The following is a 57,671-nucleotide window of genomic DNA, read 5'->3' on the forward strand; positions in this document are numbered from 1 at the left end:
TATCGGTAGGCTCTACGGTTTCATTAGCCACAGTGGCATCGGCGGCAATGATGGTTTGGTACCAGCAACCGCTTATTCTGGTTATTTTGGTTCCACTTGTAAGATGGTTTCCGTGCTTACAGAACGGCTTCTCTGCCCGCGCCCCGGCCTCCTGTAAGCATGATTTAGGCCTTACAGCTGCCGTCCGAACCGTTGTGTTAAACAATGGTCTATATATGTTGAACTAATGGTTTTCGTTGCAATGGAAAGGATTTATTCCAAAGCAAGGATTGTGAAGAAAATGATAAAAATTACTGCAATTGTACATCTTTTCTTCTCCGCATCGATTCGCGTGATTACATTCATGCGAATCGACATGTTTTCTCCGCTCCCGTTTGAGTTGGGTCCATAATCCGTGCGAATTCCTGCACTTTTGCAGGAATTCCTCATGAATAAGCCATCTCGATTAAAAAAGCCTGCACGATTGCAGGAATTTCCTTTTCGTTGTACCCTCTACTGAACAATGTATGCTCTAGCTATTCCTCAGGCATACGGGATTCATTAATTCAACTTATATGGATAAGTTAACTAAAATAAAAATGAATTCAGGTGCGTAAGAAAGACTGTACGCCCAAACTCTACCTCAAAACTTATACTTTCTATAGATGGCAAAAAAGCCTTGCTCATCAACAGTGCATAGCAGCTGCTGTGAGCAAGGCCCAAGATACCTTCAATTAGAACTTCAGAATGGCTCCTGCACTTGCATTCGTTACCATTTTGGTATAACGCGCCAAATATCCAGTTTGGATTTTCGGTTGGAACTCTGTCCAAGTTTCGCGACGTTTCGCAAACTCTTCATCGCTGATTTGCAATTCGATTTTGCGTCCATCCATATCGACATCGATAATATCGCCGTCGTGAACGAAAGCAAGAGGTCCGCCCTCAGCCGCTTCCGGAGACATGTGACCGATAGAGATACCACGGGAAGCGCCGGAGAAACGTCCGTCTGTGATCAGAGCAACCTTAGCGCCAAGTCCCATACCGACGATTTGGGAAGTAGGGGCCAGCATTTCCGGCATACCCGGTCCACCCTTAGGGCCTTCATAACGAATAACAACGACGTGGCCTTCTTTAACTTTGCCATTGGCAATGCCGTACAGCGCTTCGTCTTGGGAATCGAAGCAAATTGCCGGTCCTACGTGACGACCGCCAACTGATTTATCAACCGCGCCGACTTTAACGATACTGCCTTCTGGGGCAAGATTACCGAACAGAACAGCCAGTCCGCCTCTTTCACTATGCGGGTTCGTAATCGGACGAAGCACGTCATGATTAACAATCTCGCAGCCCGCAACGTTTTCACGCAGCGTTTTTGCGGTTACTGTCATACGATCGCCATCGAATGCGCCTGGTTTTTTGAGCAATTCATTAATAATTGCGCTCACGCCACCAGCCAAATGCACGTCTTCGATGTGATAATCGGAAGCAGGTGCGATTTTGGCAAGATGAGGAACACGTTCAGCCACTTCGTTAATACGAGCGATTGGGTATTCAATTCCTGCTTCAGCCGCGATAGCCAAAGTGTGAAGAACCGTGTTCGTGGATCCGCCCATCGCCATATCGAGAGCAAACGCATTGTCGATCGCTTCGATCGTAACGATATCACGAGGTTTAATGTCTTTTTCGATCAGAACCATCAATTGTTTCGCACAATCTTTAACGAATTGCTTACGCTCTTCAGCTACGGCAAGAATCGTACCGTTACCTGGCATAGCCAGACCTAAGCCTTCTGCCAAACAGTTCATTGAATTCGCTGTGAACATACCTGAGCAAGATCCGCAAGTCGGACAACCATATTGTTCTAGCTCTTCCAGACCTGCTTCATCCAGCTTGCCTGCTTGGAATGCGCCTACGCCTTCAAAAACGGAAGACAAGGAGATGGATTTACCGTTTTTATCTTTACCGGCTTTCATCGGTCCACCGCTCACTAACATCGTTGGGATGTTAACGCGAAGAGCGCCCATGATCATGCCCGGGGTAATTTTATCACAGTTAGGAATACAAATAAGACCATCGAACCAGTGAGCATTAACAACCGTTTCCAAGGAATCCGCGATGATTTCACGGCTTGGCAGCGAATAACGCATACCGATATGGCCCATGGCAATACCATCGTCGACACCGATTGTGTTGAATTCGAAAGGAACGCCGCCCGCTTCGCGGATTGCCTCCTTCACTAGCTTACCGAATTCTTGCAAATGAACATGGCCCGGAATAATGTCTATATAGGAGTTACAGACCGCAATAAACGGTTTGCCGAAATCTTCCTCTTTAACGCCGGCTGCACGCAACAAGCTGCGATGTGGAGCGCGGTCGAATCCTTTTTTAATCATGTCACTACGTTGTTTTGGACTAGCCATACTCTATTCCTCCTAAATTTCGAATCTTTTTGTAAAGTGAGTCTATCATACCATACTTTTTGCGATTTTTCTTCCTTTAGTGTGTTCCCGCGTCAATGTAATGACAACGATAGTTTCTACTTACAAAAAAACCACATGAAAGACCGCCAACATAGCGGTTTCATGCGGAATTGTAAAGCCAACAACATAGTCTTTAAATTCTATGCTTTACGTCGATTCAAATGAACGAAAGTAATGGCCAGAGCAAGCACTAGTACCCCGCCTTTGACAATATCGAAGCCAAAATAAGGGACATTCAGCATCGTAAGGCCATTCAACAGCACTCCAATTAATACAGCGCCGAAAAAAGTCCCTATCACATTCGGTTTACCCGCACCTAGCACCGAGTAGCCTACGAAAACCGATGCGACAGCTTCCATAAGGAGCGGAGCTCCTGCATCAATCTGTCCAGATCCTACACGAGATGCATAAAGAATCCCGCCGCACGCCGCAAAAATGCCAGACAGCACATAGGCTGCAAGGCGAATTTTGTTCACCGAAATGCCTGAAAGTCGTGCGGCTTCACGATTGCCTCCTGTAATATAAAGCTGCCGACCCCAACGTGTATAAGTTAAAAACACATGAACCGCAATTACCGCGACAATCATGAGAATGACAGGAACGGGAATGCCCCATAGCTTGCCTTGTCCAATCCATAAAAACTCGGGCGTAAACTTTCCTTTAGCTACAGTATTATCTTGAAATCTCATATTGTTGTAGATGGAAAAGCCTTTGGTGTAAGTCTTTTGAACCCCACCGATGATGTACATCACAGCTAACGTTGCCAACAAATCGGGAATCCGGACCTTCACAATCAGGAACGCATTTAAAAGACCGATAATGGCTCCAATTGCAAGTGGAACCAAAATAACCAGAATAAGCGGTTGCTGGTACCAAACCATCATTGCCGCCGATGCCACTGTGGCTAATGAAACCGTAGAGCCTACCGATAAGTCGAACCCATCCACAATTTGCGACAGCGTGACCCCAATAGCCACAAACATCACTATCGAAATGGAACGCAGGATGTCTGCGATGTTATCATACGTCATGAAGTTCTCATTAATAATCGAAAACACCACAAATACTAACGCAATCACGAACAAAGCGCCGTATTTAAATGAAAAATCCAAGCTCTTTTCTCTCATGCTAGTGTGCCTCCCCCGCGCTCGCATAGGTCAATATCAGATCCTGCGTCGCTTCCGAGCGGGAAAGCTCCTTCACCACAGAACCATAGCTCATCACCAAAATACGATCGGCTATTCCAATAATTTCATTTAATTCGCAAGATAAATAAATAATACCTTTGCCTTCTGTGGCTAACTCACCAATCAAACGGAAAATGTCGCTCTTCGCGCCAACATCAACCCCTTTGGTCGGTTCGTCAAACATATAGACGTCCGCATTCGTCGGCAGCCATTTCCCTACAGCTACCTTCTGTTGATTGCCGCCGCTAAGGTGCTTAACGGTGCGATCCGGGTCTCTTGGCTGCACGCCAAGCTGTTCCACCATCTTCGCCGCATGCGCGCTCTCCGCGCCGCGCTTCACAAATCCGAGCGAGCTCAGCTTGCGCAATATCGGAAGCGATAAATTACGCTTCACTGTCTCCTCCACGAGGACGCCTTGCTTGCGGCGCTCCTCAGGAACAAGCGCGATGCCGGCCTTCACGGCATCCTCAGGCTGGCGCAGCGACAGCTTGCGCTCGCCGAGCCAGACCTCGCCGCCGTCCGCGACGTCGGCGCCAAAGATCAGTCGGCTGAGCTCGGTTTTACCGGCGCCGACCAACCCCACGACGCCGAGAATTTCGCCTCGGCGGAGGGTGAAGCTCACGCCGCGCACCTTGGTGCCGCGGCGCAGCTCCTTCACCTCGAGGAGCTTTTCGCCGATGACAACATCGGCTTTGGGGAACTCCTCGGTGAAGGTTTTACCCAACATCGCCTCAATGACCCCGGCGATGTCCAAGCTCGCGGCCGCCTGCGTGAGCACATGGCGGCCGTCGCGCATAACGGTGATCCGGTCGCAGACGCGGAACACCTCTTGAAGTCTGTGGGAGATGAAGATAATCCCCACTCCTTCTTGCTTCAAGCTGTCCATAATCTGGAACAGTCTTTCGGACTCTTCCAAACTCAGCGGTGCCGTAGGCTCGTCGAAGATAATGATCTTCGCTTTGTGCGCCATTGCTCTGGCAATAAGCACTAGCTGCTTCTGTGAAATACTCAACTCATCAACCTTACTGCGCACAGAGAAGGTTGCGCCGATCTTGGCTAGTATAGCTTCGGCTTCACGATGAAGCTTTCTCCAACTAACCCAAGCGTCACCTTGTACCATCTTGTCGATCATGACATTCTCCGTCACGGTAAGCTCAGGTACGAGCGCTGTATCTACCTCTTGATATACACAGTAAATCCCTTGATCCATTGCCTCTTTAGGCGTCTGAATCTGGAACTGCTTGCCATCCATCGATATGTGCCCTTCATCGCTGGTGTATGCCCCTGACACAATTTTCATCAACGTGCTTTTCCCAGCTCCGTTAGCCCCAAGAAGCGCATGAATTTCTCCGGACTGAAGGTCAAAATCTACCTCCTGCAAAGCTTTTACACCGGGAAACGATTTGGAGATGCCCTGCATATAAAGCAAAGAAGCGTTGTCTACCGACATCTGTTGTCACCTCTCCCCAATCTGAAAGTCCCATCGCTTACCGCCGATGGGACTCCATGTTCAACCTTATTTTTTTTCTGCCGCTTTTAACCAGTCGGTGTAGCCCTGTTGACTGCCGCCCCAACCTTTAACGAACTCACTAAGCTGAGTTGTGTTAATTTGCTTGTCCTTCGGCAATTGATCTCTGGATACATAAACAGGATCAAGGATAACTTTCTCAGGCGTTTGATCGCCATGCAGCTTCTGATACAGATAACGCACTTGAACGCGTCCGATATCTTTCGGATCAACAGCAGCTGATGCTACCCATGGGCTTTTAGGATCTTGCAGCAATTGCAAATCCTCGTCACTTAAATCGATCCCATATACTTTAATTTCTGTACGACCTGCTTGTTGAATCGCACGAGCTGCGCCTTTAGCGAACTCATCCCAAGCCGTCCATACAGCTGTAATATCGCCTTTGTTTGGATATTTCTTCAAGATAGCTTCCATTTGTGTTTGTGTATCCAATGCCGGATCTTTCGCTGTTCCGAAAGAAGCAACTTCTTTAATATCCGGATATTTCTTTTGGAAGGCTTGATAAGCAAGCTGTCTGCGCTCCATTGGCGCAAAACCGGCTACCCATACTTTCACGATGTTTCCTTTGCCGCCAGCATCTTTTGCAAGCTGTTCCAACGTGGATTCAGCCATCTTCTGGTCACCCTGCTCCAGAGATGTTACACCAGGTACGGTTAAGATGGAATCAAAGCTAACGACTGGAATTTTCTTTTCCAACGCCTTTTTCACGCCTGCTTCCAAAGCTTCAGCAGTACCGTGATCAATCAGGATACCGTCAAACTTTTGGTTGATCGCCGCATCTAGATTGGAAGCCATTTTGGCTAAGTCCGTATCTGCAACGAATACCGTCACTTTACCGCCAAGCTTTTCTACTTGCTCTTTAACACCTTCTACATATTGAGAAGAAAAGTTCCTGTATTGAATTGCATGACGAGCGCAATTTTCTTTCCGTTCAAATCTGATGGCTTAGCTGCATCTGCAGGTTTTGCTGATTCTGCCGCTTTCGCACTCTCAGCCGGAGCCGGAGATGAAGTGCTGCTCCCCTTTTGTCCGCAAGCTGCAAGCAAGCTTCCTACTAAGGCTAAAATAATAAATAAACCGATTACTCTTGTTCTTTTCATGGTTACCCTCCCGATCAAATGCAATCTCCAATTCCATTAATCTATGTCGGATTATTATGCCGAGTTATCTACTAGGAATTAATTTGTATAATAGCATTTGAGGGCTTACCCGTCAATATTTTTTTACAAATTTCGACCTCCGTTTATTTGCGTCCGAAATCAGCCTTGATTTCTCCCCATTTCCGCGTATCCCATTTTACAATTTTGTTCGTATACGTGTTGGTTTTGAGCCATTTCAGTGCGCGGTCCACCAAAGTCCAAATTTCTTCCGTTGAAGCATCCCGCACCAAATTCGTCGAAACCTCTTTCTTACGAATCCAGCTTAATGCCGTGACCGAATCGGTATAAATCGTTTTGTTGCTCCCTTGCCTCTGCAAATAGGCCAAACCATGAACAATGGCTAAGAACTCGCCTAAATTGTTTGTCCCTTTCGAAATCGGACCCTGATAGAAAATAATCTCACCCGTCTTCGTATCGACGCCTTTATACTCCACAATACCAGGATTGCCAGAGCAGCCTACATCAACGGAAATGCTATCATAATCAACCTCTGGAGGGTTTGCCGCAATAGCCGCTTTGCCTGTTGACCCGGTCTGTGCACTTCCTTTACCAGCGAAGTTTAGCGACTTTTGCCATCCCTTTTCTAAAGCTTGCCGTGCCTCTGCCTCTGATTCATAGGACTTGAATCTCGCTTGTGGAAATCCTTTTGTCTGTGCCTGACAATCTGCCCATGTACGATAAATCCCAGGTTGATGTCCTACCCAAACCACATAAAACTTCACTGCTGCCATCTCATTCACTCCGTAATTGTTGATGTAATTGGTTCACGAGTTCTTCGACAACTTTGACCGTATCTGCAAAATAAGGTCTATAGTCTAAACCCTTGATATATTGAAGATAGGTATCACCTATCGCTAAAACCTGCTTACCATATTCCCTGCTCGAAATAATATGTGTTTCCAACTCGCGATAAGTGCCATTCGTACGTTCCTCCACGGATTGGAGCTCCACCCGCTCATCGGCCAGATGACGCACCACGAATGAAAATCCTCTGCATTCGGGATCTCCGCATCCGCAAACAAAAAAAGGCATACGCTCCCACTGGTTCGCTGGCGCAAAACGATTCGGCTCTGTATCATGCAGCGCGCTATATAAAAATGCCGGAAGACCTACATCAACACATAGCGGCTCTTCAATAATAAGGCTGTCGTCCACTGCCATATGTACGTCTGCTTGAATAATTTGCAAATCTTTATCTAAGGACCAGCCTGTTACGGATACATCAAACATGATTCCCGCCTCCGTTTTCCCAATGATCGATTTAATCATTATAACAAAGACTGAGCAAACATGCTTTCGTGTTTTCAACCTAGATAAAATTTCCAATTAAATCCATGAGTAGAATTTCCAAAAGCGATTATACTACCTATTACTGGAGGTGATAACAGATGGCTACAGGACAATCTCGCAGCAGTAACTCCTTAGTTGTTCCACAAGCTACGCAAGCACTAGACCAATTGAAGTATGAAGTTGCTCAAGAATTAGGCATCCAAATTCCTCAAGATGGTTACTACGGCTACATGGCTTCCCGTGATACGGGCGCAATCGGAGGTCACATCACACGTCGTCTCGTTCAAATTGCTGAACAGCAGCTTGCTGGTAATAAATTCAGCAGATAACAGCTTTTCCTATACTTAAGCAAATGGGCTCTCTTTTAAGTAGCTTGCTACTAAAAAGAAGTCCTTTTTTTCATTCCAGAATCCCCGCGGAGAAATGAGAAAATTTAAAAAGGACCGCTTTAAGGTAAGCAGTCCTTTTTGCCTCGATATGGATGGATTAAGGCTTCACATCATATATTTTGTACATATCATCGAGCATAAGATTAGCTGCTTTCACGCCGCCTGCCGTATTCCATGTCGCATCGTTTACTTTCACAAGTTTGTTTTCTTTGACAACCTTCAGGTTTTTCCAGAGCGGATCATTCATCCATTCTTGCTCCTGCTTAACCCCTTTGCCATCTCCGAGTTCATAGGTAAAGTAGAATACTTTATCCGCAGCATCCAACTCCGTCAGACGCTCCTTCGTAATGTCTTCGAACGACTTCTCATCACTTTTGGCATCCGAACGCGGAATACCGATTTGCTGGAAAATAACGCCGCTGAACATATTGCCATAATAGTAGCGTGTTTTCCCACCCATGAAACGAACAACGGCTACTTTTTCCTTCAGCTTGTCGCCTGCTTTACTTTTGAAATCATCAATTCGTTTATCGAATGCAGCAATCACTTGATCGCCTTCTGCTTTTTTGTTCAACGCTTCCGCATACAATTTGAAATTGCTTTTCCACTCTCCACGCAATGTTTCGGAGTAAACAGTTGGAGCAATGGCTTTCAACTGATCATAAATTTTCTCATGGCGCATTTTGTTCCCAATTATTAAATCCGGCTTCAGAGAGGCGATCAGCTCGAGATTCGGTTGAGCTTCTCCACCAACCGTAGTGACACCTTGCATATCGGCTTTAATATGATCAAACCAAGGGCTTCCATAGTAGGACTCAACGGCTCCGACAGGCTTAACACCCAGAGCAAGAAGAGCTTCCGTTCCTTCGTTCGTCAAAATAACCACTCGTGCCGGCTTTGCAGGTACAACAGTCTCTCCCATAATATGTTTTATCGTTCGCGGGCTCTCCGCCTTAGCAGACTCCTTAGGTGCCGCAGAAACTGAAGGTTGTGCGCTTGGCTTCTCCCCACAGGCTGCTAAAACTACAGATAAAATTAACATCATAGCAACTAAAGCCCAAGCTTTACCTTGCTTCAAATTACGCTTTCCTACCATAATAATTGGTCCCTCCGTGATGTCTATTTAGTGATAATGATTATCATTACCTTTGATATCTTACTTGATAATTAGCCATTCGTCAATTATATTGATAATGATTATCATATTCGTTGACATTCGCTAACCGAACTTATTAAAATATAAAAAGCAACTCCTTAAGGAAGCAGGCATTCAGTCATGAATCGTACAAGTAGAGAACGCCACTATCATACTTATAAGAGTATCGGACTACTCGCAGCTGTCTGTTGCCTCGTCCTGCTCATGCTCGGCAGTGTCATGTTTGGTCTTCATCAATTTACATGGGATCATATTATCCAATCCTTTCAAGCTAACCAGAGCAGCAATGAATCCATTATCATTCAAACGGTGCGTATTCCAAGGGCATTAATAGCTGCGCTTGTAGGGGGCAGCCTAGCTGTTGCCGGGGCGCTTATGCAAGCCATCACTCGCAACCCACTTGCTTCACCCAGTATTTTCGGCATTAATTCAGGTGCTGCATTCGCCATCGTATTGTCTGTTGGATTTTTTCAAGTTTCCAGCCTTACACAGTTTACATGGATCGCTTTTTTAGGCGCTGCCGTGAGCTCTATCCTCGTATATGCGCTTGGCTCCTTAGGCCGTGATGGCTTAACGCCCATGAAAATTACTTTAGCCGGATCTGCCATGACCGCTTTCTTTGCATCGCTGACACAAGGCATTTTGCTTGGAAACGGAAAAGCCTTCGACCAAGTTCTCTACTGGTTGGTAGGATCGATAGAGGGGCGTACAATGCCAATGCTCCAAGCCGTTTATCCTTATATGCTGCTCGCATGTCTCGGAGCCGTGCTTCTATCCACACACATTAACGTACTCTCAATGGGAGAAGATGTCGCCAAGGGATTAGGACAACGTACAGTCTATATTAAATTTCTAGCAGCTTTGGTCATTGTTATCCTGGCGGGTGGCTCAGTCGCCGTGGCCGGGCCTATTGTCTTCGTAGGTCTGATCGTCCCGCATATCGTCCGCTTTCTGGTAGGCATCGATTATCGCTGGGTCATTCCGTATAGCGCTGTTCTCGGGGGCATTCTCCTTGTCGGTGCTGACATTGCGGCTAGGTTTATCGTCATGCCAAAAGAGGTTCCTGTCGGTGTAACAACCGCCATTCTCGGGGTTCCCTTCTTCATTTATATCGCGCGCAAAGGGGGACTGCTGAAATGAGTCAGATCAACCGTTATCTAACCATCAGAAGCAAAGGCTTCTCTTTTCTCATAAGCAAAAAATCAATCGTGGTTACGCTTCTTCTCTTGATTGCTGTCTTAATTACGATGATTTTAAGTACAGGAATTGGCAGCATTTATATCAAACCGTTGGAAGTGATTCGAGCTCTCTTCGGTTATGGAACCGATCCAAATAATATGATTGTTCGCTCTTTACGGCTTCCGAGAGTCATTGTCGCTGTGCTTATTGGAGCATCGCTCGGAGTATCTGGCGCTATTCTGCAAGGTATCGTCCGCAATCCGCTGACTTCTCCGGATACAATCGGAACAACGGGTGGCGCTACGCTAGGGGCTGTTTCGTTCTTCTTCTTTTTTTCGGATAAACTAAGTATTCATTGGCTGCCGGTTGCCGCCATCATCGGGGCTTTCGTCGCTACGCTGCTCGTCTATTCCCTCTCATGGAAAAATGGCATCACGCCACTTCGGCTCGTTCTGATTGGGACTGGATTCACCGCTGCGATGAGCTCCATCTCTTACTTATTGATGTTATCCGGCCCCATTATTCTGGCGAACCAATCTCTTACTTTTATGACAGGCAGTATTTACGGCGTCTCCTGGCAAAAAGCGGTTTACCCTTTACTGCCTTGGGTAGGTCTCCTCATTCCGACCGCTTTCTTATTCGCTAGACACGTAACCATACAATCGCTAGGCGAAGACATTGCCAGCAGTGCAGGAAGCCGCGTTCAGCTTCAACGTTTCTTTCTGATCATGCTGAGCGTTGCGCTTGCCGGTGTCGCCGTCGCTTTCGGCGGTGCAATCAATTTCATTGGACTCATGGCTCCGCATCTATCTCGCAGGTTGGTTGGCCCTAGCTTCGGTGCCCTTGTTCCTGTATCTGCTTTAACAGGCTCACTGCTTTTATTACTGGCTGACCTCGTAGGACGGTCATTTTTCAAACCCCATGATATTCCAGCCGGTGTGTTCACGGCCGCCATTGGCGCACCGATTTTCATCTATGTGTTGTATCGCAGTAGAAATCGTGGTTAACATTCCCGGTTTACATAAAAGGAGAATAGACTTATGAATAGGGATTCGGCACTTGAAGCTCAATCGCTTCAATTAACATACGGGGAAAGCACAATCTTCCAAAGCTTGAACTTACAAGTTCCTAAAGGGAAAATTACCGTATTCATTGGCAGCAATGGCTGCGGTAAATCGACACTTCTACGCTCGCTTGCTCGACTGTTGAAGCCTAAATCCGGAGCCATTCTCTTGGATAATGCCGAGATTGCCAAGCTATCCACGAAAGAAGTTGCTCGTCGCATGGCAATTCTGCCACAAGGTCCCTCAGCGCCAGAAGGGTTAACTGTCCTGCAGCTTGTCAAGCAAGGCCGTTACCCCTATCAAAGCTGGCTGCAGCAGTGGTCCGCTGAAGATGAAAACAACGTGCAAAGCGCTCTCCGACTCACGGACATGCTCCCCTTCTCGGATCGCACAGTGGATTCCTTATCCGGCGGTCAACGTCAGCGAGCCTGGATTGCCATGACATTGGCGCAAGATACGCAAACCATTTTGCTGGATGAGCCTACCACTTATCTAGATTTAACGCATCAAATCGAAGTGCTCGACTTACTATTCGAGTTGAATGAGAACGAGCAAAGAACCATTGTCATGGTCCTGCATGACATTAACCTCGCTTGCCGCTACGCCCATCATATCGTGGCTATCAAGGATGGGACTGTTTACGCGGAGGGGAGACCCGAGGACATCGTGAATGAACAGCTTCTGATGGATGTGTTTGATATGCAATGCCGCATCGCGCAGGACCCTATCTTCGGAACACCGATGTGTATCCCCTACGGAAAAGGACGCGTTCTCTCCAGCGTTCAACATATATAACAAGATTAGGGTAAGGCAGCCCCAGCCCATTCTCCCTTATATGCCTACAATTGCCCAATTAACAGCAGGCAAGCATCCATTTATTTCATGTCTGCATAAGTTGAGGTATCCAAATTTGAAGGAGACTGATCTATGAGTTACCAAGGGCACCAACCTAATCCTTATTATCCGCATCCGCATCAACATCCGCATATGCATCATCATCCTGTTTATTATCCTGGTCAGCCCTATTACCCTCAACCGTACTACCAGGGTTCGTATGGTGGTCCATGGCAGGGAGGTCATGTTCATGGTGGACAGTGGCATGGCCAACAGGGTGGATGGCAAGGGCATCAAGGAGAATGGCAAGGGCATCAAGGAGAATGGCAAGGACATCAAGGTGGATGGCAGGGACATCAACAGCAAGGACAGCCGCAAATGCACCATGGTAACAGACAGTAGAATCATCATCAATAAGTACAGACACATAGCTTACTCTACGAACAAAAAGTCCAAGGAATTTCTCCTTGGACTTTTTGTTTAGAGATATCCTAGGCATTAAACACGAGGATACGGCTTCTGCTAACTAATCCATAATGCTACCAAAAAACCAAAACAACCCCAGTCCACTAAGTGACCAGGGTTGCAAACGTATACATGTATGAGTGCTAATTCGTTCTTGCGAAATTGGCCATATTATAATTGCTCTCGAAACTAATGCTCGCAGACACTACACTTTGCCGAATGGTGAAATCAAATAAAATTTCTCCATGCGTCCAACTTTTTTTGTATTTGAGAGATTCAATTGCCATCTGGCGAAAGGTTTGGTACTGCACTTCGGTTAAACCCTTGATTGCCTTTGCAGGCAATACCCCGTCTTTGCTTTCAAACGGAAGATGCTTAATACCAAACTTACCAATCTCGTTGTTACGAATGTGTACAAAAACAGTACCGGAATTCACATGAGATAATTCTTCTTTTATCTTCCTAAACACCAAATCGATTTGTCTTGTGAGTGGCATTTGTTCCAAATTCATTATTTTCCTCCTTATGTTTTAATAATTTTACTTATTATGTAATTAATATGACTGTAGACCTATTATACCTAGTGTTTTTACATAATTCAACAGATTTTTCCCACTATTCACACAATTTATGCGAAATATATATGAAATTAATCAGGAAAATCCCAAATTTCACACCAAGCGTTAACGATATTTGTCGAAATGATGTAGAATGTTTCCAATTTCAATGATATAATTTCATTCATACAACTCAGATTCCTACACAAATAAACAAAAATCGCGGAGGAGTCGGTCAGATTGGACAAGTTATCAACCTTATCATTTAGAAAGAAACTACAGCTCGGTTGTTATGCGCTGATTGGATTAAATGCTTTATTCATGTTGATTGTTACTTTCGCCACAGAATGGAATCGCTTACTTGGCATTATTTTCCTGGTTGTTGTTCTAGCCGGGAGCTACCCCTTTATTCGATGGTTCGAAAATCAACTGACCGAGCCGGTAGCAGATTTGTCCAGAATTGCCCTCAATATTTCCAAAGGCGACTTCTCTCAAAAAGTAACGATCACCTCAGACGATACATTAGGACAACTTGGACAATCGTTTAACAAAATGATTGATAAGCTGCGCGATATTCTTCGGGATACCGGCTCAATTTCCAAGCAAGTTTTTCAAACTAGTCGAGATATTTATGTGAAGAACGAGAATTTCCGCTCCGTTCTTGAGCAAGTAAGCGTGTCTGCTCACGAATTAGCCTCAGGTGCAGGTCAAATATCCGAAGAAGTTTCCGGTGTTTCCATTACTTCCAAAGATATTGAAGTGAAAATTGTTAATTATGCGGGCTCCGCCAAAGAGATGAAAGATCGATCCGATCAAATGATGACCCTCGTAGAAAAAGGACGTACCTCTGTTGAAAGTCAAGGCATCGGTATGAAACGCAATGTAGAAGTCACGCAACAAGTTTCCGAAACCATTGATATGCTGGCTAAGCAAGCTGCTGGAATTAGCAGTGTGACTCGTTCCATTTCGGAAATTGCAGAACAAACAAATCTGTTATCCCTTAATGCCTCTATCGAAGCTGCAAGAGCAGGTGAGCATGGTCGCGGTTTCGCGGTTGTCGCGCAGGAAGTGCGCAAGCTGGCCGAAGAGTCAACATCGCTCACGCGTGAGGTATTCGGATTCGTGAAGAGCATTGAACAAGGCATACAAGAAGCCATACGCAGCATCCAAGTGAACGAAGATGTTGTTAAGAAACAAACGGTACTTATCGATCAAACCGAAATCGTTTTTGCTGAGATTGTTGGCAGCGTTAGCTTTATCTCTGAAGAAATTACCCGGTTCGCTGATGAAAGCGAGCAGATGCTTGCGAGTTCCGGGCAAATTGCGGCAGCTATGGAAAATATCTCGGCGATTACGGAAGAATCTGCAGCAGGGACTCAGGAAGTTTCAGCTTCTATGAATGAACAAATTGCTACGGTACAAGGAATCGTTAGCCAAGCTGAAGAAATGACGCGTGTGGTCACTCAGCTGCAGCAAACGATTCAGATTTTCAAGTTGTAGTTTTAATCAAACAAGGGCTATCCCGCATTAAATGCTGAGGGATAGCCCTTGTTCTTTTATACTTGAACTTTTGAAGCCGTTAACTCCATGAATTGTTTCACATCTTGAGCAGCCATATCTACTGCACTCTGCCAGAAATCCGGCTGCGTCAGATCGATGCCAAGATGTTTCTCAGCCAATTCCTCGACATTCATGCTGCCTGTATCTCTAAGCAGCGAAATGTATTTATCTTCGAAGGCAGCACCTTCTTGGACAGCTCTCGCATAAATTCCCGCACTAAACATATAACCAAAGGTGTAAGGGAAATTATAGAACGGAACGTCTGTGGAATAAAAGTGCAGCTTCGCTGCCCAAAAATAAGGATGGTAGCTGCTTAATGAATCTTTGAAAGCTATTTTTTGAGCATCTACCATGAGCTCATTCAAACGTTCTATGCTAACTAACCCTTGGCGACGTTCCGCGTAGAAGTTCGTTTCAAAGATAAAACGGGCATGAATATTCATGAAAAATGCGATAGCTCGTTGGATTTTATCCTCCAACAAAACAATACGCTCTTCGTCCGTAGCCGCACTCTTCACTACGGCGTCTGAAACAATCATCTCAGCGAACGTAGAAGCTGTCTCCGCTACATTCATGGCGTATTCCTGTGACAGTGCCGGCATATCGTTCATGACATGCTGGTGATAGCCATGACCTAATTCATGAGCAAGCGTAGAAACGTTATTAAGCGTACCTCCATAGGTCATAAAGATCCTTGTCTCACCGGCCACTGGGAATGATGTGCAGAATCCACCCGGCCTCTTGCCTGCGCGATCTTCAGCTTCGATCCAACGCTTCTCAAAAGCCTGTTCGGAAAACGCGGCCAGCTTCGGACTAAAGCGTTTGAATTGATCGATAATGAGGCTGGCTCCTTCATCGTAAGAAATCTTTTTAGCCGTATCACCCAATGGGGCATCCACATCTACCCAAGCCAATTTATCAACACCGAGCAGCTTCGCTTTACGGTTCAAATAGTCAACGAAAATCGCCTTATTGCGGTCGATCACTTCCCACATCACGTTCAGCGTTTTCTCTTCCATACGGTTCATGGCTAAAGGTTCTTTATGAACCGTTTCCCAGCCTCGATACTTATACACTTGGAGACGAAATCCTGCCAAATGGTTTAACGCTTCCGCACAGTAGTCAGCCTTGTCGGCCCATGCACGTTCCCACTTTTCAAAAATCGCTAATCGTTCCTCACGATTTTCTGTATGTAATTTATTAAAAGCTTGACCCGCAGACAGTTCCACCTGCTCACCGTCAACCTCCATAGGCATACGGAATTGTCCCACAGTCGTGTTATAGAGATCACTCCAACCATGATAACCATCAACCGCCAAATCATTGATTAAGGCTTCCTGTTCGGGTGAAAGCTTCTCTTTGGCTAACGCTCGGCGTTCATTTAAGGGAAATGCGATTCCTTGGAACGGTTCTTTCTCCAACAATTGTGACCAAACCTCATCAGGAATTCCTGTCAGCACTTGATCAAAATGGGTGAGAGAAGACAAATGCTCGGCATATAGGCTTTTGACTTGCCCGCCCAGAACAGGCGCTTTCTTATCTTTCTGATTATCGGCTAACAAACATCCGACAAAGGAATCAGCCTCGTGAATCTGTTTTAAATTGTGCTGAAGCAACTGGATCAGCTTGATTAAGTCATCTGTCTCTTCCGCCTTTTGCGGCGAAGATGTCCGACTCACTTGCTCTTGAAAAGAACGAATGGATGCTTGTAATTCACTTAGGTAGGCTGCGAATGCAGGAGATTCGCTACCGCCGGCAAAAAAAGTTTCCAAATTCCATGTTTGATTCAGAGGTAATGTTAGCAACGCTATCACCTTTCCTTTCCTTCTTTTATTAAATCACAAACGACCTAAAATCACCAAATGATCCTAATCTCCTCATTGCTTCTAGGTAAAAAGTATGATTCAATTAACAGTAGTTCACTAAGAACAAATCCGAACAGGATGGTGTAATTACGATTATGAAACCGTTGCAAATTTCTCCAGAAACTGCCGTTAAATTAGCTGAACAGTTGAAGGTGCCGTTAGAACATTTAATGCATATGCCACAACATATTTTACTCCAAAAACTAGCGGAGCTCGCGAAGAATTCCTCTTCGGAAAACAGCGATCCCGAATCGAAATAAGCCGTGATTCCTTTTGCTAATACGTGGCCTTATGACATTATTATGAAGGACATTTATGTGGCCGAATGTCCATTTTGCCAGAGCCCCAATGTGTTGCTGCCGCTTAAAATCCACGAACTGAAATCGATTCATGAAGGCAAAAAAAAGCTGCTCGTGTTCCCTTGCTGTCATAGTAAGTTGACTCTCGTTGACACAGATATCGATTATTTATTAGCGGATACCCCTATAAGAAAAAATTAATCGTAGTTTCCTGGCGCAAGGAGTAGAAATAGGCCCTATGAATGAATATCTCGTTCCTCTGACAAGCGCATGTACATTAGTTACGTTAAATTACATCGCGATTAAAGTTCGTAGCAAAATGTTAATTGATCGCTACGAGCTTTTTCTTGCCCCACTACTTACAGGACTAGCCTGCATCATCATGATGCTCGAACCCTTACCAGCGTCACTGGGTATGATTGATTTGCGCTCTTTGCCCATCTTTATGGCAGGCTTGCGCTATGGCCTTCCTATCGCTTTGTTCTCCACTCTGCTGCCTTCGGTCTTCAGCTACATCTTGCACGAAAGCCATGGTTGGGTTATTATCGCGCAATACCTTGTCGGACCTGCGCTTCTCAGCTCCATCTTTCATAATAAGGAGTACCGGAGCGGCTTCATGGACATTCCTATTCGTCATTGCCTACAAATATGCTCGTTTGTCTTCCTTCTTGATTTATCTACGCACAGACTTATCACTAGCAGCCTATCCTGGCACTATGCCGGCGATCAAACATTTATGCTGGCCATCATGTCTGCAACCTTCATCGTCATCATTGTCATGGTGAACGATGAGAACAAAAACTGGCGCATGCAGCGTCAATTAGAGCTTCAGGCCAATCAAGATGGGTTAACCAAGCTGCCCAATTTACGCAGCTTCATGCCAATCGCAAGTAATGTGCTGCGCAAACGCAAAGTTGCGATCATGATGATCGACATTGATAATTTCAAACAGTACAACGATCAATATGGACATCTCGAAGGAGACCAATTACTCCGCGAGATCAGCAGTGTTCTGCGTAGTCATATCGATGAACAGGATTATTTGGCTAGATACGGTGGGGAAGAGTTTATTCTTCTTAGCACAGAAATCGATCCCTTGCGTCTAGCCGTCTATGCTGGGCGATTATGTAATGCTGTCGCCGATGCCTTCCTGACCAGTAATGAAAACCCATCGCCCATTACTATATCAATTGGAATTTCTATCGCAGATTCACCTCAGAGTGAGCTTACGCTTATCATTTCCAAAGCTGATCATGCGCTCTACGCCTCCAAGCATAGCGGCAAAAACCGCTATACCTTTCACAGCCATATCATTAACGATGATAAACAAATGAACGCTTACTAATTCAGGATCAAGTTCATCCCGAAGGGTAAGCGTTCATTCATTATTGCTATAAGCATTATGTAGCTTGCTTCATTTCATCTGGTAATTCCAAGCGGGATGCCAGCATATCCTCGCGGGTGGCAACCCATTGCTCGCGACTTGCCCTAATCATTCCCGCATCCATAATCTTACGATCATTAATAATACGCGAAAACCATCTGACAGCTTCATTATAGTTGCTCAATCGACGATTCAATTCCCCGATCAAGAACATGAGCTTCGCGTTATTAATATCCATGCCTTCCGTTTCAAACACATGGATATAAGCTTCTAAAGCAAAAGCTAAGAAACGCTTCTCTTGCTCCCAATCCCCTGAGGATCGATATAACCAGGCCAAATGGTGAAGAAGTCCGGCAACAACACGTGATGACTCTTCTTTAATTTGTGCACACAGTAAGGCCAGCTTAAACGTTTGAACGGTACTCTCCCAATTCCGCTCACCGCAATAATCACGCATTGTCCAGTTTTCTGCCACTTTTTCTTGAAAAATACTTTTATGGGCTGGTTTCCAGGTCTGCGAAAAATTTTCGGTATGAGCATACCCACAAAACGGACATATTCTCACCACATAGAAGTTAGGGTTGACATCTTTGTAGTGAATACAGAAGTCAGCATCCGTTTGGATCGCTTTCTTGAAGCTGGGACGAACCTTCATCGTTTTGAAAGATTGGGTACAGTAGGTGCATGTTATTGAAATCTCATATAAAGGTTCAACCATCATGAAGCCCCGCCTTTTATATAAAATAGATAGGAAATAAGGACTAGTCGTTCTCCGGTGTATTCACGAAGTGATAGGCGGAGCCTTTCAGCCTTTCCAATAAGAAATCCCGTAAGTCGTCCGCTAGACCTACTTCGATCATCGCTTCCTTCATACAGTCAAGCCATGCATTAGCGCGTTCCATTGTAATCGGAAAAGGCATATGCCTGGCTCTCATCATCGGGTGTCCATACGTATCTGAATACAAGGATGGCCCACCAAAGAACTGGCTTAGAAATAAGTACTGTTTATTCATAACAGGTTCAATATCCGAAGGGAACAGGGGCGCCAGAGAAGGGTGCTTCTGTACTTTAGGATAAAAAGCTTCCACAACTCGGCGAATCGTCTCTTCTCCCCCCATGGATTCAAACAACGTCCTGCGCTCACTTTCTGACATGGATAACCTCTCGTTCTTCAATCTCATCAATAGTTTTCTAAATCTTCATCCCCTGCATGCATCAGTGTTTCTCGAATGACGAACACGAACAAACACACAGCCAAACCGGCAATGACACCTGTCATTTGAATCACTCCCGCTGTTAAGGATATAAGACTATATCTAGTTCTATTTTACCATAAAAACGATGACTGAACAGCACCAAAGTCCAAGTTATTTCGAGCGGCATGTATGTCCTACCTAATTCATATAGTTGAATAGGAGGAGGTATTTCATTCGATGCAAAAACGAAACTTTACCGCGGCACTACTTATTTCTTGCGTAGTTATTGCTATTATCATATGCTTATTTGCCTTTCCTGATACCGCTCTTAAAGCAGCATTGCGCGGTGTATCTATCTGGTGGGATGTATTGTTTCCAGCACTCTTTCCTTTCCTCGTCATCTCCGACATTATGCTTGGCTTTGGCATTGTCCATTTTTTTGGCACATTGCTTGATCCCATGATGCGCCCCGTCTTCCGTATCCCCGGTATCGGCGGATTCGTCATGGCCATGGGCTTCGCTGCTGGTTATCCCGTAGGTGCTAAGCTAACATCTCAGTTATGGGAACAGCAGCTTGTAAATCGGGAGGAGGGAGAACGACTCGTTGCTTTCACTACAAGCTCGGACCCTATCTTTCTTATCGGAGCCGTATCTGTAGGCTTCTTCCATGATGCCTCCCTAGCTATCATTCTTGCTGCGGCCCACTACGGAGGTTCGTTGCTTATTGGTTTAATGATGCGATTTCATGGCAGGAAGAGCCTGCCTTCTCCTCAGAGTATTAAAAGTAAAGGTTGGATTTGGAAGCGAGCCTTTGGTGCTATGCACTTGGCTCGTTTGAAAGACGGCAGATCGATAGGCACACTGCTCAGTCAGTCCATTGTGCAATCTCTTGGCCTAATATTCGTAGTAGGGGGATTAGTTGTATTCTTCTCTGTCGTTTTGGAGGTTCTCACCGCAGCAAAGGTGATGAATGTCATTTATGTCCTCATTGCGTCCGTCCTTCAGCTAACAGGGCTGCCTCATGAGCTTTCGCAGGCCGTCATGAATGGGGTGTTTGAGGTTACGCTAGGAGCGAAGGCTGCGGGCAATGCCTCAGCAACAATAGCTCTCTCCAGTAAAGTCGCCATCGCGGCTTTCATCTTGTCATGGGGCGGGTTGTCCGTTCATGCTCAGATTGTTAGCTTGCTCAGCCATACCAATATGCGATATAGGCCATTTATTTTCGCTCGCTTCATTCACGCTATGATCTCAGCTGCTATTGTGCTCGTTATTTGGGAGCCAATGCAAGCTTTTCGCGAACAAACCGCTGTTTTCATGCCTCAATTCGATGCCAATTCTCCCCTTACCAGCTTCATTAAACTGATGGTTCCCATTAGTGGGAGCATCATAATCGGTACTTTGGCAGTCATTGTCGCGCTCTTTGTTGCATATTCCTTACTTAAACTCGTGTATGAAAAGGTTGGTGGAACAAGATAATATGGGTATTCAATTTGATGCTGATCATCATAAAGGGAGAGAATATGTCAATATGCAACAAGCAACCTATCTTCAGGATAAGAAACTTTTGCCTCCAAATATAAACCGTCTTTCCGACCTAGCTTATAATCTTTGGTTTAGTTGGAACCATGATGCGTTGGAGCTATTTGCACGAATCGATCCAGTTCAGTGGAAGCAATCCGGACATAATCCTGTTCGTCTTCTTCATGAGGCCAGCGAGAGTCAACTGCAGCAACTTAGCGAAGATCCGGACTTTCTTCAATCCTATCAGCAAGTAATTGCTCAGTTTGACGACTATTTAAATGGCTCTACATGGTTTCGAGAAAAACACGCCGATCGAGACTACGTACAAATTGCTTATTTCTCAGCAGAATTCGGTTTCCATGAATCTTTGCCGATTTACTCAGGTGGATTAGGTATTCTGGCAGGCGACCACGCCAAATCAGCAAGCGATTTGGGGATCCCTTTAGTAGGCGTCGGACTCCTCTATAAAAAAGGGTATTTCACACAAAAGATCGATGCATCGGGCAGTCAACAAAGCGAACATTTTCAATATGATTTCACCAAGCTGCCGATCCAACCCGTACTTCAAGACGATCATCAGCTTACAATATCCATAGATATGCCCGGACGAACGATCACCTTGCAAATATGGCGTGTCCATGTAGGCAGGAATATCATTTACTTGCTGGATGCCGACCATGAAGCGAATCAACAAGCTGATAAAGACTTAACGGCACAGCTTTACGGCGGCAATCAAGATACGCGTATTGCCCAGGAAATCGTTCTTGGCATTGGCGGCGTTAAGGCGCTTCGCGCCATTCACTATTATCCCAATGTGTATCACATTAACGAAGGCCATGCCGCCTTTCTTACGCTGGAACGGCTCAAGGAGCTCTTACAACTGGGTCTGCCGTTTCATGTGGCTGTGGAAACCATTAGATCAGCTACTGTTTTTACCACCCATACTCCCGTACCGGCAGGTCATGATACGTTCTCCATACAGATGGTTGAACACTATCTGAGCCCCATGCTCCAGGAGCTATCTCGTTACAAACAAGATATAATAGCGCTTGGTCTTGATCATCACACAGGCCAATTCAATATGACCTACCTGGCTATGAATACGGCTGGCATGCGCAATGGTGTCAGCAAGCTGCACGGGCAAGTATCCAGAGAAATGTTCAAAGAGTTCCATGGCCATCTGGATGCGAACGAAGTTCCGATCAGTTCCATCACCAATGGCGTCCACTTAGACACCTGGACAGCTCCGCAATGGAAGGAGCTGCTGGAGCGTTTTCTTCCCGGAACATGGAAAGTGGAGCAGGCCAATAAGCATCAATGGCAGCAGATTGAAGTCATTCCGGATGAATCCATTTGGAAAGTTCACCAGCACTTAAAGGATGCTCTGATTCGCTACGCACGCCACAATCTCATGGAGCAGCGAAGACGTAATAGCGAGTCTGAGGAAAGAATAGAAGAAGTTAGACAATACTTGAATCCAAAAGCTTTGACGATCGGATTCGCAAGGAGGTTCGCTACGTACAAGCGGGCAAATCTCATTTTTAACGATTTGTACCGTCTCAAGAAAATAGTGAATGATCCAGAGCGTCCCGTTCAATTTATTTTTGCCGGTAAAGCCCATCCCGCTGATTACCCGGGTCAAGAACTGATTCGCGAGATTTACCGGGTTTCACAAATGAAGGAGTTTCTTGGGAAAATTGTGATTTTAGAAAACTACGACATTACGATGGCACGTTTTTTAGTGCAAGGTGTAGATGTCTGGTTAAATAATCCGCGGAGACCTTTGGAAGCAAGCGGAACGAGTGGACAAAAAGCAGCCATGAACGGTGTGCTGAATTTCAGCGTGCTGGATGGTTGGTGGGAAGAAGGCTATAACGGAACGAATGGTTGGGCTATAGGATCTACAGGAAATGCGGATTGGGCAACGCAAGAAAAAGAAAATACGGAATCCATTTATCAAACCCTGCAAAAGGAGATTATTCCCCTTTTCTACAATCAGGGAGATCTTCCTCATCAGTGGATTAGCCGCATGAAGCGTTCATTCAATCACTTAGTCCCGTTTTTAACACACATCGGATGGTACAGGATTACACAGAGCTAACTTATTTACCGACAGCTGAACGTGCTCGACTGTTTGTTGACCATCATTACGATGTCGCGACTAAAGTTGCTGATTATAAGCGTTTCATCCGCAACAATTGGTATCATGTCAAGATTATTGGCGTTGATGACCGAACTTCCGACTTGTGTACCGAGCCTGCGCCTGACGGGATGAAGCCAACAACCAAGGAAATAACAGCACAAGTCCTGTTTGGTCCCATCTGGCCGCAAGATGCCGCGGTTGAGGTCCTCTTTTACGAAGAAAATGAGGGGCCATGGCGGCAAGTTATTGTTCCCATGGAGCCCTTTGGTGAGCTTATTGATCAAACACAAAGTTATAAAGCTAACATTCCGGCACATCTTGCTCATGGTCCGCACTTTTCAATCCGTGTGCGCCCCATCTCATCTAACTTTGCCCACTCTTTTGAACTTTCCTTGATCACAAGCACGAATACATCAGAGTAATATGCCAATTTCATCTATTAAGCCCCTTTTGGGGCTTTTCTTATTGTCGTTAATAAATTATGATGAAGGGTGAAGGCACGTAACGTTTATGGTTGTGAATGCAAATCTAACCACTTGGTGATGCTATGGATTGGAATAAGGCGCTAGAACTGGCATTTATCGCTCCAAAAAAGGAATGTCATTTGATCATCGTCGGAGAATCAAAGGATGGGCAGCCTTTTTGCTATGAAGAAAATTTTCTCATAGACCAAATTGGTGAAACCTCGTTTATTGTTTCATTAGAACTGCCAGGTTTGTTTCCTTTTGAGAAGCTCGAACATGTCTCATTAGTTGAATTTTCATTTCGAACCCGTGGAATTTTATATTATGCCTATGTGGATTTCATCCATTTGGAACTGAAAAAGTCACTTGGTTACCTGACATTGTCCCTTCCAGAAGAGATTCTTCATCACCAGAAGAGACAGTTTAACCGAACTAAGCTTTCGCTGCGTACACCAATCACACTGCAAATTGTGGGTATTCGCGGGATTTCAGCACGGAAAGGTGTGGCCTTTGCCGGACAATTGCTCGATATTAGCGCTGGGGGTCTTTCATTCTTAACGACTAATCGGCTTTTTTATCCTTTATTTCTGGAATTCAGTTTTATTCTCCCCCATCTTCCCCATCCCATTACTGCATATGGCGAAATAGTCAGAGTAACTAATTTCAGTAATGACTCCTACCGAGTGGCCGCTGAATTCCGACATACGCCTGATTCGATACTGCAAGAAATTGATAAATATTGCTCAATGAACAGCTAGCGATAGCCTTTTATTTTCGCTGGAGCATAACGCTTAGGAGGAAAAGAATTGAAATACAATGTCATTGAACGAGGGGATGAAATCTCCAAGGATTTGACCGAGCGGTTTCACTCTCTCGCTGCTCAACATGGTATGCCAAGGGATGAAAAGCATCCCGACATTGTCCTCTCGATTGGCGGGGACGGCACTATGCTGCAAGCCTTTCATCAATATGTGGATCAACTGGAGAAGATCGCTTTCGTAGGTATTCATACCGGCCATTTAGGCTTCTTTGCAGACTGGAAACAAACGAATTGGATGATCTCGCCTCTTTAATGTTTCATGTGACGAAACCGGATGATCTGCACATTGTGCAATATCCACTTGTTGAAATAGAAATCACAACGCAAACTGGTGTCGAAACGCATTTAGCATTGAATGAATTTACGATCAGAGGCATCGAAGTTTCCTTAGTTGCTCAATTGCATGTTAATAATGAAATGTTTGAAATGTTCCGTGGGGATGGCATTTGTATCTCTTCACCTGCAGGCAGCACCGCTTATAACAAAAGCTTGGGAGGGGCTATGGTTCATCCTTCCTTGGAGGCCATTCAAATTGCTGAAATCGCGTCGATTAATAATCGCGTTTATCGTACTTTGGGGTCCTCGATGATTTTGCCTAATCATCATCATTGTGACATTTACCCCAAGGCTCATCAAAATATGCTGCTCTCTCTAGATCATCTGTACATGCAGCGTGATGATGTTGTTTCTATCCGCTGCCGTGTTGCGCCGGGTGTGAAAGTCAAATTTGCACGATTCCGCCCCTTTCCTTTCTGGAATCGCGTCCGTGAAGCCTTCGTCGGTTTAGAAGTGAAATGAGAAAACCTCTATCGAGGCCATTCAATGATGAGCGACCTAATATAGGGATCTTTGGTTTTCGACCAGATCCCTATATTAGGTTTTATCGCCAATAAGAAAGCCGTTTTCGGGAACCGAAAACTTATACTTTCTTATGTGGAAAACAAAAATGCCCTTTTCCACAATGTGGACAGGGCATTTTGTTATAAAAAGCTATGTTGTCGTTCCAACAGCTTCATTCGGTGCCTGCTGCTTGGCATTGACCTTTTCGATAATGAAGTAGGCACAACCAAAATTACAGTATTCATTCAGGTAATCTTGGAGTGCTGCTATTGAGGATTCTTTCGTTGCTTTAGGATGTATTTCCTTAAAAAATCCCCTCAGCCTGAGTTGGCTGTATCCCCAATCTCCGACAATATAATCGTAGCGTTCAAGCACTTCGCTAAAGCGGTCTCGGAAAACTTCAAAATTCCAACCATTTTTATGGTCCGTAACGAGCTCGTATGTTTTATTGGCAATATGGATCATGATATGAGGAAGCACTCCTTTCTAAGATCCGGTTGGGGTTATAGACTAGGCATTCGTTGCAGCTTTGACCTGCTCATGGGCATGGTACGAACTTCTGACCAATGGCCCAGATTCCACATGCTTGAAGCCGCGTTTCATGCCTTCCTCTTTGAGAAGGGCAAACTGTTCAGGCGTGTAATACTTACTTACAGCCAAATGTTTCGTTGTCGGCTGAAGATACTGTCCAATCGTCATGATGTCGCAATTTACGGCGCGTAGATCTTCCATCGTTTGCAGCAACTCGTCCCACTCCTCACCAACACCAATCATAACGCTGGATTTGGTTGGAATGTTAGGGGCCATTTGTTTGGACCGCTCGAGGAGCTCAAGAGAACGTCGATACTTCGCTTTGGAGCGTACGCGGTCAGACATGCGTTCAACCGTTTCCATATTATGATTCAAGATATCGGGCTTTGCTTCAAGTACGGTACGCAGTGAAGCTTCGCGGCCCAAGAAATCAGGAATTAACACTTCCACGGTGCACATTGGCATTTTACGGCGAATGGCTTTGATCGTTTCAGCGAATATCATTGCGCCTCCGTCTTCCAGATCATCTCTGGCAACGGACGTTACAACACAATGCCGAAGACCCATTTGCAAGGCTGCATCCGCCACACGTTCCGGCTCTTGTAAGTCCAACTCCGTAGGGAGTCCGGTTGTAACCGCGCAGAAACGACATGCTCTTGTACAAATATCGCCTAATATCATAAAGGTTGCTGTCCGATTTGCCCAGCATTCGTGTATGTTCGGACATCTGGCTTCTTCACACACTGTATGGAGCGTTTTGGAACGCATCATGGATTTAATTTCTTTAAAATTTTCGTCAGTCTTCAAATTAATCTTTAGCCAATCTGGTTTTCTTTCAAGAGGTTTCGTAGGCACCTGTGAATCCCGCCTTTTTGTTGGTTTCTCATTGTTGTTATTATAACATGAATGACTGACAAAACAATCCACTTTACCTGTCACTTATGTTACACTAAACAAGATGAACCAAAGCAGCTAACTAATCTACATAAAGGCTGTATGGGAGGGAAAAATCATGAGTATAACAGAATCAACACGCGAGAAAGACCGTAAGCTTGGAGAAATACTTCGAGAAATGGGACGTGTTCTAATTGCTTTCTCTGGAGGCGTGGACAGCACATTCGTTCTCAAACGTGCTAAACAGGAGCTCGGAGACCAAGTATTAGCCGTCACCGCAGCATCCGAAACATTTCCTTCACGGGAATTCGATGCAGCCGTTGAACTAGCCGAACAAATTGGAGTCCCACTGTACAAGACAGAGGTCAAAGAGCTGGAAAACGCAAATTTCGTCGCCAACAATCCAGATCGCTGTTACCATTGTAAAACAGGACTTTATTCACATTTGCAAGACTTAGCCAAAGAACTCGGCTACCCTTATATTCTTGATGGCTCAAATATGGATGATCTCGGCGACTATAGACCTGGTCTCCAGGCAAAAAATGAACAAGGGGTTCGCAGTACTTTGCAAGAATCGGGCATGACCAAAGATGAGATAAGGCAGCTTTCCAAAGAGCTTGGTCTGCGGACTTGGAATAAACCGTCTTTTGCTTGTCTTTCATCTCGCATTCCTTATGGAACTCAAATTGAGAAGTGGAAAATCGATCAACTGGATGAAGGCGAGTATTTCCTCTCTCAGCTTGGTCTATACCAAGTACGCGTGCGTCACCATGAAAAAATCGCCCGCATCGAGGTTATGCCGGATGAAATTCACAAAGTAGTCGAACACCGCGACGCGATTTATGAGAAGTTCAGCAAGCTCGGCTTCACTTATGTAACGCTGGATTTGCAGGGATACAGAACGGGCAGTATGAATGAAGTACTGTCTAAGGAAACCAAAGAAAAGGTGAAAGAAGCATCCTTATGATGGACTTGGAGAAAATCTTAAAGCTCGTCCAGGCTGGCGACCTGGACGTAGAAGAAGCAAAAAGGCAAATCATCAAGGATGGCGGCGAAGGCCCCGCAAACCTTGATCTTGGATTTGCACAACTCGACGTCGAGCGCGAGAAGCGCACTGGCTTCCCCGAAGTGATCTACGGGGAAGGCAAGACCGCCGAGCAGCTCGAGGCGATCTTCCGGCGGCTGACGGAGCATACCGACCGTGTGCTCGCCACACGTGTCGACGCTGCCAAAGCCGCCCATGTTGTCGCTGCCGTGGATGGTGTCACCTACCACGAAACTGCACGCTCGCTGACCTGGTTCAAGCGACCGATGCTTAAAGTCCACGACGGCTATATTGCCGTCGTGTGCGCAGGCACCTCCGACCTCCCTGTGGCGGAGGAGGCGGCCCTTACGGCGGAATGCCTGGGCAGCCACGTCGAACGGGTGTATGACGTAGGCGTGGCCGGCATTCACCGGCTGTTCCGCCGACTCGAGCTCATTCGCGGTGCTAACGCGATTGTGGTCGTAGCCGGCATGGAAGGCGCGCTGGCCAGCGTCGTTGGCGGGCTTGTGGCCAAGCCGATCATCGCGGTGCCAACGAGCATTGGGTACGGCGCGAATCTGGCAGGAATTGCGCCCCTGTTGTCGATGTTAAATGCCTGTTCACCGGGTATTTCCGTCGTCAACATCGACAACGGCTTCGGAGCAGGCTACTATGCAGGGCTCATTAACAAAAATATGTCGAAACGAGCGTGAGATTCTCACTATGCGTATTTTATATTTGGATTGCTTTTCCGGGATAAGTGGCGATATGACTCTGGGCGCTTTGGTGGATGCCGGGGCAGATCGAGCCTATATAGAAGAAGAGCTTACCAAAATTAAGCTGGAGCCTTACGATTTGGTATGGAAACGAGTAGTGAAGCGTGGCATTTCAGCTATGAAGCTGGATGTCATCTTAGACCCGGAACATCCTCCCAAGCATCATCGTCACTACTCGGAAATAGTGAAGGTCATTCAGTCGGCAGGATTCAATGAACGTGTGACTGCTCTTAGTTTAGCCATCTTTGCTAAGATTGGCGTGGCAGAAGCTAAAATCCATGATATTCCAATTGACAAGGTGCATTTCCACGAGGTTGGGGCTATTGATTCCATCGTTGATATCGTAGGCGTTGCACTCGCCATTGACTCGCTGCAAATCGAGCGTATTATTGCTTCACCCGTGCCTTTAGGCTCCGGAACCATCCATATCGATCATGGTATCTATCCTGTTCCTGCTCCGGCAACGCTGGAGATGATGCGCGGTTTACCAATTGCTTCAACAAATTATAATTTAGAGATGACAACTCCAACCGGAGCCGGTATTATTTCGGGCATTGTGGACGAGTTCTCTAAAAGCTTGCCTCCTATGATCGTTGATACCATTGGTTATGGAGCAGGTGCAAGAGATCTGCCTAACCAACCCAATGTACTCCGCGTCGTCGTGGGTAAAGTTGATCCGTATATTGGCAAATGGCAAGTGACGCATGAATATCTCGCACATGAGCATACGCACACCCCTGCCTCAGATGATCATCACCACCATCATGCCGATGATCATGCACACGGCGATCATCACCACCATCATGCCGATGACCATGCACACGGCGATCATCACCACCATCATGAAGATGACCATGCACATGGCGATCATCACCACCATCATGAAGATGACCATGCACATGGCGATCATTCGCATAATGATCATCATAGTCACCACAGTCATCCAGAGCCTCATGTTGGCTCTGACCAAACCAGAACCCATCCGTAAACCAACAAAACGCCTCTTCCTTCATCAGGAGGAGGCGTTTTGCTGGTTTTGTTGCGCAAACTGGATTCGCACTTCTTCATAAACCTGTTTAAGAGGAATTCCTTGCAGCTTGGCAACTTGCTCGCATTGCTTAAATTCAGGTGCATACTGGACCAGCTTTCCATTATGGTAGCCTACTTTTACCGTTAAAAGTCCCCACTGTGTTTGCACTTGCTCGAACGTTCTAGCCAACCTGTGACAAGATGCATGCAGATATCGAATACCTAGTGTTGTGGTTTCACTGAAAATAACGTCCTCGATTACGGACAGATGCTTATCCTCGACTAGCACATTCAGCATGATGCCAGGTCGGCCTTTTTTCATAATAATGGGGATAACAAAAACATCATTTGCGCCAACTTCAAAGAGCTTGTCCATAATATAAGACATCCACTCGGGATTCATATCATCCAGGTTGGCTTGAATTAACAGCATATCGTCATCCACATGTTCTTCGCGATGATTAAAGTTCAATGCTCCCACCTCTTTACTCGCATCATAGCAAAAAATACGGAGCAGTGAAAGTGATCGCATAAACATGCCCGCAACAGCGCATCCTAAGAACTAACATTCTAGGAAGGATGATAGAGATGACTAACCAACCTCTTTGGCCGAGGGTTCTTGTGCTTGGCTTTCTCCTATCCGTAACCGAATCAGCACTTCCCTCGGGAAGTGCTGCCGTACACGCCAATGCATCTGATCAACAAGTTGCCCATGCTCCTTCTAAGTCTATGAGAAACCTTTATGAGGAGCGCAAAGATCTTTTCGAAAAAACGAGCACATTATCCGGGATTCCATGGACTTATTATGCCGCAGTGGACCAGTATGAGCGAACAATGACAATCGCTAAAAAAAGGCCGGCCCATAAAGGATTAATCAGTATTTACTTCCCTGAGTCCGAATGGGCCGGAATGATGAATCCCGATCAACAGGACACTAATCCTTCGACGATTAGCGTGTTCCACGGTTATGGGCGCGACGGTTCCGGAGACGGAATTGCCGATCGAAATAATGATCTGGATATACTCGCTTCAATCACCTATTTGATGAGTAAAACGGGCATAAAAGAAGAAAACTTACAAGTGAATTTATGGAATTTTTATCAAAATTCTCGCAGCGTTGAACGCATTAAACAGTTTGCCACGATTTATGGCGCATTTCATACACTCGATCTTGAGGAACATGCCTTCCCACTCCCTACTAGCGCGGATTACTCTTACCGAAGTACATGGGGAGATAATCGCGGCTGGGGCGGACATCGTTCTCATGAAGGCACGGATTTATTTGCCCGTTACGGCGTACCTGTTCGCAGCACTTGCTACGGTATTATCGAAGTAAAAGGATGGAATCCTTACGGAGGCTGGCGAATTGGCATCCGAGATGTCAATAATATTTATCATTATTACGCTCATCTTTCCGCATTTCAAAAAGGAATCAAAGAAAATGTCATTGTAAAGCCTGGGCAAATCATTGGTTGGGTAGGCAGCTCAGGATATGGAAAACCCGGGACATCCGGAAAGTTTCCTCCTCATCTGCATTTCGGGCTCTACCGCGATAACGGGCTAACAGAGTGGAGCTTTGACCCTTATCCCTCCCTGCGCAAATGGGAGCGTGAGGATCTAAGCAAAAAGAAAAAACCATAGGCCACTTTCTTTAATGGGGCGGCTGTATTTGTAATTTTTTCTCTTGCGTGATAGATCCTTCTCCTTTGGACGAAGATGTGGAACCAACACTGGGCACTGTAGGTATCGTTAAACCCGGTGGTCCGGCATCTTTATTACTGCCCACAGGGTTACCTTTGTTGTCGTAATAATAGGTGGGTACGTCGCCAACGACCAGAGAATATGAAATTGGAATTTCTGTTTCGACAATTTCAGTGTCTGAATCGAATGGAATAATGACAGATACCTCGGCAATGATTTTTACATACACTTCAAACATCACCATGTTAATGCCTGCATTCTGCGTCCGTGTATTTAGATCTACCTTTACAATGCCGACAGGAAGCAGTTTTATTGGAATATCAGGACCAAAGGATGAGAGAATAGCACTATTCAACGCCTGCCCTACCGGAATATGCTCCGATATGCCTTGTAACCGACCTAATTCATTTTGTACGGTTTTGATGGTATCGGAAGTAATACGCATATGCTCGTTGTAATTAAGCATAAAGCCATTGATTTTCCCATTTTTATCTATTTTCCAATCAATCAGTTGTTCCGCATTTGTGTTATCCGCCACATGATCGGCAATGGCGCTATTAATGGCTTGGGTTGCAATCTGTTTAATACGTACTTTAGCCAAATTCATCAGTGGAGATCGCAAATTCCGTTCCATAAAAATAAATAATTGCACCACAAATAAAAAAACGATGAGAAGACTGATGAACACCATCTTCTTTCGGCTTGTTTTACCTGTTGGCCTGCTTCTCCAACGACGCCTTTGCAGCATCTGATTCCCTCCCCCAGCCACCTGCTTTAGTTTACCTTATGCGAACATGTCCTGAAAAAGAAGAAGCGTTGTCTTCTGCATGTTCATCGTTTCAAACCAAAACAAACAGCGCGCACCGAGTAAATATCGGCACGCGCTGGATGACTTCCTTCAACAAACTCACTTCAAGCTTAATAAACCCTATTGTTTTTGTTTTTGTTTTTGTCGGAGCTGAGATCACTGAAGAGGGGCATAGCGCTCCATGATCAGGCTTGTTTTGAGCACATCGGATTCAACTAGCCAGCCCTTATTGCGAAGCAGGTTGATTAAATCCGTGCGAACGCTGGTCGCTTCAGTCAAGCTATCTGTTTTGAACGAAGCTTCGACAATGTCTTCTGTGCCTGTTTTGGATGCATTCAGAATGGTCCAAACTTCAATATCCAGCTCCAGATCTTCATAAGTTCCGTTATATCTCTTGAAATCAATAGGCCCATAAATGACAGCGTTATTCAGCTGCGTTATTCCCCAGCCTGTACTTGTCCAATTCTTAAAATTACTTGGCGCATTTGCCACCGAAGTTGAGCGTGAAGCTGCCAGATTCGGCGCATTCAACCCGCTGCCGCTGTAGCCTGAAATCGTTGCATCCTTTTCATACTGAACACTTAGCGTTTGTTTGCCTAATGTCCAATCCACTTGAAATTCGAACCCGAACGCCGAGCTGTCCAGACCATCGCCCGCTGCCGTTGTCAAAGCTCCATGATTTTGGCTTACAAGCTAGAGATTAATGCACTAATGTCATTGGATTGTCAGCTAGGTATGTGTTTTTTGTAAATCAACTACAGCGTACGAACGGAGTCACGTAAATACTCAAAGAAGCTATCGAAAAAGGAGGAACGAATGCGATCCTCATTATAGGTGAAGTAGATGTACCGTTTAAATGGATTTTGCGGGATCGGTCGATACGTTAATTCACCTCGCTGCACCTCTTTGGCAATCGCAAGCTTGGAAATCACAGACACACTATCTCCGGTCAGAACTGCTTGCTTAATGGCCTCAAGCGAGTCCATTTCCATGACAGGCTTTATGTCCACATTCAAATTCTTCGCCCATTTTAGCGTCATCGTCCGTGTGCTCGATTCCTGGCCGTGTAAAATAAACGGAATATCTTTAAGAAGCTCCGGATACAAGGTATCTCGTCTAGCCAGACGATGCTGAGGACCGAAAAAGAAAACGAGCTCGTCTTCACATAGCGTTTCCCCAATAAGAGGCGCCCATTGGAAAGGCTCAGCCGACATGACGCCAACATCGATTTCGTGATTCAACAGCATTTCTTTAATAACAGGAGATGTCCTTACTGTAAGAGATATGGAAATATGAGGGAATCGTTTGGAAAATGCACTGAGAATGCTCGGAAGCATATAGGTTCCCGGTACGTAGCTGGCTCCGATCTTAAGATGCCCGCTCCCTCGCTCGTCAAACTCCTTAACCACTCGCTCTGCTTCTTGCGCCAACGCATTAATCTTCTTGGCATAATGATTCAACGATTGCCCTGCTTCTGTCAGATGAACCTTGCCTGCTTTGGAAACAAATAATCCCACACCCAAATCCTGCTCCATGCTTTTCATATGAAATGAAACCGTTGGCTGCTTGAGTCCCAATTGCTCAGCCACTGACGTAATCCGTTTATGTTTATCCAACAATTCAATAATTTGAAGTTTGACCAAATTCCAATTCATTCTCATCGTTCCCTTCATGGATAAGTTGCTATTGCCATTATTATAGAAAAATCTATGAACAATAATAGATTACCAATAAAAACTTAACAAAAGCTTTACGTTACGTTGACACTCTGCTAATCGTGAGTCCCTAAACTAAAGTGGAGTTCTTAAGAATGGAAGGAAACCTAAGATGTCCTTACAACTTCGTGGTATTAATAAATCATTTGGTTCCGCACCAGCGCTGCAAGCCATCGATCTATCTCTGGCGAAAGGAAGGTTCACCACCCTGCTTGGTCCATCAGGCTGCGGGAAAACAACCCTCCTGCGAATGATAGCCGGTCTCGAATCGCCGGACGAAGGCGAGATTCATCTCGGAGATGTCTGCCTGTTCTCCAGAAGTCAGAGGATTAACCGCGCTGTTCATCAACGAAATTTTGGCATGGTGTTTCAAGACTTTGCATTATGGCCGCACCTGACTGTACTTGAAAACGTAGCCTTTGGACTCAAGGCCAAAGGGGACACAACAAATTGGCGGCAAAGAGCGATGGAAGCCATTGAGTTAGTCCAACTGCACGGTAAAGAAAAGCGATACCCTCATGAGTTATCCGGCGGTCAGCAGCAGCGCGTTGCGCTTGCTCGTGCCATCGTTGTTCGTCCACAGCTTGTCCTGTTCGACGAGCCGATGAGTGCCTTGGATGCTTTGCTGCGTGACGAAATGCGGCTGGAGCTCATGAATCTCGTGCGCAGCATCGGTTTCACCGTTGTTTATGTTACGCATGACCAAACCGAAGCGATGTCAATGTCGGACGAAATCGTTGTTATGAGAGAGGGCCGCATTTTACAAAAAGGTACGCCTGAGACGATTTACCAAAAACCTAGTCATCCCTTTACAGCACACTTTATCGGTAAAACCAATTGGTTGGACAAAGACAAGCGACTCATTCGTCCAGAACATGTTAGATGGGTATCACATGCAGCAGATGACCTCGCTTATGAAGGTGTAGTAAGAAGCGTCAGCTACATGGGGGAACGTTACGAGATCAGTGTCGATCTTGGGCAGCAAGACATATGGATGGCCTACCATCATGAGCGTAAAGCCATTGGAGACAAGGTGCAGCTGTATATCTCGCAAAAGCACATACACGAATTAGATTAAACAACACCACAATATGAAGATGAAAAGAGGGCTTATACCATGAAAATCAAAATGAAAAAAGCTTTGCAAATGAATACGTTAGCTTTAATGTCCATCTTAGTTGGCGTTAGCTTAACAGGCTGTGGAACGACCAGCAAAACTTCCACTGCCAGTCCTTCAGCCGCTGCTCCTGCTGCTTCAACCGCAACAGCTTCTGCTGCCCCAACACCCGAAGCCAAGAAGCTTAGCGGCAAGCTTGTCGTGTACAGCGCAGGCCCCAGTGACCTTGCTGTTAAAATCCAAAAAGGCTTTCAAGCCAAAACCGGCGTAGAAGTTGAAATGTTCCAAGGGACTACCGGTAAAATTCTGGCCCGTATGGAAGCAGAAAAAGCGAACCCGGTTGTCGATGTTGTCGTGCTGGCCTCCCTTCCTTCGGCCATCGGTATGACAAAAAGCGGCTTGACGATGCCTTATAAAGAAGCAAAAAATGCGGACAAGCTGATACCGGCTTACTCCGATAAAGATGGCAACTACTTCAGTTACAGCCTATCTGCTCTAGGTATTGCTTATAATACAAAAACCGTTACAAACCCTCCTAAAGAGTGGAGTGATTTAACAAAACCGGAATGGAAAGATAAGGTTAATATTCCCGATCCTGCTCAATCCGGCTCCGCACTTGATTTCATGACAGGCTACACGAATAAAAATGGCGATGCTGCTTGGGATTTATTCAATAAAGTAAAAGCCAATGGCGCAATTATTGCCGGCGCCAATCAAGAAGCTATGGACCCTGTGATCTCCGGTGCTAAAAGTATCGTTATGGCAAGCGTAGACTACATGACTTACGCATCCAAAGCCAAGGGTGAGCCTATTGATTTAATCTACCCAGCTAGCGGTACAGTGATTTCTCCACGACCTGCCATGATTATGAAAACAACTAAAAATCAAGACAGCGCCAAAGCATTCATCGAATACTTATTGTCTGACGAAGCTCAAAAGCTAGTAACAGACGCCTACCTTCTGTCTGGTCGCAGTGATGTGCAGGTGCCGGGAAGAACCAACGCCAAAGATATCCCAGCTATTGCGGTGGATTGGAATTGGATGAACGATAATCAAGCTGCGGTAACGCAAAAATTCACGCAATTATTTAAAAAGTAAGCTCCGGATGGGGATGACAACCTGATGATGATCAAACGTACGGGGACGTTCTTAGCATTGCTGCTTCTGGCGATGCTAGTCGTCCTTCCTCTTTTATATGTCTGTTTCACAAGTATTTGGATTAAAGGCTCACTGGATTTGCTGGCTCCAATCCGCACCGTTCTGGAGAAAGATTTGACGGGTGTGTTCGGACACTCTTTGATGCTTGGTATCTGGGTCGTTGTCGGCTGCACGCTGCTCTCTCTTCCTTTAGCTTGGATAATGGCCAAAACTCCGCTGCGCAAGCATCGTTGGCTGGATATTGTGCTGTTGATCCCATTTATGACACCTCCCTACATCGGATCTATGGGTTGGATTTTATTTATGCAGCCCCGCGGATACTTAGAGCAGCTATTCCCGTCAGCCAAATGGGTAAGCAGTCATTTCTTCAGCTTATTCGGCATGATTACGATTATGAGCCTGCATTTGTTTCCATTCCTTTACCTGATTCTACGCAATGCTATTATCCAAATCGGCGGCAATAAAGAAGAGGCGGCTGCCGTTCACGGCGCAAGTTTTCTATATTCGGTGCGTCGAGTCATGCTGCCGCTTGTGTTCTCCAGCTATGTGATGGGAGCGCTGCTCATCTTCGTGAAAACGTTGGCGGAATTCGGTACGCCGGCGACCTTCGGAAGACGCATTGGCTATTTCGTGCTGACAACCGAAATTCAGGCTTCCATCTCCAGTTGGCCTGTCGATTTCGGTAAAGCCACTTCGTTGGCCTCCTTGCTGCTCTTGGCCTGTCTCATACTTTGGTACGTACAGTCCGTTGTCGTTCGTCGCCATTCCTACAATCTGGTCGGCGGCAAGGGAACCAGGGAGAAAATATACGGCTATCGCGGTTGGCAGCGAGCGCTTGCATGGCTCTATGTGACTCTGCTTCTTGCCACATCGATTGGCATTCCCTACTTTTCCATCATTTCTGCTTCGCTTATGAAGCTCCGAGGGAATGGACTGGCTTGGACCAACCTGACGCTACATCACTATGGCGAGCTGCTCAAATGGGGCTCACCAAGCATGAAGGCGCTCACGAACAGCATGGGGCTCGCCCTGCTTGCCGCATGCTTGGCCGCAGCGCTTGGCACTTGGTTTGCGCTCACAATCGGTCGCTCCAAGCGGCTGCCGCAGCGCGTAACGGACATGTTCAGTTTGCTGCCGAACACAGTGCCGGATATGGTCATGGTCGTCGGACTCATCATGCTGTGGAATGCTCCCTGGATGCCGATTCCTATTTATAACACCTACGGCATGGTCGTTCTTACTTACGTAATATTCTTCCTCCCCTATACAGTGCAATATGTGAAAGCGCGCAACGGACAGCTCGATGAATCCCTACGGCAAGCCGGGCAAGTATTCGGCGGTCAGCCTTGGTACGTATTCCGGCGGATCGTGCTGCCCTTGCTGCTGCCTGGGGTTATCGCAGGCTGGATGATGACCTTCACCATCTCGCTGCGAGAGCTGGTCGCCTCCCTCATGGTGCTGCCGCCCTCTATGCAAACATCGGCTACCTATATTTTCGCCCAATTTGAGCAAGGGCAAATCTCGCTTGGTATGGCGATGGCCGTTGTCTCCGTCGGATTGACAACCGGGCTGCTGCTGCTTGTTAACAACATGAATTCGAACAGAAAGTGGAATGTGGAATGATGCAATTGAACATCTGGGGCGGTGCCGGTGAACATGGCCGCTCCTGTTATTGGATTGGCAATGAGTCGACGAGTATTTTACTTGATTGTGGAGTGAAACGGGAAGGCTGCGGCGCATATCCCTACGTAGATCCATCTATGGTTTCACGGCTGGATGCTGTTTTCCTATCCCATGCTCATGAAGATCACTCCATTGCGATTCCCTTGTTATACAAGCTTGGATATCAAGGAAAAGTATGGACAACACGGATAACAGCAGAGCAACTGCCTACTTATTATGCTGCATGGGGAAATTATGTACGTCAGCAAGGCGGCGTGCTGCCTTATGATCAAGCTGATATAGCGCGTATCGAATTCGCTTATGTGGAAGATCATGCTCCTTCCCTTCAATGGACAGAACTATTTCCAAAGCTGAGAATCTGTTGGGGGCGAAGCGGACATATGCTTGGTTCCATCTGGCTGCTTCTTGAAATGGATGGACAGCAAATATTTTATTCCGGTGATTACAGCGAAGAGTCTCTCCTGCTGAGAGCCGATTCTCCTAAGGATGCGCCTAAAGGTTTAACAGACGTAGAAGCGGCAGTCATTGACGCGGCTTACAGCATGGATACCGATGGTCAGACGGAGAAGCTGGAACAGCTTTACGCCACAACCGATGCGATCTTGGCTGCGGGTGGGCAAGTGCTTCTGCCTGTTCCTGTCAGCGGCAGAGGACAAGAGCTCATCCTGCTCATGCAGCAGCGTTTTCCGGAAATACCTATCCGGGTCGAGCAGGAGCTGCTCCTCGCTATGGAGCATATGATTCAACAACCCCAATGGCTAAACCCTGATATATTCCGCACGCTGGCCGATGCACTTAGCAGCAGCCGCTACACAGTCATTCAGAATGAATCTCAGCGGACTGCTGTTATGGAAGAAGCGAAGCCAAGTATTTGGTTCACTAGCGACGGCATGATGCAATCTGCCAAGTCTCAGTGGTACTATGAGAAACTACGTAGTCATCCATCCAATGGCATTATCATTACCGGTCACGTTGCCAAAGGAACATTAGCTCAGCGACTTTTCCATATGAACGAAGAAGAACGTGGTTGTCAGATGTTTCTCATCCGTTACAAAATTCATCAGGGACTCCCTGATGTGCGCAGGATGATTTCTTATTTGCCAAAGATCCCCACTTTGCTTGTTCATGCTCCCAAATCAGACACGGACATTTTGCTTGAGCACCTAAAATCAGAAGGCCATCATCATTTATTATCGTTAACTTACGGTGATCGCTTGGAGATATGAGAAATCTCTTCCATCGTCCATTCATGAACCAAAATAAGCTGAAGTCTCTCTATCTAAGAGATCTTCAGCTTTTCCTTTTTCAAACACCTTCACTTTTCAGGCTCCGCGACGTGTCTTCTTTCGCTTGATAGTTATACCAAAACAGCATAACCAACGAACAAAGACTTATCACAAACAAAAGTCCATACACATCCTGATAGGCATGAACGAGTATATCCTTTTTATGAAAGGCCAGCAAGATTCCGCAAACAGCCACCGAAATAGATCCTCCAAAAAACTGAATAAGCTGCATAAGCCCCATCCCCGAACCGATCAACGTTTTGGGTAAAATACGGGACGTTTCGTTATTCAACGAAGCCATTGTAGCCGAAAATGCCGGTGAGAAACATAGATAACCAACAAGGATAGGAATGGGCGAGGCATTTATTCCATAATAAAAAGCAATCATTACAAGCGCTAACAGGCTATGCCCAATAAACAAAAAACGCAGATTGCCGTAGCGATCAATCCAGCGGCCTACATAACGCGTTAAAAAGGCTGACAAAATAGCCCCAGGCGCAATGGTCAGACCGATCATCATTGCGGATTGATGTGATAAATTAGCTAAAACGAGCGGCATGAGAAACAAATTTCCGAGGTTCATGACCAAGAGGCAGAAACCGATAACAAGCAGTTTACCATACGCCGGATTTCTCATAAGAACAGGATTGATAAACGAGTTTTTGGACCTTTTCATATGCCAAGCATGAAACAAGAATGAAAGGATGCTGATCGCTAACCAACCGATGGATCTTTGTGTCACAGCGAGAAGTAAGCTGGCTGCATTGCAGATGGTCCACATCGCACCGAAAACATCGAATTGTGTATCCTTCGTCAGCACTTCTTTGGGCAGCAGCCTCAGCAGAACAGGCAGGATCACAAGAACCAGACAGGTAATGGCAAACAACCCGTTCCAGCCCATGTATTCACTGATCAGTCCTCCAACAATCGGACCGAGGCCAAATGCCATCGCACTCCCTGCAGAAATCATCGCGATAGCTGAACCTCGTCTTTCGATTGGTATGTATCTGGCAGCAATGATCAAGCCCAGTCCAGCCATAGCGCCAGCGCCAGCAGATTGACAAATACGGGCTGCCAGCAAAGCATGAAAACTATGTGCAAAAAGTCCAAAAACAGAGGACAAGCCGAGCGTCAATAAACCTACGGTCAGCAATCTACGAAGCGAATACACATCCGAAAGGCGACTATAAATCACGGTAGATAAGGCATAACCGATGGAGTAGCTCGATATGATCCAAGATCCAAGATCTGCTGAAATATGAAGATCTCCGATGATGCTTGGAGTCGAAACGTTAAACATGGTTGTGTTCATCACAACGATGAAAAGGCCGAATGTCCAGAGCGGCATGACGATGCGATCATTCATGAGCTTCACTCATGATTTCAACGTTTCTCGGAGTTCATTCCAAGAAACGATTCGCGGCAGATGGATATGCTGATTATACGACCTATCTTTTACATACACGTTAATCGCTAGCTCCGAAAGAGTTTCCAGAACTGCCGGCTTATCATCAAAGTAATAATCCAATTGCAAATCTTTAATAATATGGACTTTTTCGGAATCGTTCATCCCGCAGTAAAAGTGACCTTCCGCCACAGGAAATCCACTGGTTATCAGCCAGTCTCTTGTGCGTTCCGTATGTTCCTTGGCTCTTGCTGTTATGTAGTAAACTTCATGCCCTTGATGTACCAATTCCTGCAAAACGTCTATAGCGTGTGGAAATGGCGGACATTCGGTATAATAAATTTCATCACGAAGGCTGGACCAAAGCTTGCTCCCCTCTTCTTTCGTTAAACCGAAAGCTTCATTAATTTCCATCGTTGTTAATGCATGAAACACCTGAAGGTCAACAGATTGTGCCAACTTGTCATTATAGATATGAAAAGCATGTTCTCTTAAATTAATAAGTGTATCATCAATATCAAAACCAAACTTCACTTTCGTCGCCTCATTTCAGTAAGTTTTCCTATCTAGGATGCTCGAAATTTGCTAAATAAATTGATATCAATTGACGTAATTAGATAACTATAATATACTTAATTACAAATAGTAAGTAAATAGGAGTGATAATAGGATGTTCCCAACATTGAATCCAGATATTAAGCTCGGCTTAGTCCAATTAAACGTTTCAAATTTAGCACGCTCTCTGCAATTTTATCAGGAGGTTGTAGGCCTGCAAGTTCTCCAAACAAGTGCTTCACGGGCTGATTTAACCATTGATGGAAGTCATCCGTTCCTTCGCTTAGAAGAGATCCCGAATGCTCGAGTGACACCACGCAGATCTGCTGCTGGGCTTTACCATTTTGCCATCTTGCTGCCCACGCGGCGCGATCTTGGCCTATCATTAAGAAACTTGATACAATCAGGAATTCATATTGGTCAGGCCGATCATTTAGTCAGCGAAGCTCTTTATATCACGGATCCCGACAATAACGGCATCGAAATTTATTGCGATCGCCCAAGAGATACTTGGCGCCGCGATACGGCAGGCAACTATATCATGGCTTCGGATCCTATAGATTGGGATGGTCTTCTAAGCGAAGCCGAAGGCACTGAATGGCACGGCTTACCTCCCGGCACAACGATGGGCCATATTCATTTCCATATTAAGAATCTGGCAGCATCGAAGCAATTTTATTGTGATATCTTAGGCTTCGATATTGTATCCGATGCTCGGGCTACGATGCAAGCACTATTCATCTCTGCCGGTGGTTACCATCATCATATCGGGCTCAATGTATGGGCCGGTGAGGATGCTCCTACCCCACCTTCAAACGGTACGGGTCTTGCCTATTATACCATCGTTTTCCCTCATGCGCAGGCGCTTGAAGAAGCCGTAGAACGTCTGCACCATGCCGGTGTGCAAACAAACCCACAAGATCAAGGCTATGACGTGACAGATCCTTCTGATATCCATTTAAAGCTAATTGTTGCCCGCTAATTTAAATGAAAGAGGTATGTTGCAGCCGCAATATACCTCTTTTTTTCACTGAATCCTTATTCTTTTAACCTCAGTCCGAACAAGCTGGCGAATACGGAAGCCTGTTCCTTCGAAATGATGCATCCTTGTAAATCCACGATTCCTGCACCCAACCCAACGAATGTACAATCGCTCAAATCGATCCCGTCCAACTTGGTACCTGTAAACTGCGCGCGATCAATCTCACAGGCAATCAAGTCCACTTTTTGCAAAGTGGATTCATAGAAATCTGCACTGTTTAGCGAGCACTCCTTGAATACAACCTGCTTCAAATTACTGAACCGAAATGTGGCATAATCCCCTAAACAGCCTTCAAAATAAGTATTTCTTATCGTTGCGCCTGTCAAATCAATACCAATGACTTTACAGTTTTTGAATTCTGTGCGGTGAATCGTCGCATCTCCGAAATCTACATTGGACAAGTCGCATCTGTCAAATAAGACGTCTGTGAATTCAATATCCTTCATCGATATGTTGGTAAATGTCACATTTCGGAAAATAATTTTATCGAAAGCGACTTTATAAGCCCTTTGATTCTCTACGATACCATCACTAAAAATGCCTGTATGAAAGTTCTCTTCAGGCTGAATCTCATCTGTCATATGTTCAAGAATTGGCAGCTCTTTGGGGATCTTCGGTGATTCAACTTTAACTGTTTGCATGGGATCTCCTAACACTCTTTATGTAGTCGTTCTATTGATATTGTAGCAAAATACACTACCAGCGTACATAAATATGCCCCACATGGGAAAACTTTACCAAAGTAGTCATACATATCAAAAGTGTTTGGTGGTATTGCATGCATGAAATCCTGGACAAAAAGCTTACATCATCTTTATTCCCATAAAAAAGCGTTACCAGATAGTCAAAAACAATCGGAGGATGCCCCACCGCCAATATTAAATGCTGCTCTTGCCATCAATCTGAGTCAGGTCAAAGCCATATTCGGCAACAGCACCGATTTGGTAACGGGCGAGTTGAGCTTAGACACAGAGGGAACGTTCAAAATCGGATATGTGTATTTGGAGCAATTGGCTAACCGTACCTATATTCAAAGCATAATGGACACATTGTTTAAAAGAGTTTCTACGGTTATGGCGGAGTTGAATAATCCGATCGTGGAACCGTTTGCGTATGTCAAAAACTCGCTTACATCTAGCGGCGAAATCAAAACCGTCACTGATTTCCATTTTCTCTGCGATTGTCTTCTTGCCGGTGAGACGATGATCCTGATCGATGGCTATGAGCTTGGCATTTCTGTTAATACTGCCGGCGCTGATAAACGCTCCATTGAAGAATCGTCCACACAATCGGTTGTGCGAGGGCCGAGAGATGGTTTTACGGAAACGCTGGGAACGAATATTGCCCTCATTCGCAAACGCATCAAGAGCCCCGAGTTATGGGTAGAAACGATGAACATTGGGAGAGTGACACAAACGACTGTTGCTCTCATGTATATCCATGGCATTGTGAATATGAAAATTGTTGATGAAGTGCGCATTCGGCTCTCGCGCATCGATATCGACGGTATTCTGGAAAGTGGCAATATCGAGGAACTTATTCAGGATGAGACCCTTACCCTATTTCCAACTATCTACAACTCTGAACGTCCTGATGTCATTTCATCCGGGCTTCTCGAAGGACGGGTAGCTATCTTAGTGGATGGCACACCTTTCGTCCTTGAAGCACCTGCTTTATTCGTTCAATTTTTCCAGTCGTCCGAGGACTACTATCAACGGGCTGAATTTGCTACCTTGATCCGTATACTAAGATACATTTGTTTCTTTATCTCTTTAATGGGCCCTTCCTTATATATTGCCATTACGACCTTTCATCAAGAACTGCTGCCAAGTTCATTGCTGTTCAATCTAGCTGCTCAGCGAGAGGGTATCCCTTTTCCGGCCTTTGTTGAAGCCATATTAATGGAAGTCACCTTCGAAATCCTGCGCGAAGCTGGGGTTCGATTGCCCAAAACCGTAGGGCAGGCCGTCTCCATCGTTGGAGCGTTAGTCATTGGTCAGGCTGCAGTGGATGCAGGTCTAGTTTCGCCGGCAATGGTCATCGTGGTAGCTATTACCGCTATTGCCAATTTCGTTATTCCTGCATTCAATATGGGAATTTCTATCCGTATCATGCGATTTATATTAATGATTTTTGCAGCAACCTTCGGCCTATTCGGTATTACGGTAGGTTTAATTGGAATGGTACAGCATCTATGCTCCTTACGGTCCTTCGGCGTACCTTATATGGCTCCTATGGCCCCCTTCGTGCTTATTGATCAGAAAGATACCATTCTGCGTTTACCGCAATGGAGTCTGTTTTCTAGGCCTCGTTTTATCAGCAAAAAAATAGGATTAGAGAAGGTATTGCCCCAACGAAGAAACCGGAGGACAACGAGGGAAGGAGGAACTGAGGCATGAAAAAAGGTAGTATTCTGGGCGCACTCATTTTACTAAGCACATTGCTCAGTGGATGCTGGGATCGGCATGAGCTTAATGACCTTGCCATTGCTGTTGGGCTTGGCTTTGACAGAAACGGAGATCAATTCAAAGTTACAACACAAATCGTTAATCCCAATGAAGTTGCCTCCAAAAAAGCAAGCGGCTACAGTACGCCAATTACAACCTTAACGGCAACAGCAACTTCCACCTTAGAAGCAGTCAGAAAACTGACAACCTCGGCTCCCAGAAAAATTTTCTTGTCTCATATGCGCATTATTGTCATCGGAGAGGATCTTGCCCGCAGTGGTATTTCCGATGTCATGGATGGCATATCCAGAGATCATGAAATGCGCTCCGATTTCTATTTAATTGTCGCTAAAGGCACGACAGCCGAGAACGTTTTGAAAATATTAACACCCATTGAACGAATTCCAGCTAACAAAATGTTTAAAACGTTGGAAACCTCTGAGAAATCTTGGGCACCTACTGTGAGTATACAACTGGACCGTTTCCTGTCTAATTTATCTAATCCAACCAGACAATCTGTCCTTACTGGCATCGTCATTAATGGGGACGTAAAGAAGGGAAAAACAAAAGAGAATTTAGGCAGAACAAATCCTCACGCAGTTTTGGCCTATTCCGGACTGGCGCTTTTTAAAGAAGACAAACTGTTAGATTGGATGAACGATCAGGAGAGCAAAGGCTATAACTACATTATGGGGAATGTCAGAAGTACAATTGGACACGTCACATGCCCTCAGGGCGGCACTATTGCTATGGAGGTTGTCCGGTCGAATACCAAAGTGAAGGGCAAGGTTGTTTCTGGCAAACCTCAAATCGACATCAGTATCCATATAGAAGAAAACATAAGTGAAGTGCAATGCAAAATTGATCTTCTTGCTCCTGGTGCCATACATGAGCTTGAATTAATTAACGAACAGAACTTGAGGAGAATTGTCCTGTCTTCCATCAATAAAGCAAAAAAGAACAAGGCAGATATTTTTGGTTTTGGTGACGCCATTGAGAGTGCCTCGCCAAAGCTTTGGACTCAAATTAAGGCAGATTGGGATACTCATTTTGCTGATTTACAAATCGTGATTCATCCTGATGTGCAGATTCGGCGCTTAGGCACGACGAATAACTCCATCATTGAGAGATAGAGGAGTCCTGCGTATGGCTTTGACAATTATTGGGGTCTTTGTTTTAACTATAGGCATTGCGGCGTTGGAAGTTCCTTACCTTCGTAGAAAGCAAATGACCAAAGAAATGTGGATCTTCTTCGTCATTTTAGGAGCAGGTTGCTTATTATGTATTTTGTTAGGAATGAGAGTACCTATCCCAAATCCTATGGATGTCATTACGATGATCTACAAGCCCATTAGCGATTTCGTATTCACTATTCTACAATGAGAGGGGATTCTTCAGATGATTGAGAAAGGCAAGATTGGTGTTCATCAGTTCACGATACTGGCGATTTTGTTTACCATCGGAAGTTCCATTCTCATTACACCATCCGGTTTAGCCTATACCGCTAAAAAAGACGCCTGGATTGCCGCCATCGTAGGTAATCTTGCAGGACTTCTGTTGGTTCTCCTCTACCAAGCTCTTAATTCGCGATTCCCAGAGAAGTCGATAGCTGCTCAACTCGAAGAAGTCATGGGGAAATGGTTTGGAGGGATAGTCTCTTTCCTTTACTTTTGCTTTTTCTTTATCCTCGCAGCACTTGTTCTCAGGAATATCGGCGATTTTATTACGACCCAGGTCCTTGTCACCACGCCGCTGCAATTCGTTCATGCTTTCTTCTTATTGGTTGTCATTTTGGGTATTCGCAATGGTCTGGAACCATTCACTCGAACTGCCGAAATCTTCCTGCCTTGGGTGTTCATATTCTTTTTCCTCATGATCATTTTACTTCCAACCCAAATGAATCTGGACTATTTGCATCCTATCCTGGGATATGGATTTAAGCCTATCATCCGAGCGGCTGTTCCGTTGATTGGAACGCCGTATATGGAACTCGTTGTTTTCCTCGTGATTTTTCCTTATCTCAACAAAACCAAAAAATTGCGCAAAGCCTTTCTTTTCGGTATTACCATCGGTGGAACGTTAATTGCTATTATTTCTTTATTGTCCATCATCGTTTTAGGTGACGATCTTACAGCCAGACATATGTATCCAAGTTATAGTTTAGCAAAAAAAATAAACCTTGGAGGCTTTTTGGAACGATTAGAGGTCATTATGGCCGGTATTTGGTTTATTACGATCTACTTCAAGCTGACTTTATGTTTCTATGCCGCTACAATGACTTTAGGTGAGGCTTTCAAAATGAAGGAAGTGCGGCAATTGTATTTGCCTCTGGGGATGATCATGGTTGTTCTCTCCATTATCGCTTATCCCAATACAAGCTACTTTCTTCAATTCGCTTCCAAAATATGGGTGTTCTTCTCAAGCACGTTCGGTCTTTTCATTCCGCTTCTCTTACTAGTGATACCTATGCTAAGAAAAGCAGCTAAGTGGTTCAGTTAGCTGCCTCTAGTCACCCTATAAAAATCGATACCAGGCTGTGTGCCATGAAAAGCATAGAACCCCATTTTCTTTTAATGTACGTTCGACCACGAAACAATCGTGTTTTTATCGTAGTTACAGGAAGATTAACCTGCTTACTGATATCCTCGAGTGACATATCCAGAAAATATTTATAAATGATTACAGCTTTGTATTTATCGGGTAAATCCTGAATCATTCGCTCCACTTGCTCCGCAGTTTCCAGGTCGATGAGATGCAGCTCAGGCGTTTTCTCAGGACTAGTCAGCTTCTCATAAAAAGGAAGAGATTCCATAAAGGGATGGGGATTCGTGTCTATAGATAACTCGTTCTTTTTTTACGCAAAAAGTCGATTGCGACATTTTTTCCGATACTAAAAATCCAACTGGAGAAATTTTTAGTTGCATCAAATCGATGCGAATGCTGGTACGCCCGAAGGAAAGTCTCTTGAACCACGTCTTCAGAATCCGATTTATTACGCAGCATGCGATAAGCTAATCGATATATTTTGTCCTTATAGAGCTCCAGAAGTCGGTTGAAGGCTTTCGAATCGCCTTGACTCCACATCGTTGCAAGCTGACTGTCGCTTAATTGCAGCATCTTTATTCTCCCTTTTGGTCCTAACTAATCACTTTCTTTTATTCTACCAAATCAAGACAAAAAAAAGAAACCCTTTCAGGTTTCACAAGCAAGGAAATTATTTATTCAACTTAGATATTGATTCTGCTTTTTCTGAGCTGGCCACGACAATGAGTACCACGATTATGCCTAGTAATATGAACCCGCTGATCACCATATCGCGCACCTTCTTTTATAGATTATTCATCCATAATCCAAGATATGATGCGCAGCTTAATTTATTCGTGATTTTTCGCGGAAATACTAGTTTCCTAGGTTCATAATGATTGACTTTTCGACATAGCTTGCCAGTATGTCATAGGTTGGTTTTTGAACGCCCACGTGTTCGCCTAATATTGATTTAACAGCTAAGTAAGGAAAATTGATGCCAGATAAACAAGTCACATGCAAACCACCGGACATTCGCGGATTGATTTCAAGCAATTTGGGCACACCCTTATTATATTTCACTTGAATGTTGTAGTTAAATGGAATTCGATATCTCGCTGCAACCTTATGCGCAATTTCAATGAGCTCTGGCACTTCTTCTAGGAGGCGCAGGCGTCCGCCTGCTTTGCGCCGCGGGACGACAGCAAGCAGTTCACCTGCTTCTGAGGCCAAGCAATCGATACTGTACTCAAAGCCCGGCAGTAACTCCATCACCATCAAATCATCAAAGCGCTCTACCGAAGAAAGAATTTGATAGACCTGATCTGTGGAGAGATATCGTTTAATCGTACCGAATAAATCGCTTAAAGCGTCACGCTTGTTGCTGATGATGCGAAACCCCATGCCGCCTTCTGAGTTAGTCGGTTTGATGCAAACCTCATGACCCGCCTCAACGAGTTCCCCGTATGCTGTCATGAAGTCATCCGCTGTATTCACTACACGATAATCGGGAATGGTCATCAAGCTCGTTTGTTTCACCGATTCATAAAATTTTTGCTTCTCCAGCAAGCTTTCCAGAAGTTCCAGATCGCGGCAAACGATTACCTTCGTTCCTAACTTTTCGAACAATTGAATATGCTTCGCGATCGTATACATATGCAAACGCGGTATGAAGACATCGATACCATGTTCCGCACAGAAACCCAGAGCAAAGGTCAGGTATTCTTCTCCATCCAAAACAGGCTCTGTCTCTGCAACATCTGCTCCTTGCAGAGACATATGCGCACGATCCGGATGCGTAGCATAAATTTGAAATTGCCTACCGTCTTCATTATTACGTATGAAATTCATATAGTGGAATGCAACAGAGAACCAACGATTAAACCATATTTTTGTCATGAGGGCTCCTTTATGAGAAGAAATTTGCTTATATCTGACTGTCTCTCTTGCACATACGCCATAATTTCGTCTGTTGCGAAAATGCCTGAGGCATCCGTGAATGTATACATAAATGTTGGATGAAGCTGTTCCTGACGAAATAATTCACCATGTCTGGGTGCGATCGCGTAGTCCGCGAAATCTAACAAGACTTGATCCAAGAGCGAGTCCCCCGAAGCTACTACCTTCTGTTCCCCCGTTAATTGTTTAATATGTGCGACAGCATCCCTTTTATTAACGGCATGCGGCACAATGTAAACTTTTCTTCCCTGAATAGAAGTGTTCCATCCCATCTTCTGGAGCTCTTTGCCCATATCCACAACATCCTGAAGCGGCATCTTCGCTCTATCCACCACATGAGAAAAGAAGAGCTCATCACAATATCTCGAACCAATCACCCACTCTGGGCTTAGAACACGTCCCATGATGTTCTCCACGTCTTGAGCGGGAACACTTGATTCACTTCTGCGAGCTAAGATAGACGCGTGCCAATCCAGATCCGGCTTGCCCTGCACAATAATATTCCCACCATTACTGGTGACCGCATAGGCAGGCTTTAACATTTGGCTAAACAAATGTACCCTGGCATATTGGTCCAACGTTCGCGTCGTTACAGGGATGAATAGTAACTCTGTCATCAGCTTTTGCAGCATCTGATAAGATCGCAAGGACATGTAGGATTTGACTCTTCCATCTATCAGTTCGCTTGGGACAATCAGGTTGCCAAGCTCGGTTACACGCTCTAAAGGCTGAGAATAAATTAAGGTTTGATCGAGATCGCTGGCAAATATCATTCGTTATCTCCCTTTACCGATTTGATAATGCCACAGCAGGAATATGTCAGACCCGGATATACTTCAACGGGTACTTGCCGATCTTCAGCTAAAAGAAGAATATGGCGTAAATTTGGATTATCCATGCGATCAACCAAAATGCGCCAAGGCACTCTGCGGAGCAGCACACGGGTTGTTTCTCCAACTCCGGGTTTAACCATATTGATATCGGCTACTTTATACTCGGTTTGAATCTGCTGAATATCTTTCAACCCTTTCCATGTAACTGTAGGTGGCTGGAGGAGCAATTCCTGTGCTTGGCGCTGAGCTTCATTCGCTATGCCGGGAAAAAAGGGCACAATTTCAGCAATAAAATGATTGGAGAGATCTTGCTCTAACCATTCTTTATAATATTTGGCACCATGAAAATCGAACGGACCGATCAGATCATCGCGCAAAACCGTGCGGCTCATTAAACCGGATACCGTTGAGTTCAAACAAGCGCTTGGGATTAGGAAATCCTCTCTCGTTCCGAACATATCCGTACAATGACCTGGGTCAGCAAGTACAGCCAAATCATCATCAAGCTCAATCTCGTAATCCTGTTTAAATTGCTTGCATGCTTCAACAAGCACTTTACGAATGGCTCCTTTGCCTGTCCAACCGTCCACAAACTGCAATCTAGATCCGGGATGCTTCTGTAGGATGTAGAAAAGGGCATTCACATCTATCCCTTTCCCTCGAATGATCGAAATACTATAGTGAGGCAATTCCCTGTTGTGTATATCCAGAAGGTAACGCTTAATCAGTATGCCTACCGGTGTTCCTGCTCTGGCAAGAGATACAAGAACGGTATCTCGCCCTTTTTTATGCAGGATTAACTCAGCAGTAGTACCGACGGCCAGCGCCACTTTGTCAGCGGAGACTTGGAGTGTTTCTTGGTACAGTTTCAAATAATCTGCCGTAGGCTGATACTCAACAGGAAGCATCTCAGAATAATGGGTTCCTGATTGAATCGCTCGTTCTCTGGCATCCGTTTGCTGTTCCAGCTTAATATCACTTAAATCCTTAAGCAGGAAAATCACATCCGAGGCTGGATAGCTCCCCAACTGTGTAGGCTTCCCTATTGGCTTAGTTCGCCAATCTGCCATTGTTCAGTCTCCTTCCATGTGTAAGTTTGTGGGGAGAAAAAGACAAAATTGATGTGTTGAAGGTTCAACGTATGAAGAATTTCGAGTAATGCATGCAAGGCTTGAAAATCTGCTTCTCTTTCGAAAAATAAATAAATATCATCATATAAGCCTGGTGGAATGTTATATAAGAAATGAGTCACTTCTGGGTCTTCGGGAGACGGGTACGGATATCCGACTTGAACGGCATAGTTTTCTGTCTCAAGCGTGTGAATTGGACTTCTGGTCGTCGACTGATAACTGACGCCTTCCCCCATTTCTGCTGCTATGCGCATCGGAATGTACATAAACTCGCCTGTCCCTACACATAACGTCTTGTTGCCGATACGTGTCTGCTTTACATGCGCTGCTGCTTGGGATATCGCTTTGCCAAACTCTTCCCGATCCTCTGGAACAAGACCAAATCGGCCGCTGTGCCGCAAAAAGGGGCGTTGATTACCTTCATCGACATGTTTAAACCACTGATCAACATACATGAAGCGAATGGATCCTGTTTGCTTTTTGGCCGAAATGCTTGGAGTGGAGCGGATTAGATCTTCGGATGAACCGGATACAGCCACTTCCCCTTTAACCAGCGAAAGCACATGAATCTCAATCCCCAGTTCCCGCTCCATATGGAGAAACTGCTGGTGATCCTCCTGCGTTCTCCAATCCAGCAAAGCAAGAATATAATATCTTCTCTTTGGAAATTTCATTTGGATATCACGAATGATATTAAGTGAGGTTTTTCCTGTTGTCAGCTCGTCATCAACCAATACAACCATTTCTGGATAAGTTAGGATCCGCGGATCTGCTGCATAACAATAATGTGCCGTGGCGTGAGAATGCTCTTCACTAAAATGAATGATCGATTCTGATTCGTCAATGATTTCACGCGTCGTATGAATGTAGCTGCTATTAGCTCCAAAGGTTTGAAAAGCAGCATGTCCAATTGCCGTTGCTGTTTCTGCAAATCCAATAAACGCAGCCGATTGGGGCAGAGATAAATGGTGCGACATAATTTCTTTGTAGGCCGTTTCTGCTTGAGCGGGATCAATAATACCTTGAATCGCCAGTTCGATTAAATGCTGTGGCATATTTCCTTCTAATGATTGTTGCAAGAGCAGTGCCAAGGAGGCTCCGCTTAATAGGGACGTGTAGGGATTTACCGGAATATGTTTACCGAGTACTTTACTCACAAATAGAAACGAACGTTTCTTATTGATTCTGGCTGCCATGGCAAATAAGCAATCAAGTGGTATTTCGTAGGGGTTTGAGGTCGTGCGAACTTGAAGTTCTAAGCAATCTGCGATCTTATACGTACGCTCGGTCATGCGCGGATAATAATTCGATATAGGTTTGTTTTTCATTTAGCACCCCATAAATTTGTGATCGTACTAGAATGCGTCTAGCCCAGTTCAAATGAGGTTTGATTTCATTCATTTTATTGGCATATTCGCTCTTGAGAACACCATGATCCCCATTGTTGTTCGTAAGGATGCTTGTCGCATCCATATACTCCTCATGGGTCACGGCATATAGCGACTGAACCGATTTAATATGCGTGGGATGGATAATTGTTTTGCCGATGATTCCGTTCTCTTTGTCCATCATCGCTTCACGAATCAACCCTTTGAGTGGGAAATACTCCCATACGGGTCCAGATATCGTATAGGATGAATCCACTCGCCCAAACAAATTGATAATATCCGCGATGCAATCTCGAATAGGTGCGATATCATAAATGGTCATATGGGCGCTTCGTCTTAAACCGAATAAGCTGGAGAAATCTGTCGCTCCAATTCTCACGTTCAATACAAGATCTTTATACTGATCAAGGATGGTTTTAATCGACTGCAGTGTATGAGTTCGGCTTTCTTTATAAATGACTTCACGAGATTCCAAAATAGGAAGGCCGTAAAGCGTAGGTGTTGATGGCAGCTTCTCATCGTTATAATTTTCTAGAACTTGAAAATAAGCTGCACCATTGTCCACTGTGAATTTCGGAAAAACAAATCCGGTCAGCAGCATGACGTTATCCATTAATCTTTCAATAAGTTGATTTAGTTGGTTCACGCTTCTTACTCGAATGAATAATAAAGGAAGATTTTCACTCTGAATAATGCCGAGTTCCAAGTAGGAAGCTAATTTATTCATTTGACTTAAAAGGGACTCTTCTGCGTCATAAATCTCATTCTCGCCAACCGCGTCTTCCAGGTCGAGAACGACAGACACGAGTCCTTCCCATTTACCGAAAGCAATATCTTCGGCAAACGTGGGACGTGTTGCAGGCATGTACAGTGCTGCACCCACAGAGCAAGCCAGTATTTCTTTGTTGGAATGGTTATAGAAGGAAGTGGGAGAGATATGAAATAAAGCATTTTCTTCATCTGCCGATAAATAATTAAAATATCTCAGACCGATTCCTCCTTCTTTGGTTTAAGAAACAATCCCTCCACAAAGGAGGGATTGTCATAGTGATGCCCATGTGGCTATTTAAATTAAACAGAATCAGGCTTGTCCTTTTTACGCATCAGACTAAGAACAATCGTGCCTCCGAAAATAACAATAAGTGTGGAGAAGAACAGAACAGGATGTAACTCGAATCCAAAGGCGCCAGCAATCATTTTAAGACCGATAATGATGATGAGAATGAACGCTGTTTTTTCCAATTCCGGAATCTTGTCAATGAGCTTCAGGAAGATTTGAGCTACGCCCCTCATCATGAGTACGCCCAAGATACCTCCAAGGAATAGAACCCAAACCTTTTCACTAACTCCGAAAGCCGCGAGAACGCTATCCACACTAAAGGCAATATCCATGACTTCTACCGCAATAACGGTTCGCCAGAAGGACATGCCTTTGTTCTTAACTTCACCGTCATCTGATTCTTCTTTCTTAAGAAACAGATTGCTGATAGCTATCCATAAGAGATAGACCCCGCCGAGTACTTTGATCCAAGCAATCTGGACCAAGAAGGTTCCAACCCCAATCGCTACAAATCGGAAGATATAGGCCCCTATAATCCCATAAAACAATGCCTTCTTTTGTTGATCTTTAGGCAAATGCTTCACCATTACGGCTAGGACTAATGCATTATCTGCAGACAACAAACCTTCCAGAATAATTAAGGTACCAATAATCCCCAGTTAACTGGATCAGTAAGTGTCGAGGAGAGCACTTCCCAACTAAAAAAGTTAGTAAAATTATTGATAAAGCTTTGGAAAAAATCTGACATTACGAAGACCCTCCTGATGTTTCTCTATTTACTTACTGCCTGCAACCCATTTCATGCCCCAGTTAAATCCTTTATCCAGCTCCTGATGACCGGAAAAATACTGGACAAGCCGTTCAATACTAAACGTTTCATTATTATTATTGCGAATTAATGCAATCGCACACATCCGCCGGTGATTATCATGCTCATTCAATTTCACTTCGATATCAGGCCCGCCTTCTTGCTTAACAGAAACAATACCGTCTGCTTCTGACCAGCTAGTAGCCCCCTCATAAATAAAAGTGAAAACGAGGATACGTTCAAATTCTTTGAGATGGTCTCCGTTAATTCTTATGTTCTCGCCAGTCGTCACAGATCCTGTGCGATCGTCACCATCCAAGGCAATGTACGGTTTTTTATTTAGGGAACCAAAACGGTTGCCTAACGCTTGAATGACACCTTTTTCTCCTGATTTCAGCTCATACAAGCAAGCAAGATCCAGATCGATTGCTTTGCTTTTTCCGAATAAACCGGAAGATTTCTTTTTCTGATTCCAGTTCAGGTTAATAACAATTTCGCCTAGTCGACCTGTCGACTTCTTCTCCAGATTGATACGCTCGCCTTTCTTCTTCAATTCAATCTTAGTGAGATTGACGGGTACTTCTGAAGAAGAGCTGCCTTGATTTACTGGAACAGGAGGTATGAAGGGAGGTGTAACCGCCGATGTAGGCGATAAAGACGATGGTGTTGGAATAGGTGCAGAACTAGGCGTTGGTTCATCCTTCACTTCGATACCAAAATTGGCGCAAAGAGCTTTCAATCCACCGGAAAAGCCCGCTCCCACGGCACTAAACTTCCATTCGTTTCCATATCTATATAATTCCCCAACAACAATGGCTGTCTCTACAGAGAATTGATTTCCTAATTCATAACGAATCATATCTTGTCCTGTACGAGAATCAAAAATCCGTACATACATTTGATTTACTTGGCTGAACTGCTGCTTTAAATTCTCGCCCTCATGAATGGTAAGGGTGATGGACATCTTTTCTACATGAGCGGGAACGGAGGTAAATTGAACACTGAACTGCCGTTTATCATTCTCATGGGAAGGTTGATTAATAAACGTAACACCGTTTTTGGATGGATTATTGTAAAAAATCAATTGCTCATCATGATCCACTTTTCCATTAGCGCCTAGTAGAAATGCAGATGTATCCAGATCTACGTCAGCAGGGGAACTCCACCCAAGCCCAATGCCAATCTGTGTTAATCCTGGGTTCGTTTTCGTAAGGTCTGTTTTTTGACCTTTGACAAGAGATACATGCATAGTGGGGTTGTCACCTTCCTATTTCAAAATAGAAGGGTGATGCCTTACCTGCACCACCCCCTTGTATCTGCTTACAGCTTATTCAGCATCCAGTCCATAATTTTTGCAAAGTGCTTGAAGACCGCCTTGGAATCCACTTCCAACTGCTTGGAATTTCCATTCTTGCGCTTGGCTGCTGTCTCGGTACAGCTCACAAATAACAACAGCTGTTTCAACAGAGAAGTCTTCGCCAAGGTCATAACGTAAAATTTCCTGATTCGTCAGTTCATCAACCAAACGTACGAATGCATTGGAGACTTGTCCAAAGTTCTGAGCACGATTGATTGCATCGTGTATCGTTACTGTAATGCCAATCCGATGGATATGGGCCGGAATTTTGGAGAAATCCACTTTGATTTGCTCATCATCCCCGTCGCCTTCACCTGTACGATTATCGCCAGTATGCTGAACAGAGCCATTCCCACCGGTCAAATTGTTATAAAAAATAAAATCCTCAAGCCCTTTAGCCTTGCCTTCCGCATGCAGCAGGAAGGCAGACGCATCTAGATCGAAATCATGTCCGCCATTATATTTATTCGTATCCCAACCCAAACCGATGACTGCTTTACTTAAACCTGGATTCGTTTTGGTTAAATCGATTCGTTGACCTTTGGATAAGCTAATTGTCATTTTTGCATCTCCTCAACTGGTTTTTATCGATTCTTAAGTGGTTTGTAGACCGTAGTCGCGAGCTAATCCGCCTAGACCGTCTTTATACCCGCTGCCGATTGCGCTGAATTTCCATTCGCCGCTATTACGGTATAACTCGCCAACAACAACGCCTGTTTCGATGGAAAAGTCTTCGCCAAGGTCGAAACGGAGGATCTCTTCGTCACTTGCTTCGTTAACAATACGTACGTAAGCATTGGATACTTGTCCGAAGTTTTGAGCTCTTGCTTCCGCGTCGTGAATCGTAATGCAGAACGCGACTTTTTCTACTTCTGCCGGAACGGCGCTCAAATCGATTTTGATTTGCTCATCGTCCCCATCACCGGCGCCTGTACGATTGTCGCCTGTATGTACGATAGAACCGTTAGCATTCTTTGGATTGTTATAAAAAATGAAATCGGATTCGGAAGCCACTTTACCAGCGGCATTCAAGCTAAATACAGAAGCGTCTAGATCGAAATCTTTACCGCCATCATATTTATTCGTATCCCAACCCACGCCAACAACCACTTTAGATAGACCTGGATTTGTTTTTGTTAAGTCTACTTTTTGTCCTTTGGATAATGAAATCGCCATGAGAATAACCTCGCTTTATGGGAAATTTTAATTTTTAGTTATATCGTCTAACCAGTTGTCCGATTGAAGTGTCGGTATAGCCTTCACCGATTGCATTAAATTTCCATTCGCCGCTATTGCGATATAGTTCCGCAACGATCAGCGATGTTTTGCCGGAGTAATCCTCAGTTAAATTAAATTTAACCAATTCTTGCTGGTTAGAATCATTCAGCAACCGAATATAGGCCGATTGCACATGTCCGAAATCCTGTTTTCTATTTACACAATCGTAGATATTAACTACGAAAACGATTTTATCAACATCAGCAGGCACTTTAGCCAAGTTAACGGTCACTTGTTCGTCATCGCCTTCGCCTTCACCTGTACGATTATCACCGGAGTGAACAACGGACCCACACGAGCTTTGCAAATTAGCGAAATAAACAACATTATTTTCTTTTCGTAATTTTCCGTTTTCATCTAATAAAATAACGGAAGCGTCACAGTCAATCTCGGCTGCTTTCTTTTTCATTCCGAAAAAGCCTCTTTTTTCCACGACTGCGGGATCCCAGCCTAAACCGACCACCACTTTGGAAAGACCTGAGTTGCCTTTCGTTAAATCAATTTTTTGACCTTTGACTAAACTAATCGTCATCTAGGTCACCTCCCTTCCTTTACATATATAATGTAAACCTAATAAGTGTTACGTAAGAAATACAATCACGTTTCACCGTAGGATTTAAATATTTTGTAAATTCGACGATTATAGACTAAATTCGCTAGGATTGAGATTTAACGTTGTGCAAATATCTCTGACAGCCTTCTTCTCGGTATCATCAAAATCACCGTCAGCTGCCCCAATCGCACAACAAACCGCAACGATGATCCTTCCTGTTTCAGGCTTGCTGCTGAACTTGGCAATCACCT

Annotated in this window: 58 protein-coding genes and 4 pseudogenes (1 of these 62 running past the window's edge); 27 read left to right on the plus strand and 35 right to left on the minus strand. The window is 45.0% G+C overall.

Annotation, left to right across the window (positions count from 1 at the left end; genetic code table 11):
* Positions 1-227, plus strand: a pseudogene (locus FU659_RS06710) (hypothetical protein); the annotation flags it as partial.
* Positions 228-252: 25 nt separating this feature from the next.
* On the opposite strand, the gene FU659_RS36260 reads toward FU659_RS06710, so the two are convergent.
* From FU659_RS36260 to FU659_RS06740, 7 genes and pseudogenes are all read right to left on the minus strand, one after another.
* The gene (locus FU659_RS36260; protein WP_222708493.1) at positions 253-429 is read right to left on the minus strand and encodes a hypothetical protein; all 177 of its coding nucleotides are present in this window, start codon (positions 427-429) and stop codon (positions 253-255) included.
* Positions 430-713: 284 nt separating this feature from the next.
* Entirely contained in the window at positions 714-2,399 is a 1,686-nt protein-coding gene (gene ilvD, locus FU659_RS06715) for a dihydroxy-acid dehydratase (RefSeq protein ID WP_147946849.1), read from the minus strand.
* A gap of 200 nt (positions 2,400-2,599) precedes the next feature.
* The gene (locus FU659_RS06720; RefSeq protein ID WP_147946850.1) at positions 2,600-3,586 is read right to left on the minus strand and encodes an ABC transporter permease; all 987 of its coding nucleotides are present in this window, start codon (positions 3,584-3,586) and stop codon (positions 2,600-2,602) included.
* A 1-nt stretch (position 3,587) separates the two neighbouring features.
* A complete protein-coding gene (locus FU659_RS06725) occupies positions 3,588-5,096 on the minus strand; it encodes a sugar ABC transporter ATP-binding protein (RefSeq protein ID WP_147946851.1) in 1,509 nt (502 codons plus the stop codon).
* A 66-nt stretch (positions 5,097-5,162) separates the two neighbouring features.
* A pseudogene (locus tag FU659_RS06730) lies at positions 5,163-6,274 on the minus strand (sugar ABC transporter substrate-binding protein).
* A gap of 143 nt (positions 6,275-6,417) precedes the next feature.
* Complete coding sequence (gene rnhA / locus FU659_RS06735) at positions 6,418-7,065, minus strand: ribonuclease H (RefSeq protein WP_147946852.1); 648 nt, start codon at positions 7,063-7,065, stop codon at positions 6,418-6,420.
* Between the two features lies 1 nt (position 7,066).
* Positions 7,067-7,603: a hypothetical protein gene (locus FU659_RS06740; protein WP_261807658.1), complete on the minus strand. Its 537-nt coding sequence runs from the start codon at positions 7,601-7,603 to the stop codon at positions 7,067-7,069.
* A gap of 119 nt (positions 7,604-7,722) precedes the next feature.
* Between FU659_RS06740 and FU659_RS06745 the strand changes: the two genes are divergently transcribed.
* On the plus strand, positions 7,723-7,953 hold the full coding sequence (locus FU659_RS06745) for an alpha/beta-type small acid-soluble spore protein (protein ID WP_147946854.1): 231 nt from the start codon (positions 7,723-7,725) through the stop codon (positions 7,951-7,953).
* Between the two features lie 157 nt (positions 7,954-8,110).
* On the opposite strand, the gene FU659_RS06750 is transcribed toward FU659_RS06745, so the two are convergent.
* Positions 8,111-9,109, minus strand: a complete 999-nt coding sequence (locus FU659_RS06750) for an ABC transporter substrate-binding protein (RefSeq protein WP_147946855.1) — start codon at positions 9,107-9,109, stop codon at positions 8,111-8,113.
* A 180-nt stretch (positions 9,110-9,289) separates the two neighbouring features.
* Between FU659_RS06750 and FU659_RS06755 the strand changes: the two genes are divergently transcribed.
* Genes FU659_RS06755 through FU659_RS06765 form a run of 3 tightly spaced genes read left to right on the plus strand, consistent with a single transcriptional unit; the run spans position 9,290 to position 12,207 of the window.
* On the plus strand, positions 9,290-10,309 hold the full coding sequence (locus FU659_RS06755; RefSeq protein ID WP_147946856.1) for a FecCD family ABC transporter permease: 1,020 nt from the start codon (positions 9,290-9,292) through the stop codon (positions 10,307-10,309).
* Positions 10,306-11,355, plus strand: coding sequence for a FecCD family ABC transporter permease (locus FU659_RS06760; RefSeq protein WP_147946857.1), 1,050 nt, complete (start codon positions 10,306-10,308; stop codon positions 11,353-11,355). The genes FU659_RS06755 and FU659_RS06760 overlap by 4 nt, the downstream gene beginning before the upstream one ends.
* Positions 11,356-11,388: 33 nt before the next feature.
* Positions 11,389-12,207: an ABC transporter ATP-binding protein gene (locus FU659_RS06765; RefSeq protein WP_147946858.1), complete on the plus strand. Its 819-nt coding sequence runs from the start codon at positions 11,389-11,391 to the stop codon at positions 12,205-12,207.
* Between the two features lie 154 nt (positions 12,208-12,361).
* Here the strand turns inward: FU659_RS06765 and FU659_RS06770 are convergent, their stop codons facing one another.
* Both FU659_RS06770 and FU659_RS06775 read right to left on the minus strand, forming a co-directional pair.
* Entirely contained in the window at positions 12,362-12,745 is a 384-nt protein-coding gene (locus FU659_RS06770) for a hypothetical protein (protein WP_187273959.1), read from the minus strand.
* A gap of 109 nt (positions 12,746-12,854) precedes the next feature.
* Positions 12,855-13,223 carry an O-methyltransferase gene (locus FU659_RS06775; RefSeq protein ID WP_147946860.1) on the minus strand — a complete coding sequence of 123 codons (369 nt, stop codon included), beginning with the start codon at positions 13,221-13,223 and terminating at the stop codon, positions 12,855-12,857.
* A gap of 285 nt (positions 13,224-13,508) precedes the next feature.
* Between FU659_RS06775 and FU659_RS06780 the strand changes: the two genes are divergently transcribed.
* A complete protein-coding gene (locus tag FU659_RS06780) occupies positions 13,509-14,768 on the plus strand; it encodes a methyl-accepting chemotaxis protein (protein WP_147946861.1) in 1,260 nt (419 codons plus the stop codon).
* A 56-nt stretch (positions 14,769-14,824) separates the two neighbouring features.
* Here the strand turns inward: FU659_RS06780 and FU659_RS06785 are convergent, their stop codons facing one another.
* Positions 14,825-16,633, minus strand: coding sequence for a M3 family oligoendopeptidase (locus FU659_RS06785; protein ID WP_147946862.1), 1,809 nt, complete (start codon positions 16,631-16,633; stop codon positions 14,825-14,827).
* 155 nt (positions 16,634-16,788) lie between these two features.
* Here FU659_RS06785 and FU659_RS06790 point away from each other — a divergent pair, with 155 nt between their 5' ends.
* From FU659_RS06790 to FU659_RS06800, 3 genes are read left to right on the plus strand one after another with little or no spacing between them, the layout of a single operon-like run.
* Positions 16,789-16,953: a YycC family protein gene (locus tag FU659_RS06790; RefSeq protein ID WP_147946863.1), complete on the plus strand. Its 165-nt coding sequence runs from the start codon at positions 16,789-16,791 to the stop codon at positions 16,951-16,953.
* Between the two features lie 3 nt (positions 16,954-16,956).
* Positions 16,957-17,193: a hypothetical protein gene (locus tag FU659_RS06795; protein ID WP_147946864.1), complete on the plus strand. Its 237-nt coding sequence runs from the start codon at positions 16,957-16,959 to the stop codon at positions 17,191-17,193.
* 37 nt (positions 17,194-17,230) lie between these two features.
* Positions 17,231-18,337 (plus strand): GGDEF domain-containing protein, encoded by a 1,107-nt coding sequence (locus FU659_RS06800; protein ID WP_147946865.1) that lies wholly within the window; start codon positions 17,231-17,233, stop codon positions 18,335-18,337.
* Positions 18,338-18,392: 55 nt separating this feature from the next.
* Here FU659_RS06800 and FU659_RS06805 read toward each other — a convergent pair whose 3' ends face one another.
* Positions 18,393-19,097, minus strand: coding sequence for a DUF2225 domain-containing protein (locus FU659_RS06805; RefSeq protein WP_187273960.1), 705 nt, complete (start codon positions 19,095-19,097; stop codon positions 18,393-18,395).
* Between the two features lie 40 nt (positions 19,098-19,137).
* Positions 19,138-19,530: a globin domain-containing protein gene (locus FU659_RS06810; protein WP_147946866.1), complete on the minus strand. Its 393-nt coding sequence runs from the start codon at positions 19,528-19,530 to the stop codon at positions 19,138-19,140.
* A gap of 279 nt (positions 19,531-19,809) precedes the next feature.
* Between FU659_RS06810 and ylbJ the strand changes: the two genes are divergently transcribed.
* The 5 genes and pseudogenes from ylbJ (at position 19,810) to FU659_RS06830 (ending at position 25,318) form a co-directional block, all read left to right on the plus strand.
* Positions 19,810-21,048 (plus strand): sporulation integral membrane protein YlbJ, encoded by a 1,239-nt coding sequence (gene ylbJ, locus FU659_RS06815; RefSeq protein WP_147946867.1) that lies wholly within the window; start codon positions 19,810-19,812, stop codon positions 21,046-21,048.
* 1 nt (position 21,049) lies between these two features.
* Positions 21,050-23,194, plus strand: a complete 2,145-nt coding sequence (gene glgP / locus FU659_RS06820) for an alpha-glucan family phosphorylase (protein WP_261807659.1) — start codon at positions 21,050-21,052, stop codon at positions 23,192-23,194.
* Entirely contained in the window at positions 23,170-23,658 is a 489-nt protein-coding gene (locus tag FU659_RS36885; RefSeq protein WP_261807660.1) for a hypothetical protein, read from the plus strand. Before glgP ends, FU659_RS36885 begins: the two co-directional genes overlap by 25 nt.
* 125 nt (positions 23,659-23,783) lie before the next feature.
* Complete coding sequence (locus FU659_RS06825) at positions 23,784-24,458, plus strand: PilZ domain-containing protein (protein ID WP_147946868.1); 675 nt, start codon at positions 23,784-23,786, stop codon at positions 24,456-24,458.
* A 48-nt stretch (positions 24,459-24,506) separates the two neighbouring features.
* A pseudogene (locus FU659_RS06830) lies at positions 24,507-25,318 on the plus strand (NAD kinase).
* Between the two features lie 192 nt (positions 25,319-25,510).
* On the opposite strand, the gene FU659_RS06835 reads toward FU659_RS06830, so the two are convergent.
* Both FU659_RS06835 and lipA read right to left on the minus strand, forming a co-directional pair.
* Positions 25,511-25,825, minus strand: coding sequence for a YutD family protein (locus FU659_RS06835; RefSeq protein ID WP_147946869.1), 315 nt, complete (start codon positions 25,823-25,825; stop codon positions 25,511-25,513).
* A gap of 45 nt (positions 25,826-25,870) precedes the next feature.
* Positions 25,871-26,830: a lipoyl synthase gene (lipA, locus tag FU659_RS06840; RefSeq protein ID WP_315971282.1), complete on the minus strand. Its 960-nt coding sequence runs from the start codon at positions 26,828-26,830 to the stop codon at positions 25,871-25,873.
* A gap of 73 nt (positions 26,831-26,903) precedes the next feature.
* Between lipA and larE the strand changes: the two genes are divergently transcribed.
* From larE to larC, 3 genes are read left to right on the plus strand one after another with little or no spacing between them, the layout of a single operon-like run.
* A complete protein-coding gene (gene larE / locus FU659_RS06845) occupies positions 26,904-27,752 on the plus strand; it encodes an ATP-dependent sacrificial sulfur transferase LarE (protein WP_147946870.1) in 849 nt (282 codons plus the stop codon).
* Positions 27,749-28,522, plus strand: a complete 774-nt coding sequence (larB, locus tag FU659_RS06850) for a nickel pincer cofactor biosynthesis protein LarB (RefSeq protein WP_147946871.1) — start codon at positions 27,749-27,751, stop codon at positions 28,520-28,522. The genes larE and larB overlap by 4 nt, the downstream gene beginning before the upstream one ends.
* A gap of 10 nt (positions 28,523-28,532) precedes the next feature.
* Positions 28,533-29,573 (plus strand): nickel pincer cofactor biosynthesis protein LarC, encoded by a 1,041-nt coding sequence (gene larC, locus FU659_RS06855; RefSeq protein ID WP_147946872.1) that lies wholly within the window; start codon positions 28,533-28,535, stop codon positions 29,571-29,573.
* A 24-nt stretch (positions 29,574-29,597) separates the two neighbouring features.
* On the opposite strand, the gene larC2 is transcribed toward larC, so the two are convergent.
* Complete coding sequence (gene larC2 / locus FU659_RS06860) at positions 29,598-30,152, minus strand: nickel pincer cofactor biosynthesis protein LarC2 (RefSeq protein WP_315971283.1); 555 nt, start codon at positions 30,150-30,152, stop codon at positions 29,598-29,600.
* 50 nt (positions 30,153-30,202) lie between these two features.
* Here larC2 and FU659_RS06865 point away from each other — a divergent pair, with 50 nt between their 5' ends.
* Positions 30,203-31,255 (plus strand): M23 family metallopeptidase, encoded by a 1,053-nt coding sequence (locus FU659_RS06865; protein ID WP_147946873.1) that lies wholly within the window; start codon positions 30,203-30,205, stop codon positions 31,253-31,255.
* A gap of 10 nt (positions 31,256-31,265) precedes the next feature.
* On the opposite strand, the gene yunB is transcribed toward FU659_RS06865, so the two are convergent.
* The 3 genes from yunB to FU659_RS06880 form a co-directional block, all read right to left on the minus strand.
* Complete coding sequence (gene yunB / locus FU659_RS06870; protein WP_261807661.1) at positions 31,266-32,063, minus strand: sporulation protein YunB; 798 nt, start codon at positions 32,061-32,063, stop codon at positions 31,266-31,268.
* Between the two features lie 216 nt (positions 32,064-32,279).
* Positions 32,280-32,792: a hypothetical protein gene (locus FU659_RS06875; protein WP_187273961.1), complete on the minus strand. Its 513-nt coding sequence runs from the start codon at positions 32,790-32,792 to the stop codon at positions 32,280-32,282.
* An 86-nt stretch (positions 32,793-32,878) separates the two neighbouring features.
* Positions 32,879-33,778: a LysR substrate-binding domain-containing protein gene (locus FU659_RS06880; RefSeq protein WP_147946874.1), complete on the minus strand. Its 900-nt coding sequence runs from the start codon at positions 33,776-33,778 to the stop codon at positions 32,879-32,881.
* A gap of 172 nt (positions 33,779-33,950) precedes the next feature.
* Between FU659_RS06880 and FU659_RS06885 the strand changes: the two genes are divergently transcribed.
* The 4 genes from FU659_RS06885 to FU659_RS06900 are packed head-to-tail and all read left to right on the plus strand — an operon-like array spanning position 33,951 to position 39,022.
* Positions 33,951-34,916: an ABC transporter ATP-binding protein gene (locus FU659_RS06885; RefSeq protein WP_147946875.1), complete on the plus strand. Its 966-nt coding sequence runs from the start codon at positions 33,951-33,953 to the stop codon at positions 34,914-34,916.
* Between the two features lie 39 nt (positions 34,917-34,955).
* Positions 34,956-36,053 carry an ABC transporter substrate-binding protein gene (locus tag FU659_RS06890; protein ID WP_147946876.1) on the plus strand — a complete coding sequence of 366 codons (1,098 nt, stop codon included), beginning with the start codon at positions 34,956-34,958 and terminating at the stop codon, positions 36,051-36,053.
* A 24-nt stretch (positions 36,054-36,077) separates the two neighbouring features.
* The gene (locus FU659_RS06895) at positions 36,078-37,736 is read left to right on the plus strand and encodes an ABC transporter permease (RefSeq protein WP_147946877.1); all 1,659 of its coding nucleotides are present in this window, start codon (positions 36,078-36,080) and stop codon (positions 37,734-37,736) included.
* Positions 37,733-39,022, plus strand: coding sequence for an MBL fold metallo-hydrolase (locus tag FU659_RS06900; protein ID WP_147946878.1), 1,290 nt, complete (start codon positions 37,733-37,735; stop codon positions 39,020-39,022). The genes FU659_RS06895 and FU659_RS06900 overlap by 4 nt, the downstream gene beginning before the upstream one ends.
* 79 nt (positions 39,023-39,101) lie before the next feature.
* On the opposite strand, the gene FU659_RS06905 is transcribed toward FU659_RS06900, so the two are convergent.
* Together FU659_RS06905 and FU659_RS06910 are read right to left on the minus strand one after the other, a co-directional pair.
* On the minus strand, positions 39,102-40,448 hold the full coding sequence (locus tag FU659_RS06905; RefSeq protein ID WP_147946879.1) for an MFS transporter: 1,347 nt from the start codon (positions 40,446-40,448) through the stop codon (positions 39,102-39,104).
* 9 nt (positions 40,449-40,457) lie between these two features.
* Positions 40,458-41,021, minus strand: a complete 564-nt coding sequence (locus FU659_RS06910) for a 5' nucleotidase, NT5C type (RefSeq protein WP_147946880.1) — start codon at positions 41,019-41,021, stop codon at positions 40,458-40,460.
* Positions 41,022-41,157: 136 nt separating this feature from the next.
* Here FU659_RS06910 and FU659_RS06915 point away from each other — a divergent pair, with 136 nt between their 5' ends.
* A complete protein-coding gene (locus tag FU659_RS06915) occupies positions 41,158-42,024 on the plus strand; it encodes a VOC family protein (protein WP_147946881.1) in 867 nt (288 codons plus the stop codon).
* 56 nt (positions 42,025-42,080) lie between these two features.
* Here FU659_RS06915 and FU659_RS06920 read toward each other — a convergent pair whose 3' ends face one another.
* Positions 42,081-42,725: a pentapeptide repeat-containing protein gene (locus FU659_RS06920; protein WP_147946882.1), complete on the minus strand. Its 645-nt coding sequence runs from the start codon at positions 42,723-42,725 to the stop codon at positions 42,081-42,083.
* A 141-nt stretch (positions 42,726-42,866) separates the two neighbouring features.
* Here FU659_RS06920 and FU659_RS06925 point away from each other — a divergent pair, with 141 nt between their 5' ends.
* The 4 genes from FU659_RS06925 to FU659_RS06940 are packed head-to-tail and all read left to right on the plus strand — an operon-like array spanning position 42,867 to position 47,030.
* A complete protein-coding gene (locus FU659_RS06925; RefSeq protein WP_147946883.1) occupies positions 42,867-44,483 on the plus strand; it encodes a spore germination protein in 1,617 nt (538 codons plus the stop codon).
* On the plus strand, positions 44,480-45,664 hold the full coding sequence (locus FU659_RS06930) for a Ger(x)C family spore germination protein (RefSeq protein ID WP_147946884.1): 1,185 nt from the start codon (positions 44,480-44,482) through the stop codon (positions 45,662-45,664). The genes FU659_RS06925 and FU659_RS06930 overlap by 4 nt, the downstream gene beginning before the upstream one ends.
* A 13-nt stretch (positions 45,665-45,677) precedes the next feature.
* Positions 45,678-45,914, plus strand: a complete 237-nt coding sequence (locus FU659_RS06935) for a hypothetical protein (RefSeq protein ID WP_147946885.1) — start codon at positions 45,678-45,680, stop codon at positions 45,912-45,914.
* 15 nt (positions 45,915-45,929) lie between these two features.
* A complete protein-coding gene (locus FU659_RS06940; protein ID WP_147946886.1) occupies positions 45,930-47,030 on the plus strand; it encodes a GerAB/ArcD/ProY family transporter in 1,101 nt (366 codons plus the stop codon).
* Between the two features lie 10 nt (positions 47,031-47,040).
* On the opposite strand, the gene FU659_RS06945 is transcribed toward FU659_RS06940, so the two are convergent.
* From FU659_RS06945 to FU659_RS07005, 13 genes and pseudogenes are all read right to left on the minus strand, one after another.
* The gene (locus FU659_RS06945; protein ID WP_147946887.1) at positions 47,041-47,343 is read right to left on the minus strand and encodes a sigma factor-like helix-turn-helix DNA-binding protein; all 303 of its coding nucleotides are present in this window, start codon (positions 47,341-47,343) and stop codon (positions 47,041-47,043) included.
* A 20-nt stretch (positions 47,344-47,363) separates the two neighbouring features.
* On the minus strand, positions 47,364-47,648 hold the full coding sequence (locus tag FU659_RS06950; RefSeq protein WP_147946888.1) for a sigma-70 family RNA polymerase sigma factor: 285 nt from the start codon (positions 47,646-47,648) through the stop codon (positions 47,364-47,366).
* Between the two features lie 282 nt (positions 47,649-47,930).
* Positions 47,931-48,953, minus strand: coding sequence for an ATP-grasp domain-containing protein (locus FU659_RS06955; RefSeq protein ID WP_147946889.1), 1,023 nt, complete (start codon positions 48,951-48,953; stop codon positions 47,931-47,933).
* Positions 48,950-49,786 carry an HAD family hydrolase gene (locus FU659_RS06960; RefSeq protein ID WP_147946890.1) on the minus strand — a complete coding sequence of 279 codons (837 nt, stop codon included), beginning with the start codon at positions 49,784-49,786 and terminating at the stop codon, positions 48,950-48,952. Before FU659_RS06960 ends, FU659_RS06955 begins: the two co-directional genes overlap by 4 nt.
* Positions 49,783-50,916: a cysteine protease StiP family protein gene (locus FU659_RS06965; protein ID WP_147946891.1), complete on the minus strand. Its 1,134-nt coding sequence runs from the start codon at positions 50,914-50,916 to the stop codon at positions 49,783-49,785. The genes FU659_RS06960 and FU659_RS06965 overlap by 4 nt, the downstream gene beginning before the upstream one ends.
* Complete coding sequence (locus FU659_RS06970) at positions 50,889-52,304, minus strand: phosphoribosyltransferase family protein (RefSeq protein ID WP_261807662.1); 1,416 nt, start codon at positions 52,302-52,304, stop codon at positions 50,889-50,891. Before FU659_RS06970 ends, FU659_RS06965 begins: the two co-directional genes overlap by 28 nt.
* Positions 52,249-53,352, minus strand: a complete 1,104-nt coding sequence (locus FU659_RS06975) for an HpcH/HpaI aldolase/citrate lyase family protein (protein ID WP_147946892.1) — start codon at positions 53,350-53,352, stop codon at positions 52,249-52,251. The genes FU659_RS06970 and FU659_RS06975 overlap by 56 nt, the downstream gene beginning before the upstream one ends.
* 83 nt (positions 53,353-53,435) lie before the next feature.
* Positions 53,436-54,172: pseudogene (locus tag FU659_RS06980) on the minus strand (TerC family protein).
* Positions 54,173-54,200: 28 nt separating this feature from the next.
* Positions 54,201-55,481 (minus strand): TerD family protein, encoded by a 1,281-nt coding sequence (locus FU659_RS06985; RefSeq protein WP_147946893.1) that lies wholly within the window; start codon positions 55,479-55,481, stop codon positions 54,201-54,203.
* 78 nt (positions 55,482-55,559) lie between these two features.
* Complete coding sequence (locus FU659_RS06990) at positions 55,560-56,150, minus strand: TerD family protein (protein WP_147946894.1); 591 nt, start codon at positions 56,148-56,150, stop codon at positions 55,560-55,562.
* A gap of 33 nt (positions 56,151-56,183) precedes the next feature.
* Complete coding sequence (locus FU659_RS06995; protein WP_147946895.1) at positions 56,184-56,765, minus strand: TerD family protein; 582 nt, start codon at positions 56,763-56,765, stop codon at positions 56,184-56,186.
* Positions 56,766-56,799: 34 nt separating this feature from the next.
* Positions 56,800-57,399: a TerD family protein gene (locus tag FU659_RS07000; RefSeq protein ID WP_147946896.1), complete on the minus strand. Its 600-nt coding sequence runs from the start codon at positions 57,397-57,399 to the stop codon at positions 56,800-56,802.
* Between the two features lie 108 nt (positions 57,400-57,507).
* Positions 57,508-57,671, minus strand: partial view of a tellurite resistance TerB family protein gene (locus FU659_RS07005; RefSeq protein WP_147946897.1) — the 3' portion only. Its footprint extends 283 nt past the window's final position; only the last 164 of its 447 coding nucleotides appear in the window; its start codon lies beyond the right edge, outside the window; its stop codon occupies positions 57,508-57,510.

Origin of the sequence: Paenibacillus sp. N3.4, from assembly GCF_008017805.1 — a bacterium.
In the GTDB taxonomy this organism is placed as follows: Bacteria; Bacillota; Bacilli; order Paenibacillales; family NBRC-103111; genus Paenibacillus_E.

Excerpts from the sequence above, each read along its gene's own strand:
- FU659_RS36260 (WP_222708493.1), bottom strand. The coding sequence starts at position 429 with ATGAGGAATTCCTGCAAAAGTGCAGGAATTCGCACGGATTATGGACCC.
- ilvD (WP_147946849.1), bottom strand. The coding sequence starts at position 2,399 with ATGGCTAGTCCAAAACAACGTAGTGACATGATTAAAAAAGGATTCGAC.
- FU659_RS06720 (WP_147946850.1), bottom strand. The coding sequence starts at position 3,586 with ATGAGAGAAAAGAGCTTGGATTTTTCATTTAAATACGGCGCTTTGTTC.
- FU659_RS06725 (WP_147946851.1), bottom strand. The coding sequence starts at position 5,096 with ATGTCGGTAGACAACGCTTCTTTGCTTTATATGCAGGGCATCTCCAAA.
- rnhA (WP_147946852.1), bottom strand. The coding sequence starts at position 7,065 with ATGGCAGCAGTGAAGTTTTATGTGGTTTGGGTAGGACATCAACCTGGG.
- FU659_RS06740 (WP_261807658.1), bottom strand. The coding sequence starts at position 7,603 with ATGATTAAATCGATCATTGGGAAAACGGAGGCGGGAATCATGTTTGAT.
- FU659_RS06745 (WP_147946854.1), top strand. The coding sequence starts at position 7,723 with ATGGCTACAGGACAATCTCGCAGCAGTAACTCCTTAGTTGTTCCACAA.
- FU659_RS06750 (WP_147946855.1), bottom strand. The coding sequence starts at position 9,109 with ATGGTAGGAAAGCGTAATTTGAAGCAAGGTAAAGCTTGGGCTTTAGTT.
- FU659_RS06755 (WP_147946856.1), top strand. The coding sequence starts at position 9,290 with ATGAATCGTACAAGTAGAGAACGCCACTATCATACTTATAAGAGTATC.
- FU659_RS06760 (WP_147946857.1), top strand. The coding sequence starts at position 10,306 with ATGAGTCAGATCAACCGTTATCTAACCATCAGAAGCAAAGGCTTCTCT.
- FU659_RS06765 (WP_147946858.1), top strand. The coding sequence starts at position 11,389 with ATGAATAGGGATTCGGCACTTGAAGCTCAATCGCTTCAATTAACATAC.
- FU659_RS06770 (WP_187273959.1), bottom strand. The coding sequence starts at position 12,745 with ATGCCTAGGATATCTCTAAACAAAAAGTCCAAGGAGAAATTCCTTGGA.
- FU659_RS06775 (WP_147946860.1), bottom strand. The coding sequence starts at position 13,223 with ATGAATTTGGAACAAATGCCACTCACAAGACAAATCGATTTGGTGTTT.
- FU659_RS06790 (WP_147946863.1), top strand. The coding sequence starts at position 16,789 with ATGAAACCGTTGCAAATTTCTCCAGAAACTGCCGTTAAATTAGCTGAA.
- FU659_RS06800 (WP_147946865.1), top strand. The coding sequence starts at position 17,231 with ATGAATGAATATCTCGTTCCTCTGACAAGCGCATGTACATTAGTTACG.
- FU659_RS06805 (WP_187273960.1), bottom strand. The coding sequence starts at position 19,097 with ATGATGGTTGAACCTTTATATGAGATTTCAATAACATGCACCTACTGT.
- FU659_RS06810 (WP_147946866.1), bottom strand. The coding sequence starts at position 19,530 with ATGTCAGAAAGTGAGCGCAGGACGTTGTTTGAATCCATGGGGGGAGAA.
- ylbJ (WP_147946867.1), top strand. The coding sequence starts at position 19,810 with ATGCAAAAACGAAACTTTACCGCGGCACTACTTATTTCTTGCGTAGTT.
- glgP (WP_261807659.1), top strand. The coding sequence starts at position 21,050 with ATGGGTATTCAATTTGATGCTGATCATCATAAAGGGAGAGAATATGTC.
- FU659_RS36885 (WP_261807660.1), top strand. The coding sequence starts at position 23,170 with ATGGTACAGGATTACACAGAGCTAACTTATTTACCGACAGCTGAACGT.
- FU659_RS06825 (WP_147946868.1), top strand. The coding sequence starts at position 23,784 with ATGGATTGGAATAAGGCGCTAGAACTGGCATTTATCGCTCCAAAAAAG.
- FU659_RS06835 (WP_147946869.1), bottom strand. The coding sequence starts at position 25,825 with ATGATCCATATTGCCAATAAAACATACGAGCTCGTTACGGACCATAAA.
- larE (WP_147946870.1), top strand. The coding sequence starts at position 26,904 with ATGAGTATAACAGAATCAACACGCGAGAAAGACCGTAAGCTTGGAGAA.
- larB (WP_147946871.1), top strand. The coding sequence starts at position 27,749 with ATGATGGACTTGGAGAAAATCTTAAAGCTCGTCCAGGCTGGCGACCTG.
- larC (WP_147946872.1), top strand. The coding sequence starts at position 28,533 with ATGCGTATTTTATATTTGGATTGCTTTTCCGGGATAAGTGGCGATATG.
- larC2 (WP_315971283.1), bottom strand. The coding sequence starts at position 30,152 with ATGTTTATGCGATCACTTTCACTGCTCCGTATTTTTTGCTATGATGCG.
- FU659_RS06865 (WP_147946873.1), top strand. The coding sequence starts at position 30,203 with ATGACTAACCAACCTCTTTGGCCGAGGGTTCTTGTGCTTGGCTTTCTC.
- yunB (WP_261807661.1), bottom strand. The coding sequence starts at position 32,063 with ATGCTGCAAAGGCGTCGTTGGAGAAGCAGGCCAACAGGTAAAACAAGC.
- FU659_RS06880 (WP_147946874.1), bottom strand. The coding sequence starts at position 33,778 with ATGAATTGGAATTTGGTCAAACTTCAAATTATTGAATTGTTGGATAAA.
- FU659_RS06885 (WP_147946875.1), top strand. The coding sequence starts at position 33,951 with ATGTCCTTACAACTTCGTGGTATTAATAAATCATTTGGTTCCGCACCA.
- FU659_RS06890 (WP_147946876.1), top strand. The coding sequence starts at position 34,956 with ATGAAAATCAAAATGAAAAAAGCTTTGCAAATGAATACGTTAGCTTTA.
- FU659_RS06895 (WP_147946877.1), top strand. The coding sequence starts at position 36,078 with ATGATGATCAAACGTACGGGGACGTTCTTAGCATTGCTGCTTCTGGCG.
- FU659_RS06900 (WP_147946878.1), top strand. The coding sequence starts at position 37,733 with ATGATGCAATTGAACATCTGGGGCGGTGCCGGTGAACATGGCCGCTCC.
- FU659_RS06905 (WP_147946879.1), bottom strand. The coding sequence starts at position 40,448 with ATGAATGATCGCATCGTCATGCCGCTCTGGACATTCGGCCTTTTCATC.
- FU659_RS06915 (WP_147946881.1), top strand. The coding sequence starts at position 41,158 with ATGTTCCCAACATTGAATCCAGATATTAAGCTCGGCTTAGTCCAATTA.
- FU659_RS06920 (WP_147946882.1), bottom strand. The coding sequence starts at position 42,725 with ATGCAAACAGTTAAAGTTGAATCACCGAAGATCCCCAAAGAGCTGCCA.
- FU659_RS06925 (WP_147946883.1), top strand. The coding sequence starts at position 42,867 with ATGAAATCCTGGACAAAAAGCTTACATCATCTTTATTCCCATAAAAAA.
- FU659_RS06930 (WP_147946884.1), top strand. The coding sequence starts at position 44,480 with ATGAAAAAAGGTAGTATTCTGGGCGCACTCATTTTACTAAGCACATTG.
- FU659_RS06935 (WP_147946885.1), top strand. The coding sequence starts at position 45,678 with ATGGCTTTGACAATTATTGGGGTCTTTGTTTTAACTATAGGCATTGCG.
- FU659_RS06940 (WP_147946886.1), top strand. The coding sequence starts at position 45,930 with ATGATTGAGAAAGGCAAGATTGGTGTTCATCAGTTCACGATACTGGCG.
- FU659_RS06945 (WP_147946887.1), bottom strand. The coding sequence starts at position 47,343 with ATGGAATCTCTTCCTTTTTATGAGAAGCTGACTAGTCCTGAGAAAACG.
- FU659_RS06950 (WP_147946888.1), bottom strand. The coding sequence starts at position 47,648 with ATGCTGCAATTAAGCGACAGTCAGCTTGCAACGATGTGGAGTCAAGGC.
- FU659_RS06955 (WP_147946889.1), bottom strand. The coding sequence starts at position 48,953 with ATGACAAAAATATGGTTTAATCGTTGGTTCTCTGTTGCATTCCACTAT.
- FU659_RS06960 (WP_147946890.1), bottom strand. The coding sequence starts at position 49,786 with ATGATATTTGCCAGCGATCTCGATCAAACCTTAATTTATTCTCAGCCT.
- FU659_RS06965 (WP_147946891.1), bottom strand. The coding sequence starts at position 50,916 with ATGGCAGATTGGCGAACTAAGCCAATAGGGAAGCCTACACAGTTGGGG.
- FU659_RS06970 (WP_261807662.1), bottom strand. The coding sequence starts at position 52,304 with ATGAAAAACAAACCTATATCGAATTATTATCCGCGCATGACCGAGCGT.
- FU659_RS06985 (WP_147946893.1), bottom strand. The coding sequence starts at position 55,481 with ATGCATGTATCTCTTGTCAAAGGTCAAAAAACAGACCTTACGAAAACG.
- FU659_RS06990 (WP_147946894.1), bottom strand. The coding sequence starts at position 56,150 with ATGACAATTAGCTTATCCAAAGGTCAACGAATCGATTTAACCAAAACG.
- FU659_RS06995 (WP_147946895.1), bottom strand. The coding sequence starts at position 56,765 with ATGGCGATTTCATTATCCAAAGGACAAAAAGTAGACTTAACAAAAACA.
- FU659_RS07000 (WP_147946896.1), bottom strand. The coding sequence starts at position 57,399 with ATGACGATTAGTTTAGTCAAAGGTCAAAAAATTGATTTAACGAAAGGC.